Annotated in this window: 48 protein-coding genes, 1 tRNA gene and 1 other RNA gene (1 of these 50 running past the window's edge); 33 read left to right on the plus strand and 17 right to left on the minus strand. The window is 68.4% G+C overall.

The window, feature by feature from the left end:
* Positions 1-46: 46 nt before the first annotated feature.
* Entirely contained in the window at positions 47-1,729 is a 1,683-nt protein-coding gene (locus SB816_RS19035; RefSeq protein ID WP_054501066.1) for a thiamine pyrophosphate-binding protein, read from the minus strand.
* A 179-nt stretch (positions 1,730-1,908) separates the two neighbouring features.
* Between SB816_RS19035 and SB816_RS19040 the strand changes: the two genes are divergently transcribed.
* The 4 genes from SB816_RS19040 (at position 1,909) to SB816_RS19055 (ending at position 5,277) form a co-directional block, all read left to right on the plus strand.
* A complete protein-coding gene (locus SB816_RS19040) occupies positions 1,909-2,814 on the plus strand; it encodes a LysR substrate-binding domain-containing protein (RefSeq protein WP_054501067.1) in 906 nt (301 codons plus the stop codon).
* A 137-nt stretch (positions 2,815-2,951) separates the two neighbouring features.
* Entirely contained in the window at positions 2,952-3,935 is a 984-nt protein-coding gene (gene xerD / locus SB816_RS19045; protein WP_410547377.1) for a site-specific tyrosine recombinase XerD, read from the plus strand.
* 66 nt (positions 3,936-4,001) lie between these two features.
* Positions 4,002-4,490, plus strand: coding sequence for a Cys-tRNA(Pro) deacylase (gene ybaK / locus SB816_RS19050; protein ID WP_054501069.1), 489 nt, complete (start codon positions 4,002-4,004; stop codon positions 4,488-4,490).
* 208 nt (positions 4,491-4,698) lie between these two features.
* Positions 4,699-5,277 carry a DJ-1/PfpI family protein gene (locus tag SB816_RS19055; RefSeq protein ID WP_064528347.1) on the plus strand — a complete coding sequence of 193 codons (579 nt, stop codon included), beginning with the start codon at positions 4,699-4,701 and terminating at the stop codon, positions 5,275-5,277.
* Between the two features lie 161 nt (positions 5,278-5,438).
* Here the strand turns inward: SB816_RS19055 and adhP are convergent, their stop codons facing one another.
* The gene (gene adhP / locus SB816_RS19060; RefSeq protein WP_144655313.1) at positions 5,439-6,467 is read right to left on the minus strand and encodes an alcohol dehydrogenase AdhP; all 1,029 of its coding nucleotides are present in this window, start codon (positions 6,465-6,467) and stop codon (positions 5,439-5,441) included.
* Between the two features lie 211 nt (positions 6,468-6,678).
* Between adhP and SB816_RS19065 the strand changes: the two genes are divergently transcribed.
* Complete coding sequence (locus tag SB816_RS19065) at positions 6,679-7,068, plus strand: ribbon-helix-helix domain-containing protein (RefSeq protein WP_054501072.1); 390 nt, start codon at positions 6,679-6,681, stop codon at positions 7,066-7,068.
* A 114-nt stretch (positions 7,069-7,182) separates the two neighbouring features.
* On the opposite strand, the gene pbpG is transcribed toward SB816_RS19065, so the two are convergent.
* Positions 7,183-8,463, minus strand: a complete 1,281-nt coding sequence (gene pbpG, locus SB816_RS19070; protein WP_240317378.1) for a D-alanyl-D-alanine endopeptidase — start codon at positions 8,461-8,463, stop codon at positions 7,183-7,185.
* Between the two features lie 312 nt (positions 8,464-8,775).
* Positions 8,776-8,850: transfer RNA gene (locus SB816_RS19075), tRNA-Arg, on the minus strand.
* Between the two features lie 210 nt (positions 8,851-9,060).
* On the opposite strand from SB816_RS19075, the gene SB816_RS19080 reads away from it, so the two are divergent.
* The 9 genes from SB816_RS19080 to SB816_RS19120 all read left to right on the plus strand — a co-directional run bounded on the left by SB816_RS19080 (position 9,061) and on the right by SB816_RS19120 (position 16,909).
* Positions 9,061-9,825, plus strand: coding sequence for an enoyl-CoA hydratase/isomerase family protein (locus tag SB816_RS19080; RefSeq protein WP_054501074.1), 765 nt, complete (start codon positions 9,061-9,063; stop codon positions 9,823-9,825).
* Positions 9,822-11,444, plus strand: a complete 1,623-nt coding sequence (locus SB816_RS19085; RefSeq protein ID WP_410547378.1) for an AMP-binding protein — start codon at positions 9,822-9,824, stop codon at positions 11,442-11,444. The genes SB816_RS19080 and SB816_RS19085 overlap by 4 nt, the downstream gene beginning before the upstream one ends.
* Positions 11,441-12,391: a hydroxymethylglutaryl-CoA lyase gene (locus tag SB816_RS19090; RefSeq protein ID WP_410547379.1), complete on the plus strand. Its 951-nt coding sequence runs from the start codon at positions 11,441-11,443 to the stop codon at positions 12,389-12,391. The genes SB816_RS19085 and SB816_RS19090 overlap by 4 nt, the downstream gene beginning before the upstream one ends.
* Positions 12,392-12,479: 88 nt before the next feature.
* Positions 12,480-13,016: a MarR family winged helix-turn-helix transcriptional regulator gene (locus tag SB816_RS19095; RefSeq protein ID WP_054501077.1), complete on the plus strand. Its 537-nt coding sequence runs from the start codon at positions 12,480-12,482 to the stop codon at positions 13,014-13,016.
* Positions 13,017-13,105: 89 nt separating this feature from the next.
* Positions 13,106-13,840: an enoyl-CoA hydratase/isomerase family protein gene (locus SB816_RS19100; protein WP_175142524.1), complete on the plus strand. Its 735-nt coding sequence runs from the start codon at positions 13,106-13,108 to the stop codon at positions 13,838-13,840.
* Complete coding sequence (locus SB816_RS19105; RefSeq protein ID WP_054417197.1) at positions 13,837-15,033, plus strand: CaiB/BaiF CoA transferase family protein; 1,197 nt, start codon at positions 13,837-13,839, stop codon at positions 15,031-15,033. Before SB816_RS19100 ends, SB816_RS19105 begins: the two co-directional genes overlap by 4 nt.
* Positions 15,034-15,104: 71 nt before the next feature.
* Positions 15,105-16,076 (plus strand): Bug family tripartite tricarboxylate transporter substrate binding protein, encoded by a 972-nt coding sequence (locus SB816_RS19110; protein WP_064522611.1) that lies wholly within the window; start codon positions 15,105-15,107, stop codon positions 16,074-16,076.
* 153 nt (positions 16,077-16,229) lie between these two features.
* Complete coding sequence (locus SB816_RS19115; protein ID WP_049075417.1) at positions 16,230-16,484, plus strand: type II toxin-antitoxin system Phd/YefM family antitoxin; 255 nt, start codon at positions 16,230-16,232, stop codon at positions 16,482-16,484.
* Positions 16,481-16,909, plus strand: a complete 429-nt coding sequence (locus SB816_RS19120) for a type II toxin-antitoxin system VapC family toxin (protein ID WP_205760188.1) — start codon at positions 16,481-16,483, stop codon at positions 16,907-16,909. The genes SB816_RS19115 and SB816_RS19120 overlap by 4 nt, the downstream gene beginning before the upstream one ends.
* 81 nt (positions 16,910-16,990) lie before the next feature.
* Here SB816_RS19120 and SB816_RS19125 read toward each other — a convergent pair whose 3' ends face one another.
* Complete coding sequence (locus tag SB816_RS19125) at positions 16,991-17,944, minus strand: NAD(P)H-dependent flavin oxidoreductase (protein WP_410547380.1); 954 nt, start codon at positions 17,942-17,944, stop codon at positions 16,991-16,993.
* 212 nt (positions 17,945-18,156) lie between these two features.
* Here SB816_RS19125 and SB816_RS19130 point away from each other — a divergent pair, with 212 nt between their 5' ends.
* The 12 genes from SB816_RS19130 to SB816_RS19185 all read left to right on the plus strand — a co-directional run bounded on the left by SB816_RS19130 (position 18,157) and on the right by SB816_RS19185 (position 33,898).
* Positions 18,157-19,356 (plus strand): MFS transporter, encoded by a 1,200-nt coding sequence (locus SB816_RS19130; RefSeq protein ID WP_144655308.1) that lies wholly within the window; start codon positions 18,157-18,159, stop codon positions 19,354-19,356.
* A gap of 16 nt (positions 19,357-19,372) precedes the next feature.
* Positions 19,373-19,534, plus strand: a complete 162-nt coding sequence (locus SB816_RS19135) for a hypothetical protein (RefSeq protein WP_167385865.1) — start codon at positions 19,373-19,375, stop codon at positions 19,532-19,534.
* 84 nt (positions 19,535-19,618) lie between these two features.
* Entirely contained in the window at positions 19,619-22,282 is a 2,664-nt protein-coding gene (locus SB816_RS19140; RefSeq protein ID WP_144655307.1) for a PD-(D/E)XK nuclease family protein, read from the plus strand.
* 3 nt (positions 22,283-22,285) lie between these two features.
* Positions 22,286-25,843, plus strand: a complete 3,558-nt coding sequence (locus SB816_RS19145; protein WP_144655306.1) for a UvrD-helicase domain-containing protein — start codon at positions 22,286-22,288, stop codon at positions 25,841-25,843.
* Between the two features lie 427 nt (positions 25,844-26,270).
* Positions 26,271-26,368: signal recognition particle sRNA small type (gene ffs, locus SB816_RS19150), an RNA gene on the plus strand.
* 121 nt (positions 26,369-26,489) lie between these two features.
* Entirely contained in the window at positions 26,490-28,793 is a 2,304-nt protein-coding gene (gene dnaX / locus SB816_RS19155) for a DNA polymerase III subunit gamma/tau (RefSeq protein ID WP_410547381.1), read from the plus strand.
* Between the two features lie 45 nt (positions 28,794-28,838).
* Entirely contained in the window at positions 28,839-29,165 is a 327-nt protein-coding gene (locus SB816_RS19160; RefSeq protein ID WP_006385500.1) for a YbaB/EbfC family nucleoid-associated protein, read from the plus strand.
* Positions 29,166-29,232: 67 nt separating this feature from the next.
* Positions 29,233-29,841, plus strand: coding sequence for a recombination mediator RecR (recR, locus tag SB816_RS19165; RefSeq protein ID WP_006385499.1), 609 nt, complete (start codon positions 29,233-29,235; stop codon positions 29,839-29,841).
* Between the two features lie 95 nt (positions 29,842-29,936).
* On the plus strand, positions 29,937-31,226 hold the full coding sequence (locus SB816_RS19170) for a CaiB/BaiF CoA transferase family protein (protein ID WP_064524049.1): 1,290 nt from the start codon (positions 29,937-29,939) through the stop codon (positions 31,224-31,226).
* A complete protein-coding gene (locus SB816_RS19175) occupies positions 31,207-32,247 on the plus strand; it encodes an ABC transporter substrate-binding protein (RefSeq protein ID WP_035359350.1) in 1,041 nt (346 codons plus the stop codon). Before SB816_RS19170 ends, SB816_RS19175 begins: the two co-directional genes overlap by 20 nt.
* A complete protein-coding gene (locus SB816_RS19180; RefSeq protein WP_054501088.1) occupies positions 32,240-33,052 on the plus strand; it encodes an ABC transporter ATP-binding protein in 813 nt (270 codons plus the stop codon). The genes SB816_RS19175 and SB816_RS19180 overlap by 8 nt, the downstream gene beginning before the upstream one ends.
* Positions 33,053-33,103: 51 nt before the next feature.
* A complete protein-coding gene (locus SB816_RS19185; protein WP_049075402.1) occupies positions 33,104-33,898 on the plus strand; it encodes an ABC transporter permease in 795 nt (264 codons plus the stop codon).
* Positions 33,899-33,941: 43 nt separating this feature from the next.
* On the opposite strand, the gene SB816_RS19190 is transcribed toward SB816_RS19185, so the two are convergent.
* The 4 genes from SB816_RS19190 to SB816_RS19205 are packed head-to-tail and all read right to left on the minus strand — an operon-like array spanning position 33,942 to position 37,750.
* Positions 33,942-34,523 (minus strand): biliverdin-producing heme oxygenase, encoded by a 582-nt coding sequence (locus tag SB816_RS19190; RefSeq protein WP_144655304.1) that lies wholly within the window; start codon positions 34,521-34,523, stop codon positions 33,942-33,944.
* Positions 34,520-35,173, minus strand: a complete 654-nt coding sequence (locus tag SB816_RS19195; RefSeq protein WP_064524053.1) for a hypothetical protein — start codon at positions 35,171-35,173, stop codon at positions 34,520-34,522. Before SB816_RS19195 ends, SB816_RS19190 begins: the two co-directional genes overlap by 4 nt.
* A gap of 7 nt (positions 35,174-35,180) precedes the next feature.
* Positions 35,181-35,546 carry a response regulator gene (locus SB816_RS19200; RefSeq protein WP_054501091.1) on the minus strand — a complete coding sequence of 122 codons (366 nt, stop codon included), beginning with the start codon at positions 35,544-35,546 and terminating at the stop codon, positions 35,181-35,183.
* A complete protein-coding gene (locus SB816_RS19205; protein WP_144655303.1) occupies positions 35,543-37,750 on the minus strand; it encodes an ATP-binding protein in 2,208 nt (735 codons plus the stop codon). The genes SB816_RS19200 and SB816_RS19205 overlap by 4 nt, the downstream gene beginning before the upstream one ends.
* A gap of 166 nt (positions 37,751-37,916) precedes the next feature.
* Here SB816_RS19205 and SB816_RS19210 point away from each other — a divergent pair, with 166 nt between their 5' ends.
* The gene (locus SB816_RS19210) at positions 37,917-38,444 is read left to right on the plus strand and encodes a carboxymuconolactone decarboxylase family protein (RefSeq protein ID WP_144655302.1); all 528 of its coding nucleotides are present in this window, start codon (positions 37,917-37,919) and stop codon (positions 38,442-38,444) included.
* 32 nt (positions 38,445-38,476) lie between these two features.
* On the opposite strand, the gene tal is transcribed toward SB816_RS19210, so the two are convergent.
* Complete coding sequence (gene tal, locus SB816_RS19215) at positions 38,477-39,430, minus strand: transaldolase (protein WP_144655301.1); 954 nt, start codon at positions 39,428-39,430, stop codon at positions 38,477-38,479.
* A gap of 222 nt (positions 39,431-39,652) precedes the next feature.
* Here tal and carA point away from each other — a divergent pair, with 222 nt between their 5' ends.
* The 4 genes from carA (at position 39,653) to SB816_RS19235 (ending at position 45,868) form a co-directional block, all read left to right on the plus strand.
* Positions 39,653-40,807, plus strand: coding sequence for a glutamine-hydrolyzing carbamoyl-phosphate synthase small subunit (gene carA / locus SB816_RS19220; protein WP_054501095.1), 1,155 nt, complete (start codon positions 39,653-39,655; stop codon positions 40,805-40,807).
* A 10-nt stretch (positions 40,808-40,817) separates the two neighbouring features.
* A complete protein-coding gene (carB, locus tag SB816_RS19225) occupies positions 40,818-44,060 on the plus strand; it encodes a carbamoyl-phosphate synthase large subunit (protein WP_054501096.1) in 3,243 nt (1,080 codons plus the stop codon).
* A gap of 48 nt (positions 44,061-44,108) precedes the next feature.
* On the plus strand, positions 44,109-45,005 hold the full coding sequence (gene lpxO / locus SB816_RS19230) for a lipid A hydroxylase LpxO (protein WP_054501097.1): 897 nt from the start codon (positions 44,109-44,111) through the stop codon (positions 45,003-45,005).
* A gap of 89 nt (positions 45,006-45,094) precedes the next feature.
* Positions 45,095-45,868 (plus strand): SDR family oxidoreductase, encoded by a 774-nt coding sequence (locus SB816_RS19235; RefSeq protein ID WP_054501098.1) that lies wholly within the window; start codon positions 45,095-45,097, stop codon positions 45,866-45,868.
* A gap of 52 nt (positions 45,869-45,920) precedes the next feature.
* Here the strand turns inward: SB816_RS19235 and SB816_RS19240 are convergent, their stop codons facing one another.
* The 6 genes from SB816_RS19240 to SB816_RS19265 form a co-directional block, all read right to left on the minus strand.
* Positions 45,921-46,565, minus strand: a complete 645-nt coding sequence (locus tag SB816_RS19240) for a histidine phosphatase family protein (RefSeq protein WP_410547382.1) — start codon at positions 46,563-46,565, stop codon at positions 45,921-45,923.
* Positions 46,566-46,614: 49 nt separating this feature from the next.
* The gene (locus tag SB816_RS19245; RefSeq protein WP_006385483.1) at positions 46,615-47,523 is read right to left on the minus strand and encodes a LysR family transcriptional regulator; all 909 of its coding nucleotides are present in this window, start codon (positions 47,521-47,523) and stop codon (positions 46,615-46,617) included.
* A 24-nt stretch (positions 47,524-47,547) separates the two neighbouring features.
* Positions 47,548-48,633: an ABC transporter ATP-binding protein gene (locus SB816_RS19250; RefSeq protein ID WP_313657805.1), complete on the minus strand. Its 1,086-nt coding sequence runs from the start codon at positions 48,631-48,633 to the stop codon at positions 47,548-47,550.
* 16 nt (positions 48,634-48,649) lie between these two features.
* Positions 48,650-50,359 (minus strand): ABC transporter permease, encoded by a 1,710-nt coding sequence (locus tag SB816_RS19255; protein WP_054501100.1) that lies wholly within the window; start codon positions 50,357-50,359, stop codon positions 48,650-48,652.
* A gap of 87 nt (positions 50,360-50,446) precedes the next feature.
* Positions 50,447-51,772 (minus strand): ABC transporter substrate-binding protein, encoded by a 1,326-nt coding sequence (locus SB816_RS19260; RefSeq protein WP_064524063.1) that lies wholly within the window; start codon positions 51,770-51,772, stop codon positions 50,447-50,449.
* 144 nt (positions 51,773-51,916) lie between these two features.
* Complete coding sequence (locus SB816_RS19265) at positions 51,917-52,348, minus strand: FlxA-like family protein (RefSeq protein WP_049075382.1); 432 nt, start codon at positions 52,346-52,348, stop codon at positions 51,917-51,919.
* Positions 52,349-52,479: 131 nt separating this feature from the next.
* Between SB816_RS19265 and SB816_RS19270 the strand changes: the two genes are divergently transcribed.
* Positions 52,480-53,790, plus strand: coding sequence for a solute carrier family 23 protein (locus SB816_RS19270; protein WP_054501102.1), 1,311 nt, complete (start codon positions 52,480-52,482; stop codon positions 53,788-53,790).
* A gap of 111 nt (positions 53,791-53,901) precedes the next feature.
* Here the strand turns inward: SB816_RS19270 and SB816_RS19275 are convergent, their stop codons facing one another.
* Positions 53,902-55,521: a methyl-accepting chemotaxis protein gene (locus SB816_RS19275; RefSeq protein ID WP_054501103.1), complete on the minus strand. Its 1,620-nt coding sequence runs from the start codon at positions 55,519-55,521 to the stop codon at positions 53,902-53,904.
* Positions 55,522-56,220: 699 nt separating this feature from the next.
* Here SB816_RS19275 and greA point away from each other — a divergent pair.
* Positions 56,221-56,258, plus strand: the start of a protein-coding gene (gene greA / locus SB816_RS19280) for a transcription elongation factor GreA (protein ID WP_006385475.1). Its footprint extends 439 nt past the window's final position; only the first 38 of its 477 coding nucleotides appear in the window; the start codon lies at positions 56,221-56,223; its stop codon lies beyond the right edge, outside the window.

Genomic DNA, 56,258 nt, shown 5'->3' on the forward strand with positions numbered 1-56,258 from the left:
ACGCGCGCGGGCGCGTCGCCGTGGGGTTGCCGCCGCCTCTCGGATATCAGTGCCGGGCCTTGAGCGCCGCGTCGCGGATCTTGTCCAGCGTGGTTGACGGCGTGATGGTCTGCGGGTCGATGAAGCAGTGCAGGATGGCCGGCTTGCCGCTGGCCAGCGCGCGCTCGAACGCCGGGCCGAACTGCTCGGTGGTCTCGACGCGTTCGCCGTGGCCGCCGAAGGCGCGGGCGTAGTCGGCGAAGTCCGGGTTCTTCAGCTCGGTGGCGGAAATGCGGCCGGGGTAGTGCTTTTCCTGGTGCATGCGGATGGTGCCGTACATGCCGTTGTCGACCAGCACCACGATGATGGGCAGGTCGTACTGCACGGCGGTGGCGAATTCCTGGCCGTGCATCAGGAAGCAGCCGTCGCCGGCAAAGCAGACCACGGTCTTGTCGGGCCAGACGCGCTTGGCGCCCACGGCGGCCGGCAGGCCGTAGCCCATCGAGCCCGAGGTCGGCGCCAGTTGCGTGCCGAAGCGGGTGAAGCGGTGGAAGCGGTGCAGCCAGGTGGCGTAGTTGCCGGCGCCGTTGGTCATGATGGCGTCGGCCGGCAGGGTCTTTTCCAGGTAGGCCATGACCTGGCCCATCTGCAGCGCGCCCGGGGTGGTCACGGTGGCCGGGTCGCTCCACTTCAGGTACGACTCGCGCATCGCCTGCGTGCCGTCGGCCCAGGCCGGCTGGGCGGGGGCCTTCAGGCCGGCCAGCGCCTGGGCGAAGGCGGCGGGCGAGGTATTGATGGCCAGCGTGGGGCGATAGACGCGACCCAGTTCGGCGGCGTCCGGATGCACGTGCACCAGTTTTTGCCTGGGCACCGGGATGTCCAGCAGCGTGTAGGCCTGGCTGGGGTTTTCCGACATGCGGCCGCCGACCAGCAGCACCAGGTCGGCGTCGGCCACGCGCTTGAGCAGGGCCGGGTTGATGCCCAGGCCGACGTCGCCGATGAAGCACGGATGGTCGGCCGGGAACAGCATCTGGCGGCGGAACGACACGGCCGTGGGCAGCGCGTGGCGCTGCGCGAAATCGGCGAACTGCTGCACCGCGCGCGCGTCCCAGCGCGTGCCGCCGAGGATGGCGACGGGATTGCTGGCCTTGGCCAGAAGCTGCTCCAGGTCGGCCAACTGGCCGGCGGTGGGGGCGGACTCGATGACCTCGTAGCGGGGCGCGTCGGCCACCTGCGCGGCCTCCACCAGCATGTCCTCGGGCAGCGCGATCACCACCGGGCCCGGACGGCCCGAGGTGGCGATGTGGAAGGCGCGCGAGATCAGTTCGGGAATGCGTTCGACCTGGTCGATTTCCGTGACCCACTTGGCCTGCGTGCCGAACACGGCGCGGTAGTCCATTTCCTGGAAGGCCTCGCGCTCGCGCATGCCGCGTTCGATCTGGCCGACGAACAGGATCATCGGGGTCGAGTCTTGCTTGGCGATGTGCACGCCGGCCAGCGCGTTGGAGGCGCCCGGACCGCGGGTCACCATGCAGATGCCGGGTTCGCCGGTCAGCTTGCCATGGGCGTCGGCCATCATGGCCGCGCCGCCTTCCTGGCGGCAGACGGTGACCTTGATGTCGGCGTCGTGCAGGCCATCCAGCACCGCCAGGTAGCTCTCGCCGGGAACGCAGAAAACGTGTTTGACGCCCTGGGCGACGAGCTGGTCGACGAGGATGTGGCCGCCGAGGCGGGATGCTTGCTGGGACATGGTGGGTGTCAGGATGAGCCGAGATTAAGACACCCGAGCATAATGTTCCTTGATCGCACAACGCAATTGATAAAATTGCACAATCTAGTGACCCGCCGGCACGACCCGGATATTGCGCCGCGGCAGGCGCGGCGGGTGTTTCCGGCGATCTTCGGTTCCTTTCTGGCGGTTCCCGCTCCATGAGAAACGGCATTCCCAACCTCAGCGCCCTGCAGGCCTTCGAGGCCTCGGCCCGCCTGGGCAGTTTTTCCCGGGCGGCCGAAGAGCTGTCCCTGACCCACAGCGCGGTCTACCGCCAGGTCGCCAGCCTGGAGGCGCGGCTGGGCGTGCAGTTGTTCACGCGGGTGCGGCGCCGCATCGTGCTGACCGACCACGGCGCGGAATATGCGGGACGCATCCGCCATCACCTGGACCAGATCGAAAAGGACACCTTCGGCCTGGTGAGCCGCACCGGCATGGGCCGCAGCATCCACATCGCGGTGGTGCCGACGCTGGCCACCACCTGGCTGATCCCGCGGCTGGCGGATTTCCAGCGCGAGCAGCCGGACATCACCGTCAGCCTGTCGGTGCGCACGCTGCCGTTCCAATTCAAGGACCAGCCGTTCGACGGCGCGCTGTACCACGGCGACACGCTGTGGCCCGGCACCCAGGGCGTGCTGCTGTTTCCGGAGCGCGAGCTGGTGCCGGTCTGCGCGCCCGAACTGGCCGCCCGCGTCACCGAGGCAGGCGCCGGCGCGCTGGCTGGCATGACCCACCTGCACCTGAGTTCGCGCCCCGACGCCTGGCGCCAGTGGTACGGCGCCAACAATTACCTGTATGGCCCCCAGGCGGCGGGCGGTCCGCGCTACGAATTGTTCACCATGGTGATGGCGGCGGTGCAGGCCGGGCTGGGCGTGGGCCTGATGCCGCGATTCCTGGCGCAACCCGCGCTGGACCAGGGCACGCTGACGATGCCGGTTGCGCAGTCGCTGACGGTCAGCCAGGGCTACTACTTCGGCTATCCGCAGCGCAGCGAGCGTTCCGAGGCGCTGAAGCTGTTCGAGACCTGGCTCAAGTCGGCCGCCGCGGCAGTGGCGGGGCGCTGAGGGCATGGCGCAAGCGCCGCCGTAGAATGTGGCCCATCCCCCTGGCGTGGCCGGCGCACGTCGCAACGTTGCGCGCGCCAGCGCCGGCGCTGGTCGCCGCCGGACACGTCGTCTTTTGATGCCTTGATTTCCGTTCCATGTCCGATTCCCGCCAACCGCTCGCTTCCCAGGCCGATATCGACGCCTTCATCGACGCCGTCTGGCTCGAGGACGGCCTGTCGGCCAACACGCTGGCTGCCTACCGGCGCGACCTGACCGGCTTCGCGCGCTGGCTCGAGGACCCCGAGGCCTATGCCCGCGAGATGGCCGACCGCTATGGCGACGCGGCCTCGGCCCACGCGCTGCCGGCCGGCCCCGCCAAGGCGCTGGCCGAGGCCGGCAAGGCCGACATCGAAGCCTGGTTCGCGTTCCGCCACGAGGAAACCCGCGCCACCACCGCCAACCGCCGCCTGGCCGCGCTGCGCCGTTTCTACGCCTGGGCCCTGCGCGAACACCGCGCGGCGCAGGATCCCTGTCTGACGCTGGTGGCGGCCAAGCAGCCGCCGCGCCTGCCCAAGACGCTGTCCGAGCAGCAGGTGGATGCCCTGCTGCGCGCGCCCGACCTGGGCCAGCCGCGCGGCCTGCGCGACCGCGCCATGCTGGAAACGCTGTACGCCACCGGCCTGCGCGTGTCGGAACTCGTCGGGGTGCGGGCACTGGACGTCAGCCTGAACGAGGGCGTGGTGCGCGTGGTGCTGGGCAAGGGCGGCAAGGACCGCCTGGTGCCGCTGGGCGCGGAAGCGGCGCACTGGATCGACCAGTATCTGAAGACCGCGCGCCCCGAGCTGGCCGCCGGCCGCGTCAGCGACGCGCTCTTCATCACCGGCCGGGCCGAGGCCATGTCGCGCCAGGCGTTCTGGCAACTGGTCAAGAAATACGCGGTGCTGGCCGGCGTGCATGCGCCGCTGTCGCCGCACGTGCTGCGCCACGCCTTCGCCACGCATCTGCTGAACCACGGCGCCGACCTGCGCGTGGTGCAGATGCTGCTGGGCCACGCCGACATCTCCACCACGCAGATCTACACGCACGTCGCGCGCGAACGCCTGAAGGCGTTGCACGCCGCGCATCATCCGCGCGGTTGACGCCGGCGTTTGCGCGCCGCCGTCCGTCTGCCTACACTTTTGCCTTCGCCTTTCCACCGCAATGCCATGAGCAAAGCCCGCCACGTTTCCGAAACGCCCGCCACCCAGTTCCTCAAGCAGCACAAGGTGGCGTACACCGAGCACACCTACGACTACGTCGATCATGGCGGCGCCGGCGAGGCCGCGCGCCAGTTGGGGCTGGACCCGCACGCGGTGGTCAAGACGCTGGTGATGGAAGACGAATCGGCCAAGCCGCTGATCGTGGTGATGCACGGCGACCGGGAAGTCTCCACCAAGAACCTGGCGCGCCAGGCCGGGCTGAAGAAGGTCGAGCCCTGCAAGCCCGAGGTCGCGCAACGCCACTCCGGCTATCAAGTGGGCGGCACCTCGCCGTTCGGCACGCGCAAGAAGATGCCGGTGTGGGTCGAGGCCGAGGTGCTGCAATACCCGGTCGTCTACATCAATGGCGGCCGCCGCGGCTACCTGGTGGGCATCGACCCGAACGTGCTGGTGAGCCTGTTGGGCGCCAAGCCGGTGACGGTGGCGCTGGAGTAGGGCGCCTGCCGCGGGCCGGCGCGGCGCGCGGCCGCGCATGAACGTCAGGGCGGGCGCGGTCCCGCTGCGGGGCATCCATCTTGGCGTGGTATCCCGTTACCACCCTCGCCTGCGCGGGCAGGCGCACAATGGACAGCAGAACATCAAGAACCGGCCGCCCGGCCCTCGGGCGCTGTAGCCGGCGATTCCCCATCCCCAGGAGACAATCATGAGCAAGAGACTGTTGATGCTGGTCGGCGACTACGCCGAAGACTACGAAACCATGGTGCCGTTCCAGACGCTGCTGGCGGTGGGCCATACGGTGCACGCAGTCTGCCCCGGCAAGAAGTCCGGCGAGAGCATCGCCACCGCCATCCACGATTTCGAGGGCGCGCAGACCTACAGCGAGAAGCGCGGCCACAACTTTGCGCTGAACTACGATTTCGACCGCGTCGAGGCCGGTTCCTACGACGGCCTGGTGATCCCCGGCGGCCGCGCGCCGGAATACCTGCGCCTGAACGAAAAGGTGCTGGAGATCGTGCGCGCCTTCGACCAGGCCAAAAAGCCGATCGCCGCCGTCTGCCACGGCGCCCAACTGCTGGCGGCCGCCGGCATCCTGGAAGGCCGCACCTGCTCGGCCTACCCGGCTTGCGCGCCGGAAGTGCGGCTGGCCGGCGGCACCTACGCCGAGATCGGCATCGACCAGGCCTACACCGACGGCAACCTGGTGACGGCGCCGGCCTGGCCGGCGCACCCGGCGTGGCTGGCGCAGTTCCTGGCCGTGCTTGGGACCAGGATCACGCACTGAGCCAGGACCGCGCGGCGAGCGCCCGTGGGCGCTGCCACGTGCGCGCCGGCGCCGCATTCCCATGAGCGCGGGGCGTTGCCGCGCCATGCGGGCGTTCCGCGCCTCCACAAAAAAAGGCGCCTGCCGCGGCAGGCGCCTTTTTGCACGGCAAGGCGCGCGGGTCAAGCCGCCATGTCGAGCACGATGCGGCCCTCGATCTGGCCGCGACGCATGCGGTCGAACACGCTGTTGATGTTCTCCAGCTTCTCGGTGGCCACGGTCGCGTGCACCTTGCCTTCCTCCGCGAACTGCAGCGACTCCTGCAGGTCCAGGCGCGACCCCACGATCGAACCGCGCACCGTCACGCCGTTGAGCACCATGTCGAAGATCGACAGCGGGAAGTCGCCCGGCGGCAGGCCGTTGAGCGCCACGGTGCCGCCGCGGCGCACCATGCCCAGCGCCTGCTCGAAGGCCTTGGGCGAGACCGCCGTGATCAGTGCGCCGTGGGCGCCGCCGATTTCCTTCTTCAGATAGGCCGCCGGATCGGTGGTCTTGGCATTCACGACCACTTCCGCGCCGAGGCGCTTGGCAAAGGCCAGCTTGTCGTCGTCGATGTCCACCGCCGCCACGTTCAGGCCCATGGCGCGCGCATACTGCACCGCCATGTGGCCCAGGCCGCCGATGCCGGAGATCACGACCCAGTTGCCCGGCCGCGTGTCCGTCATCTTCAGGCCCTTGTAGACCGTGACGCCGGCGCACAGCACCGGGGCGATGTCGACGAAGCCGACGTTCTTCGGCAACAGGCCGACATAGTCGGCCGCCGCCAGCGCATACTCGGCGAAGCCGCCGTTGACCGAGTAGCCGGCATTCTGTTGCTGTTCGCACAGCGTTTCCCAGCCGCCCAGGCAATGCTCGCAGTGACCGCAGGCGGAATACAGCCAAGGGATGCCGACGCGGTCGCCTTCCTTGACGTGCGTCACGCCTTCGCCCACCGCCACGACGTGGCCCACGCCCTCGTGGCCGGGGATGAAGGGCGGACTGGGCTTGACCGGCCAGTCGCCCTCGACTGCGTGCAGGTCGGTGTGGCAGACGCCGCAGGCCTCGATCTTCACCAGCAGTTCGCCGGCGCGGGGGCGCGGCACTTTGACTTCTTCGATTTCCAGGGGTTTGCCGAATGCGCGAGCCACGGCGGCCTTCATGGTCTTGTTCATTGCTACCTCCGAAGTCAGATCAGTCTTAGCATGCTCGGATGGGGACGCGTCCGAGACCTTGATTTATATCAACGGCTCTCGGACGAGCTGCGCGCAAGAAACGTATCGTTGCAGAATCGGCGGGAATGCCCCGAGGCAGAGGCGTCTTGCCGGGCTGGCGGCTATCGTCGTACAGTGGCCCGCAAGCCTCGTGTCCGCCCCAGGAGCTCCCATGTGTGAAATCTTCATCCGCGCGAGCGAACAGTCCTATGCGCCCGAAACCCGCTCCCTGCGCCTGCACGGGGTGGCCACCAGCCTGCGCCTGGAGCAATTGTTCTGGCAGGTGCTGGAGGAAATCGCGGCGCGCGATGGCATGCGGGTTACGCAGTTGATTGAGCGCCTGTACGACGAGCTGGTGGAGTACCGCGGCGAGGCCGCCAACTTCACCTCGTTTCTGCGCGTTTGCTGCCTGCGCTACCAGTTGCTGCAGGCCGAGGGCCGCATTCCGGCGGATGCCGCGGTGCCGATCCGCTCGCTCAACCCCCAGGCGGTGCTGGAAGGCCTGCCATCGTCGATGTACGACCCGCAACCGCTGCGGTCCAAGCGGCCGGTGGCGGCGTAGCGCCGCGCCGGCGCGGACACGCGCGGCTTGCGCCCGTCCGCATGCAGCCCCGTCGCCAGACGTAAAAAAAGCCCGATCGACGATCGGGCTTTTTTGTGCGCGGCAATGGTGGGATCAGCCGCCCGGCTGGGCCGAGGCCATGGCCACTTCGCTTTGCACGATGCGGCGGATGCGCACGGCATCGCCGATGCGCGACAGCTTGCCCTGCGAGTCCAGCAGCACGATTGCCAGGTCGCGGCCATTGATACGCGCCAGCATCACCAGGCATTCGCCGGCTTCGTTGATGTAGCCGGTCTTGGACACCTTGATGTCCCAGTCCGGCTTGCGCACCAGCAGGTTGGTGTTGCGGAACGTCTGGGTGCGGTTGTTGATCTCCACGTCGTACTCCGTGTCGGTGGAGTAGCGGTGGATCAGCGGACGCTGCGACGCGGCGCGCAGCAGGCGGGCCAGGTCGTGCGGCGACGACACGTTGTTGCTGGATAGGCCGGTGGGCTCGATGAAATGCGTGCTGGTCATGCCCAGCGACTGCGCCTTGGCGTTCATGGCGGCCACGAAAGCGGGCAGCCCCCCCGGATAATGGCGGCCCAGCGCGTTGGCGGCGCGGTTTTCGGACGACATCAGCGCCAGGTGCAGCATGTCGCCGCGCGACAGCTTGGTGCCCACGCGCAGGCGCGAGGTGGTGTGCTTGAGGCCGTCGATGTCTTCATCGGTGATCTCCAGCATTTCGTCCATCGGCTGGTTGGCGTCCACCACCACCACCGCGGTCATCAGCTTGGAAATCGAGGCGATGGGGCGCACCACGTTTTCGTTCTTGGCGAAGATCACGGTGGAGGTGGCCAGGTCCTGCACGTAGGCGGTGCTGGACCGCAGCGCCGCGGCTTCGGCGCGCACCGACACCGCGGGCGGCGGCATGGCGGCTGCCGCGGCGGCGGCGGCCGTGCGCTGCGCGCGCGACGGCTTGTTGGGCTTGCCGTTTTTGCCGGCCGCGCCCTTCTTGGACGAATTCTGCTGGGCGATGGCCTGCTTGCCGCCCTTGGGCGGGGCCTTCTTGCCCGCGGCCTGCTTGGGCGCGCCCTTGGCGGCGGCCTGTTTGCCGGCGGCGCCCTTGGGCGGCGTCTTGGCGGCGGCCGACTTCGGCGCGGCCTGCTTGCCAGCGGCGGCCTTGGGGGCGGTCTTGCCCGCGGCCTGCTTCGGGGCGGCGGTCTTGCCGGCGCCCGCTTTGGCGGGGGCGGGGGCCTTCTTGGCTTGTTGCGCCTTGCAGGCCGCCGACTTGGCGTTGGTCTTGCAAGGATCGGTATTTTTCGCGGCGAGCGCGGCTGAGGGCAGGAGCGCGCACACCGCCAGCGCCGCCGGCGCTATCGCGTTCGCAATTGCACGTTTCCAGGTAAATGCCATGGTTTGAGCAGGCTTGTCAGTCTGTGATGAATTATTTCCCCGGCCGGGCTTGCTACGGTTCGGGAAAAGTCCAGATGAATTAGGGGCTTACGCGTCGAATTTAAACAGTAATTTCAAGTCGGGCGCAAGGCGATTCGCTATCATCGCCCAAAAAAATATCGGGGACGTATTGACGGGCGGCTTATTCGTCGCGCGCGGCGTCCCGAGACGCTACCGGCGCGCGGCGCGTGAGCGTAGCCCGGATTAACCCTCATCCGGCTGAACGCACGGGAATTTCGTGGGAGTCGACCTGCGGAACCGCGGTCGGGAGCGTGGCCTCGCCGGGTGGAATCGAACCACCAATTGACCCTTAGGAGGGGCCGGTTATATCCATTTAACTACGGCGAGACGGGCACGCGGGCTTTGCGCTGGAATTGCGCAGGGCCCGCGGGGAGCCTAGTGCCTTGATATTCCAGGGAAAGACCAGGGGCGCAAGTGTAACACCATTGGGTCGCTGCAGAAATTTAGTGGATTTAATCAACTATATGTCCTATATTTCCTGGCATGGCCGGACGCCGCGAGCGGCTGGCCCCATACCTAGAACATCCAGGAGCAGGCATGACCCCGACTTTTCACACGATCCTGCTGGACGTGCAGGACCGTGTCGCCACGGTGACGCTGAACCGGCCCGATAGCCGCAATGCGCTCAATTCCCTCATGTGCGCCGAACTGGTGCAGGCCATGCAGCACCTGGCGGATGATCCGGATGCGCACGTGGTGCTGATCGCCGCGGCGGGCGCGGCGTTCTGCGCAGGCGCCGACCTCAAGGAACGCAAGACCATGTCGAACGCCGAGATGACGGCGCGCCGGGTGCAGGGCTTCGCCGCCTATGCCGCCATCGAGCGCATGCCACAGCCGGTGATCGCCGTGGTGCAGGGGGCGGCGTTCGGCTCGGGTTGCGAGATCGCCGCGGCCAGCGATTTCGTGCTGGCCTCGTCCGAGGCGACGTTCTGCTATCCCGAGGTGGGTTGGGGCACCGTCGGCGCCACGCAGCGGTTGCCGCGCGTAGCCGGCGCGCGCAAGGCCAAGGAGCTGCTATTCACCGGCCGCCGCTTCGACGCGGCCGAGGCGCGAGAGATCGGCCTGGTGAACCAGGTGTACGCGCCCGAGGCGCTTGCCGCCGAAGCCGCGCAGATGGCCGCGGCCATCGCGCGCGCCGCGCCGCTGACGGTCAGGCTGACCAAGCGCAGCATCGACCAGGGGCTGGCGACGACGCGCGAAGGCGCGATGGCGATCGAGCTGCTGGCGATCGAGGAGAATTTGCGCGGCACCGACTGGAAGCAGGCCATCGCCGGCTTCGGCACGGCGGGAGACAAGGCATGATCGGCCCGACAACCCTGTCGCAGGCGCTGGCGCGCCAGGTGGCCGAACGCGGCGCCGCCGAAGCCTTCGTCGCGCCCGGCGAACGCCTCACCTGGGCCGCGCTGCAGGACGGTGCGCGAGCCATCGCCCGCAGCCTGCATGCGGCCGGCGTGCGCCGTGGCGACCATGTCGGCGTGCTGTTGGGCAATGGCGGCACCTGGGTGCAGGTGTTCTATGCCTGCGCCATGCTTGGCGCCGTGACGGTGCCGGTCAACACGCGCTTCAAGACCGATGAACTCGCGTTCTGCCTGAAGCAGGCTGACGTCAAGGTGCTGCTGACGGCGGATTCGTTCCTGGGCATCGACTTCCTCGACCTGCTCACGCAGGTGGAACCGGCGCTGGACCAGGCGCTGCCGGGCGCGGCGTTGCCGCTGCTGCGGCAAGTGGTGGTGTTGGGCGAGCGCTGCCCGCGGGGCGCGGGCAGATGGACCGATTTCCTGGGGGCGGGCGAGGCCGTGGATGACGCGACGCTGCAGGACCGCATGCGCGCGGTGGCGCCGGACGATGTGCTGCTGATTCAGTACACCTCGGGCACCACGTCGTTTCCCAAGGGCGTGATGCTGACGCACGCCAACATGCTGACCAATGCCTGGGCCGCGGCGCAGCGCATCGGCGTGCGGCCGGACGACCGCTATTTCAGCATCCGTCCTTACTTCCATGTGGCCGGGACCACGCTGTCGATCCTGGTCAGCCTGATGAGCGGCTGCTGCCTGCTGACTCTGCCCAAGTTCGACGTGGCCGACGCCTTGCGCATGCTCGACGAAGAACGCTGCACCCTGACATCCGGCAACGACACCATCTTTCTCATGCTGATGGGTCATCCCGATTTCGACCGCGCGCGCATCCATCTGCGCGGCGGCTGGGCGGCGGCCGGCCCGCAGGTGATGCAGAAGATCCGCGACGTGATGGGGGTGCCGGGCATCTGCAATGCCTACGGCCAGTCCGAAGCCTCGCCCAACATCACGCTGTCGGCGCACGATGATCCCTTTGAACTGCGCGCCATGGGCTGGGCGCTGCCGCATCCCGGCATGCAGGTGCGGGTGGTGGACCCGGGAACGGGCGAGCCGCTGCCGGCTGGCATGCAGGGCGAGATCCAGGCGCGCGGCTGGAGCGTGATGAAGGGCTACTACAAGATGCCTGAGGCCACCGCCCGCGCGCTCAGCGCGGACGGCTGGCTCAGCACGGGCGACCTGGGCGAAATGGACGCGGCGGGCCGGTTGCGCATGGTGGGCCGCCTGAAGGACATGTTCCGCGTGGGCGGCGAGAACGTCGCGCCGGCGGAGGTGGAAGAGACCCTGCACGGCCACCCCGCCGTGCGCATGGCGCAGGTGGTCGGCGTGCCCGATGCGCGCCTGGGCGACGTGCCGGCGGCGTTCGTGTTGCTCAAGGACGGCCAGGACTGCACGGCCGAGGAACTGACGGCCTGGTGCAAGGCGCGCTGCGCCAACTTCAAGGTGCCGCGCTATGTCGAGATCGTCGACAGCTTCGAGCACATCGGCATGACCGGTAGTTCCAAGGTGCAGAAGAACAAGCTGCGCGCCCATGCGTTGGCGCTGTTCGGACTGGAGCAACAGGCATGAGCGCGCGCGACGTGGTGCTGTGCGAATGCTTCGCGCGCGATGGGCTGCAGCATGAGCCCGACTTCATCGGCACGGCGGTCAAGGCCGACCTGATCGACCGTTTCGCGGCGCTGGGCTTTGAACGGATCGAGGCGACCTCGTATTCCAATCCCAAGGTCGTGCCGCAATTCGCCGACGCCACCGACCTGCTGGCGGTGCTGCCGCGGCGCGCGGGCGTCTGGTACAAGGCCACCTGCGCCAACGCGCGCGCCGTCGAGCGCGCGCTGGTTGACCTGGATGCCGGTATCGGCGCCAACGAGATCAGCCTGCTGGTCTCGGCCAGCGAATCGCATTCGACGCGCAACCTGAAGCGCGAACGCGCCGCCCAGTGGGACAACATTGCCGAGATGGCGCGGCTGGCGAACGGCCGCTTTCGCCTGATCGGCACGATTTCGGTGGCGTTCGGCTGCCCCTTCGAAGGCGCGGTCGACCCCGACGTGGTGATGGCCGACGTGCGGCGCTTCGCCGCGCTGGGCGTGCGCATCGTCACGCTGGGCGACACCACCGGCATGGCCACGCCGGCCTCGGTGCGCGGCCTGTATGGCCGGATGGCGCGCGAGGTGCCCGAGGTGACGCCGGTGGCGCATTTCCACGACACGCGCGCCACCGGCCTGGTGAACTACGTGGCCGCGCTGGAGGCGGGCGTGACGCACTTCGATTGCGCTTTCGGCGGCGTTGGCGGCCATCCGGCCAAGGTGCGCTACGGCGGCGGTCATACCGGCAACGTGGCGACGGAAGACCTGGTGAATCTGTTCGAGTCCATGGGCGTGCGCACCGGCCTGGATCTGGCGGCGATGGACGCGGTGTCGCGGCATTGCGAGGCGGTGCTGGGGCGCGCGCTGCACAGCCGCGTGGCGCAAAGCGGCTTGAACCCGCTGCTCGGCATCGCGCGGGAGGCGGCCGCATGAGGACCGCCGAGCGTGTTTGTATATCATGCGGGCAGCGGCGCGCGACCCGCGCGCACGCCGTTTTTCTCCGCATCTGAAGAGTCCGCCCATGGCCACCCGAACCGCATCCAAGTCAGCCACCGCCGCGCGTCCCGCACCCCGGGCGTTGAAGGAACTGTTCTCGTACCGCCTGAACCGGCTGGCCTACGTGTCGAGCCGCATCGCCGCCGGCCTGAACGAAAGCCGCTACGGCGTGGGCCCACGCGAGTGGCGCATCATCGCGCTGCTGGGCGCGGCGCCGGACATGTCGCTGAACGCGGTGGCGCGCGAGGCCAACATCGACAAGAGCCAGGCCAGCCGCACCGTGTCCGAACTGATCGAGCGCGGCCTGATCCAGCGCAGCGCCGACAGCCAGGACGGCCGAGGCGTGAGCCTGGACCTGACGCGCAACGGCCGCGCGCTGTACGAGGAGATATTTCCGGCCGCGATCGAGCGCAACGAGGACATGCTGTCGGTGCTGTCGGAGTCCGAGCGCGAGGCCATGGAGCGCATGCTGGACAAGCTGACGACGCACGCGCTGGAGATGCTGAATGAATGCAAGGCGGAGGTGCCGGCGCGTCGCGGCCGCGGCGTGCAGCCGCGCTGAACGCGGGGCGCGAACTCGCGCCTTTTTTTACCTATATTGTTGATTTAATCAATCACTTTGCTTGTCGCCATTGGAAGAGGATATGCGTGATGTCGGAACTGATCATTGAAGACCTGGATGCGGTGCGGTTGCTGCGCCTGAACCGTCCGGAAAAGCACAACGCGCTGAACACCGCGTTGACCACGGCGCTGCTGGACGCGCTGCGCCAGGCCGACCGCGACGACGCGGTGCGCGCGGTGGTGCTGACGGGCAATGGCAAGTCGTTCTGCGCGGGCGCGGACACCGGCGAGTTCTCGGCCCTGACGCCGGAACAGCCGGACGCGGTGCTGCGCCGCGCCGACCTGACGACCGACCTGCACCTGGTGTTCTCGCGCATGGTCAAGCCGGTGATCGGCGCGGTCCACGGCAATGCGCTTGGCGGCGGCGCGGGGCTGGCGCTGGCCTGCGACCTGACGGTGATGGCCGAGGACGTGCGCTTCGGCTATCCGGAACTGCGCCACGGCATCGTGGCCGCGGTGGTCATGGCCAACCTGGTGCGCCAGGTCGGCCGCAAGCATGCCTTCGAGCTGGTGGCGATGGCCGAGCCGATCGATGGCGCGCGCGCATTGCAACTGGGCATCGCCAATCGCGTCGCGCCCGCCGCGCAGGTGCTGGACCAGGCGTTGGCGATGGCGCAGCGCCTGGCCGGCTGGGAACCGGCCGCGATGGGGCTGACCAAGCGCGCCTTCCACCGCGCGGCCGACCTGGGGCTCGGCGAGGCGCTGGGCGTGGGCCGCGACGCCAACGTCATCATGCGTGGTTTTCGCCAGGGAGCGGCGCGATGAGGCCGCTTGAAGGCGTCACCATCCTGGACCTGTCGCGCGTGCTGGCGTGCCCGTTCGCCTCGATGATCCTGGCCGAGCTGGGCGCCGAGGTCATCAAGGTCGAGCAGCCCGGCGGCGGCGACGAGACGCGCGGCTTCGAACCCAAGGTGCAAGGCGAGGGCGGCACCGAGTCGGCCTACTACCTGGCCTTCAACCGCAGCAAGCAGTCGGTCACGGTGAACTTCCGCCACCCCGAGGGGCAGGCGCTGATCCGGCGGCTGGCGCAGACCTGCGACGTGGTGGTCGAGAACTTCCCGGTCGGCACGCTCGCCAAGTACGGCCTGGACCGCGAGCACATCGCGCCGGACAACCCCGGCCTGATCTATTTCTCGTGCACCGGGTTCGGCATGACCGGACCGTACGCGCCGCGCAAGGGCTATGACACCGTGTTCCAGGCCATGGGCGGGATCATGAGCCTGACCGGCGAGCGCGGCGGCGGTCCGGTCAAGCCGGGCCTGCCGGTCAGTGACCTGACCTCGGGCCTGTGGGCCGCCATCGGCATTCTGTCGGCGCTGGTGGGGCGGGCGCGTTCGGGACAGGGCTGCCATATCGACTTTTCGATGCTGGACGGGCAGGTGGGCCTGCTATCGCTGGCGGCGGCGCGCTATTTCGCGTTGGGCGAAGTGCCGCCGCGGCTGGGCACGGAACATCCCGGCCGGGTGCCCTCCGCGGCGTTCGAGTGCGGCGACGGCCGCTGGGTGCAGATCACTGGCAGCGACCAGCACTGGAAGCCGCTGTGCGAGGCGCTCGAGCTGCCGCAATGGGCCGACGATCCGGAGCTGGCGCGCAACGCCGTGCGCGTGGCGCGCCGCGACGAGGTCATGGCCGGCCTGTCGGCGGCCGCCGCGCGGCTGACGCGCGACGAACTGTGCCGCCGCTGCGATGCGCGCGGCGTGCCGGCCGGCCCGATCCTGGATGTGGAGGAGATCCTGCACAACGAGCACGTGCTCGCGCGCGGCATGGTGGCCAGCTACGAGCATCCGTCCATTGGCCGCTTCGGCGCGGTGCCGGTGCCGTTCAAGTTCGACGGTTTCGATGATCCGAGGCTGGAGCGCCCGCCCTTGCTGGGCGAGCACACCGACAGCGTGCTGGCCGGCCGGCTCGGCCTGTCGCCTGCGCAGATCGAGGCGTTACGCGCGCAGGGCGCGATCTAGCCATCGGGGCCCTGAGCCCCGGGGCCTTTCCCCGCACCACACATAAAACACAATATCCCAGGAGACAAACCATGAAGACTCTGAAGCGCCTGCTGTGCGGCGTGGCGGTGGCGGGCGCGTTGTGCGCCCCTGCCGTCGCCGCCGATTCCTATCCCTCGCAGCCGATCACGCTGGTCAACCCGTATGCCGCCGGCGGTCCCGCCGACGTGCTGGGGCGGGCGCTGGCGCGCGAGCTGGAAAAGCAGTTGGGCAAGACCATCATCGTCGAAAACAAGGCCGGCGGCGGCGCGGCCATTGGCGCCAACTTCGTGGCGCGCGCCAAGCCGGACGGCTACACGCTGCTGCTCGGCACGTCGGCCGCCCACGTGGTGACGCCGCTGATGCAGCAGACGCCGTACGACGGCATCAAGGACTTCGCCTTCGTCTCGATCGTCGCCAACCAGCCCAACATGCTGGTGGTGCGGCCCACGCTCAAGGCCGACAGCGTCGAGCAGTTGATCGCGATGGCGCGCAAGGAACCAGGCCGCATCAACTATGCCTCGGCCGGGCCCGGCAGCTCGCCGCACCTGGGCGCCGAGCTGTTCCGGGAACGCGCCGGCGTGGACATCGTCCACATCCCCTACAGCGGCGCGGCGCCCGCCATCAACGATCTGGTCGGCGGGCAGGTGGACATGGCGGTGCTGAACCTGGCCGCCAGCCTGCAGTTCATCCGCAGCGGCCGGCTCAAGGCGCTGGCCTACGCCAACGACCACCGCTCGCCGCTGCTGCCCGACGTGCCGACGCTGGCCGAATCCGGCGTGAAGGGCGCGGAGTCCGCCTCCTGGTACAGCCTGGCCGCGCCCAAGGGCACGCCGCCGGAGGTCCTGCAGCGCCTGAACGACGCGGTGGCCAAGGTCAACGCCAATCCGGAGTACAGCAAGCTGATGCAGGCGCAGGGCGTGGACCTGTGGAACATGACGCCACAGGAAGCGACGGCCTTCGTGGAAAAGGACCAGGCGGCCATGCGCAAGCTGGTGCAGGCTGCGGGGTTGATGAAGAAATAGGACGATTTTGGCTGGGTGCGAGGGCGCTTGGTCGCCCTTGGTTGATCCTGACGCGCGGGAGAATTCCTGGGCGGCCTCGGCTGCCGGGGGTTGTCCCGCCACTGTTAATGTAGTAACGTTACTACACATTAAGCAAGGATCAAAGGATGCGCGATGTCCATCACCACACTTTCCAGCCGCGAACTCAATCAGGACGTGACCAAGGCGAAGAAGGCGGCCCTCAAGGGGCCCGTGTTCATCACGGATCGAGGCAAGCCGTCCCATGTCCTGCTCGCCATCGAGGACTACTGGCGCCTGGTCGGCAAAAAGCGAAGTATCGTCAGCGCGCTGTCGATGCCCGGCCTTGCCGACATCGAACTCGATGCTCCCCGCTCACGCGAGCTGCCTCGCCCGGCGGACGTCGCGTGATGTTCCTGCTGGATACCAACGTGCTTTCCGAACTGCGCAAGGTGGGCGACGGCAAGGCCGACAAGAACGTGACCGCCTGGCTCTCGGATGAGGATGCGGCGAATTTCTACGTTTCCGCGATAACGCTCATGGAGCTGGAGATCGGCATTCTGCGCATGGAACGACGCGATGTCGGGCAAGGCGCGCGGTTGCGCGAGTGGATGCGTGATCGCGTCCTGCCGGAGTTCTCCGACAGGACGTTGCCGCTCGATGGGGCGGTGGCATTGCGCTGCGCCAGGTTGCACGTGCCGGATATGCGTCCCGAGCGGGATGCGTTCATTGCCGCCACCGCCCTGGTGCACGGCATGACGCTGGTCACCCGGAACGTGTCTGATTTTTCGGGTTGTGGCGTGGTCATCGTCAATCCCTGGGAAGCCGGCGCGTGAATCACGCCGCTGCCCGGGCGATACCGGGGCAGGGCTGAAACCGCGGCGACCTTCGTGCGGATGTGCGGCTCGATCCGCGCTTCACTCCGCCAGCAGCGCCGCGCGCCTGAGCGCTTCGCGCGTTTGCGCCACCAGTTGCTCGACCACCGCGCCCGCCGGCTGCAGGCTGTCGATCAGGCCCGCGCTCTGGCCGGCCTCGACCTTGCCGCCCTGCACGTCGCCGTCGAAGGCGGCCTGCTTCAAGGAACTGCCGGCGAACAGGGTCTCCAGCATGGCCTGATCGCCGCCGTGTTCGGCCGCGAGATAGTCGCGGGCGAAGGCGTTGCGCAACATTCTCACCGGCGAACGGCCGCGTCCTACCAGCGTGGTGTCGGCCACGCCCGCCGCCAGCACCGCGTCCTTGTAGGCGTCGCATACGCCCGCCTCCGGCGTCAGCAGGAAGCGCGTGCCCAGTTGCGCGCCGGCCGCGCCCAGGCATAGCGCGGCCGCGATGCCGGCGCCGTCGGCAATGCCGCCGGCCGCCACCACCGGCACCGACACGCGTCGCACCACCGCGCGCAGCAACACCTGCAAGCCGATCTCGTCGGGGCCTGGGTGGCCACCGGCTTCCAGGCCGACCGCGATCACCGCGTCCACGCCGGCCACTTCGGCCTTGGCGGCATGCTCCGGACTGGCGATCACCTGCAACCATTTTGCGCCAGCGTCGCGCGCGCGCCCAATGTGTTTCTGGGGGCCGCCCTGCGAGGCGATGATGACCGGCACGCCTCCGGCCAGGGCGATGTCCATGTGTTCCTGCGCCCGCTTGTTGTAGAGCGGGATGTTGACGGCGTAAGGCGCCTCGGTGCCGGCGCGAACCGCGCGGATGGCGGCCCGCAGCGCCTCGGGATACATGGGGCCGGCGGCGATCACGCCGAGCCCGCCGGCGCGCGATACGGCCAGCGCCAGCGCCGCGTTCGACGAGGCCCAGCTCATGCCGCCCTGGATGATCGGATAGCGCGTGCCCAGCAGGCGGGTCAGCGGAGTTTGCAGAGTCATGGCTGATCAGGATGGGGAAAATCCCATTCTGAAATAAATGGTTGATAAAATCAACTATATTGTTGAGCGCGGCGCGCGCCGTGGCGACATACGCGATGCGGCGACACGGGTATTGCGGGCGGCTCCGGGTTATTTGTTTATGATGTGCGCGTCTGGCCCACGGCCAGGCCGTCCCGAGGAGGGGGCGCCTTTCTCCATCAATAAGAACAATCATGTCGAGCACTACCGATACGCGTTACGTGCGCACCGTCATCCTGGGTACCCTGGTGGTGCTGCTGGCCATGGGCGTGCGCGCCACCTTCGGCCTGTTCATGCAGCCGATGGGCCTGGCGCACGGCTGGAGCCGCGAAGTGTTTTCCATGGCCTTCGCGCTGCAGAACCTGGTCTGGGGCGTGGCCTGCATCTTCATGGGCATATTGGCCGACCGTTATGGCTCCGGCCGCACCATCGCGCTGGGCGCGCTGCTGTACATGCTGGGCATGATCGGCACCCGCTTCGCCACCGACGAAACCGCGCTCTACCTGAGCGCCGGCCTGCTGGTCGGCCTGGGCCAGGCCGGCACCACGTTCCCGGTGATCCTGCCGGTGGTGGCGCGTGCCGTGCCGCCCGCCTATCGCAGCACCGCCATGGGCATCGCCAGCGCCGGCGGCTCGCTCGGCCAGTTCGCGGTGGTGCCGACCGGGCAGGCGCTGATTACCGGCCTGGACTGGCCGGGCGCGTTGTGGGTGCTGTCGCTGTTCGTCGCTTGCGCGGCGCCGCTGGCCTATTTCCTGCGCGGCCGTCCGCAGGCCCACGGCGGGCCGCAGCAATCGCTGACGGCGGCGGTGCGCCAGGCGGTGCGGCATCCGTCGTTCCATTTCCTGTTCTGGAGCTATTTCGTCTGCGGCTTCCACACGGCCTTCATCACGCTGCACCTGCCGGCCTACGTCACCGACGGCGGGCTGACGCCGGGGCAGGGCGCCACCGCGATCGCGCTGATCGGGCTGTTCAACGTGCTGGGGTCGTTCTACGCCGGCAAGCTTGGCGGCCAGTACAGCAAGAAGCGCCTGCTGGCGGTGGTCTACGGCATGCGCGCCTTCGGCATCCTGCTGCTGTTGTGGCTGCCGCTGTCGCCATGGGTGCTGTACGCGTTCGCGGCCTGGATGGGGCTGTTCTGGCTGGGCACGGTGCCGCTGACGCAGGGGCTGATCGGCCAGATCTATGGCCTGCGTTATGCCGCGACCCTGTCGGGCATCGTCTTTTTGGGACACCAGGTTGGCAGTTTCATCGGCGTCTGGCTGGGCGGTTATGCCTATGCCAAGACCGGCAACTACGACCTGGTCTGGTGGCTGGGCGTGGCGCTGGCGGTGGCCGCCGCGCTGCTGTGCCTGCCGGTGCGCGAGCAGCCGCTGGCGCAGCCGGCGACTGCCTGATACGCGGGTGGCCCTGATGACCGACTCGCCCTCCGCATCGCCCGCCCGCCGCCATCGCGTCTGGCGCCTGGCGGGCTGGGGGGCGCTGGCCCTGGTGCTGGGCCTGGCCTTCTGGGGCTATACCCAGCCCGACATGCAGATCCATTGGGAAAACCTGGCGTCGCTGTGCGGTTTCTAGCCACGCGGGCGGGGCGGGGGCGCGGTATCCTACGGCGGTAATCGTTTTGACACCGCGTTTCCGTATCGCGTTTTGACGCCGCCCATGCAGGACGACCCGCTTTCCTACCCCGACCTCAGCCTGTCCGCCATCGGCGACATGCCCGCCGCCGACATGCTGGTGCTGACGGTCAACAACCGCCTGTCGCGCCGGCTCACGCTCGAGCTGGCCGGGTTGCTGCGCCAGGAGCGCCAGGTCAGCGAACTGCCGCGCATCCTGCCGTTGTCCGCCTGGCTGGCCGAATCCGCCAATGAACTGGCGTTCGAGGCCGATGACGACGTGCCGGCCTACCGGCTCGACGGCTTCGCCACCCAGTTGGTCTGGACCGAAGCCATCCGCGCCGAAGAGGCCGAGCGCGTGCTGCTGGACGCGAGCCAGGCGGCGCGCCTGTCGATGGACGCGGACCAGCTCATGGACGAGTGGGCGCTGCGCGTACCGTCCGGCGCCGACACCGACGAGTACCGCGGCTTCGCCCGCTGGCGCGAACGCTACCGCCAGGCCCTGGCCGCCATCGAGGCCGAGGACGCCAACCAGGGCTATGCCCGCGTACTGCGGGCGCTCGAGGATGGCCGGCTGGCCGTGCCCGGCCATCTGGTGCTGGCTGGCTTTACCGACATGTCGCCGCGTTTTCGGCGCCTGCTGCGGGCGTTCGAGGAACAGGGTTGCCTGATTGCGCAATGGCGCGACACGCAGCGCGCGCCCGCCGCGCCGCGCCGCTACGAGGCGCCGGACCAGGGCGCCGAATGGCGCGCAGCGGCCGAGTGGGCCGCCAGCCAGCTCAAGCGTCATCCCGGCGGCCGCTACGCCATCGTCTCGCCCCAGCTCGAAGCCGAATCGCCGTTCGCGCGGCGCATTCTCAGCCAGGCGCTGGCGGGCCATGACGGCGCGCCGGCGTTCGCCTTCAACGTGGCGGTCGGCCGTCCGCTGGACGAATGGCCGCTGGCGCGCGCCGCGTTGGCGTGGCTGCGCGCGCTGGCCGAATGCGCGGCCGGCAAGGGTTGCGGCGTCGAAGTGCTGGGCGCGGCGCTGCTGGCGGGCCACTGCGCGGGCGACGTCAGCGACCGCGCCGGCATGGCCGCGCTCGATGCGCGCTGGCGCCGTCGCGGCCAGATCCACCTGTCCGCGACGGAATGGCGCAAGCAACTGTCGCAGTTGCCGCCGCTGGCGCAGGCCTGGGACCAGGCCATGGAGATCTGGACGAAGGGGGGCGCGCGCGCCACCAGCGATGTCTGGATGCTGCGCATGAAGGCGGCGCTGACGGCGCTCGGCTTTCCCGGCGAGGGCGTGCTGGACAGCGTCGGCTATCAGGTGCTGGGCGCGTTCGGCGAGGCGTTGGGGGGCTTCTCGGCGCTGGCGCCGGCCGCCGGCAGGCTGGGTGGCGTGGCGGCGGTCAACCTGCTCCAGAGCGTGGCGCGTTCGGCCGCGTTCCAGCCGCAGCGCGACCCGCTGGCGCGCCTGGATGTGCTGGGCCTGCTGGAAGCCGAAGGTGGTTTCTGGGACGGCGTCTGGATGCTGGGCCTGACCGACGACGTGCTGCCGGCCTCTCCCAAGCCGAACCCGCTGCTGCCGCTGGCGGTGCTGCGCCAGGCCAAGGCGCCGCGCGCCACGCCCGAGCGCGAACGCGAGTGGGCCGAGGGCATCTACGCGGCGCTGTGCCGCTGCGCGCCGGAGGTCATCGTCAGCCACGCGCATATGGATGGCGAACGCGAGTTGCGGCCGTCGCCGCTGATCGCCGGAGCTGCCCTGACCGATTGGCGGCCGGCGCCGGCCGCCGCCGTGGCCGCCTTGCCGCAGGAAACCCTGGACGACGCGCAAGGGCCGCCCTTGACGTCCGACGACCATGGCGGCGGCGGGCTGGATGTATTGGACACGCAGGCGCGCAACCCCCTGTGGGCGTTCGTGCGCCACCGGCTGGGCGGACGCGAACTCGCGGCCTATGCCGACGCGGCCACGGTGAACGTGCGCGGCCAGTTCCTGCACAAGGCGTTGGAACTGGTGTGGGGCATGCTGCCCGACCAGGAGGCCTTGCATGACACGCTGGCCGGCGGCCGCCTGCCCGCCTTGCTGGAGCAGGCGGTGGCGCAGGCCGCCGAGGAAGAACTGCAGCAGTATGCGCCGGCGCTGAAGGCGCTGGAATGCGCCCGCGCGCGGACGGTGCTGGCGTCGTGGCTGGACATGGAAGCCCAGCGCCTGCCGTTCGCGGTGGCGCAGGTCGAGAAGAACCACGAATGGCGCCATGGCCCGCTGCACCTGAAGCTGCGGCTGGACCGCATCGACACGCTGGCCGACGGCCGCAACGTCATCGTCGACTACAAGACCGGCGTGGCCGCCGCCAAGCCCGAGCCCGATTGGTCGCGTAGCCGCCCGGTGAACGTGCAGTTGCCGTTCTACGCCTCGGTGCTGGCCGATGCCGCCGGCGGCGAAGTGGCCGGCCTGGTGCTGGCCCAGATCCATGCGCGCCAGGTGGCGGCGCAGGGCCTGGCCGACGAAGACCTGGGCATGGAAGGCGTGACGCTGGCGGCCGAGAGCAAGTACTTCGACGGCCTGTCCTGGCCCGAGATCCGCCAGCGCTGGCGCGCCGCGATCGAGTCGCTGGCCGATGAATACGTGGCGGGCCATGCCGCCAACGTCGCCTACCGCCGCGACGACCTGAAATACTGCGACGCGCTGCCTTTCCTGCGCCTGCACCTGGATGACGAGGACGCCTGAGCCATGGCCGATATGGAACGCCAGCCCCAGGACCATGCCGCGCGCGCGGCGGCGCTGGACCCCGCACGCTCTTTCCTGGTGCAGGCGCCCGCCGGCTCCGGCAAGACGGAACTGCTGACCGACCGCATCCTGGCGCTGCTGGCCACCGTCAACCGCCCCGAGGAAATCGTCGCCATCACCTTCACGCGCAAGGCGGCTTCTGAGATGCATGCGCGCGTGCTGAGCAAGCTGCGCCGCGGCCTGGACGCGCCGCCCGAGGCCGCGCACGAACGCCGTAGCTGGGAACTGGCGCGCGCCGCGCTGGCGCGCAACGCCGAACAGGAATGGCACCTGCTTGAACACCCGGCGCGGCTGGCGATCCGCACCATCGACTCGTTCTGCGCCGGCCTGGTCCGCAGCATGCCGTGGCTGTCCGAACTGGGCGGCATGCCCGAGATCACTGACGACGCCCGCGCCCATTACGAAGCGGCGGCGCGCGCCACGCTCGATCTGGCGGACGACTACGACGCGGTCCGCATCCTGCTGCAGCACATGGACGTGGACGTGCAGGCGGCCAAGGACGCCATCGCCGACATGCTCGGCCAGCGCGACCAGTGGCTGCCGCTGCTGCGCCATGGTTCCGACCGCGAGGCGCTGGAGGAAACCCTGGCCGAGGCCATCGGCGAAGACCTGGACGCGCTGTGCGAGGCCATGCCCTACGGTTGGGCCGACGCGCTGTGCGGCCCGGCGCGGCTGGCCGCGGCGCAATTGCAGGACGGCGGCGAGGACGACCGCCTGGCGGCCTTGCTCGACTGGACCGAGGAACTGCCGGCCGACGCCGAAGTGCTGGAGCAATGGCGCGCCGTGGCCCATCTGCTGCTGACCGGCACCGGGTCGCTGCGCAAGACCGTCAACAAGAACCTGGGCTTTCCCGCCAAGTGCGCGCATAAAGAACCCTTCGTCGCCTGGCTCGAGAGCGCCGATGGCGACGCCCCGTGGGTGCGGCGCCTGGCCGCGGTGCGCGACATTCCCGCGCCGCGCTTGAGCGACGCCCAATGGGAAGTGCTGGGCGCGCAGTTGATGACGCTGGCGCTGGCGGTGGCGCAATTGCGGCTGCGCTTTGCCGACACCGGCGAGGTCGATTTCATCGAGATCTCGCAGCGCGCCGCCTCGGCGCTGGGCAGCGCCGACGATCCGGGCGAGCTGCTGCTCAAGCTCGACGCGTCCATCCGCCATCTGCTGATCGACGAATTCCAGGACACCAGCCAGACGCAGCTCGATCTGTTGAAAACGTTGACCTCCGGCTGGCAGGAGGGCGACGGCCGCAGCCTGTTCCTGGTGGGCGATCCGATGCAGTCGATCTACCGTTTCCGCAAGGCGGAGGTGGGGCTGTTCCTCGAAGTCGCGGAAACGGGCGTGGGCGAACTGCAACCGGGTTTCCTCAACCTGACCGACAATTTCCGCTCGCAGGCCGGCATCGTCGACTGGGTCAACCAGTCGTTCGCGCAACTCTTGCCCAAGCGCAGCGACGCCGCCGCGGGCGCCATCAAGTACAGCCCGTCCACGGCTTTTCACGAGGCCTTGCCGGATGCGGCCGTGCGCTTCCATCCCGCCTGGTCGCGCGCCGGCGCCGCGCCGGCCGAGGAACAGGCCGAGGACATCGCCGTCGGCCTGGTGCGGCAGGCGCTGGCCGAACACGCGGGCAGCAAGCACCCGGTCGCCATCCTGGTGCGGGCCCGCAGCCACCTGGGCAACCTGACGCGTCGGCTGGCGCAGGAAGGCATCCGCTGCCGCGCGGTGGACCTGGTGCCGCTGGCGCTGCGGCCGGTGGTGGCGGACCTGGTGCAACTGGTGCGGGCGCTGTCGCATCCGGGCGACCGGCTAGCGTGGCTGTCGGTGCTGCGCGCGCCGTTCTGTGGCCTGACGCTGGAGTCGTTGCAGCGCCTGTTCGGCGCCGACCACGTGACGCCGGTGCCGGTGCTGCTGGAGCGCTTGTTGCGCCCGGCGCCGGCGAAGGCCGTGGCGGCGCCCTTGGCCACCGCGCCGGCGGCGCGTCAGGGATCGCTGTTCGACGACACCGAGAACCCGGCGCAAGGGGCCTTGTTCGACGATGCGGCGCCTGATGCCTCGCGTGTTGATCCGGCGTTGACGCCGATCGCGGCGAGCGATGGCGAGCCCTCGTTCAGCGGCGCCGATACTCCGCGTTCGGCCGAGACCTTGCTGCGCCCCGATGAATACGCGCGCCTGCGGCAGGTGGCGGCGATATTGCTGGATACGCGCAATGCCTCGGGGGCGATGCCGTTCGCGGCCTGGGTCGAGACGCTGTGGCGCCGCCTGGGCGGGCCGGCGCTCTACAGCGGTCCGTCGGTCGCCAACGACGCCGAAAGCCTGTTCCAGTTGGTCGAGCGCCTGGCGCCGCACGGGGCCATCGACGCGGCCGCGCTGGATACCGGCATCGCGCGCCTGTTCGCGGCGCCCGACGCCGCCGACGAAGAGGCCGCGGTCGAGATCATGACCATGCACAAGTCCAAGGGCCTGCAGTTCGAAACCGTGATCCTGTACGGCCTGCATCGCGCGCCGCGCGGCGACCAGCCGCCGCTGGTGCGCTTCGAGCAAAGCGGCGGGCGCGTGCTGTTCGGCCCGGTCAAGCCGCGCGCCGAAACCGAGGCCGATCCCGTGTCGCGCTACCTGGGCGCGCGCGAGGCCCGCCGCGCCTCCTATGAGATTGACCGCCTGCTGTACGTCGCCGCCACCCGCGCCCGCAAGCGCCTGCATCTGGTCGGCCACGTCAGCGTCGACGAGGCCAGCGGCCAGCCCAAGACGCCATCCTCCGCGAGCCTGCTGGGCCGCCTCTGGCCCTGCTTGGCGACACCGGTGCCGCCGGCCGCCGACGGCGACACGGCCGAGCCCGTGGCCGACGCGCCCGAGTGGCAGGGCGAACCGCTGCGCCGGCTGCACCGCGACGGCCTGGCGCAATTGGCGCGGCAGGCAGACATCGCTATCAGCCCCGGCTTCGCCGCCGCCGCGCGCGGCGCCTGGGGCGACAGCGCCGAGCATCCGGCCTGGCAACTCGAATCCGGCTACGACGCCGCCATCGGCACCCTGGCCCACGCCTGGCTGGCCCGCATCGGCCAAGACGGCATCGCGGCCTGGCCGGCCGACGCCCTGGCCCAGCGCCTGCCCGCCATGCGCCGCCAACTGACCCGCGCCGGCATCCCCGCCAGTCAGGCCGACGCCGCCGCCGAAGCCGTCCTGGACACGCTCCAGTCGACCCTCGCCGACGACCGCGGCCTCTGGCTCCTCTCCCAATCCGGCGCCCGCCGCGAATGGCCCCTCATCGACGCCGCCGGCAAGGTCTCCGTCATCGACCTGGCCCTCAGCACCGAGGACGGCTGGCTCATCGTCGACTACAAAACAGGCCGCCCCCAACCCAACGAATCCCCCGCCGCCTTCGCCCAACGCATGCGCCAACGCCACGGCGACCAACTCCTGCGCTACTGCGCCCAAGTCACCGCCCTGGACGGCCGCAAAGCCCGCGCCGCCCTCTACTTCCCCCGCGCCCGCGCCTGGATCGACCTGTAGCAGCCCCACTGCCCAACCAGGGCAAGCCAAGCCAAAGCAAGCGAGGCAGGCAAAGCGGAGCAAGCCAAGCGAAGTAAAAGCAAGGCAAGCCAAGGCAGAGCCAGGCAAAGCGAAGCGAGCCAAGCGAAGTAAAGGCAAGGCAAGCCAAGGCAGAGCCAGGCAAAGCGAAGCGAGCCAAGCGAAGTAAAGGCAAGGTAAGCCAAGGCAGAGCCAGGCAAAGCGAAGCGAGCCAAGCGAAGTAAAGGCAAGGTAAGCCAAGACAGAGCCAGGCAAAGCGAAGCGAGCCGCCAAGACAAGCGAAGCAACGTCTTCTCCCCCTCCCCCTCGGGGGGAGGGCCGGGGAGGGGGCGCACATACAGCCCCCCGGGGCCCGCCAAGCAAGAGGCTAGTCGAGCGAGCAACGCGAAGCTCTGCTAGAATCTTGCTTGGCGGGCCCCTTCGCATGGTTCGACGGTGAACCTGGTCAGGTCGGGAACGAAGCAGCCATAGTCGTTTAGGGTCAGTGCCGGAGTAAGGCTCGCCAACCGGTTTTCGCAAAGGGGACGGGGTTGTTTTCCAAGGGGATTTCCCCGGAAGATGATTCCGTCCCCTTTGCATTTCGCGCCGGCAATCGCATCGGCTCTTGCAAAGGCTCTACAATCCCGCCATGACTTATCTGGTACTGGCCCGCAAGTGGCGGCCGCGATCGTTCGATACCCTCGTGGGACAGGATCACGTGGTGCGCGCGCTGACGCATGCGCTCGACACCCAGCGCCTGCACCACGCCTGGCTGTTCACCGGCACCCGCGGCGTCGGCAAGACCACGCTGTCGCGCATCCTGGCCAAATCGCTCAACTGCGAAACCGGCATCACTTCCAAGCCCTGCGGCGTCTGTCGCGCCTGCACCGAGATCGATGCCGGGCGTTTCGTCGACTACCTCGAACTGGACGCGGCCTCCAACCGCGGCGTCGAGGAAATGACCCAGTTGCTGGAGCAGGCCGTCTACGCGCCGGGCGCGGGCCGCTTCAAGGTCTACATGATCGACGAAGTGCACATGCTCACCGGGCACGCGTTCAACGCGATGCTCAAGACGCTGGAAGAGCCGCCGCCGCACGTCAAATTCATCCTCGCCACCACCGATCCGCAGAAGATCCCGGTCACGGTGCTGTCGCGCTGCCTGCAATTCAATCTGAAGCAGATGCCGGCCGACTCCATCGTGGGCCACCTGCAGGCGGTGCTGGGCGAGGAACAGGTCGGCTTCGAAGTGCCCGCCCTGCGGCTGATCGGCCAGGCCGCGTCGGGCTCGATGCGCGATGCGCTGTCGCTGACCGACCAGGCCATCGCCTATAGCGCCGGCAATCTCACCGAGGACGCCGTGCGCGGCATGCTCGGCACCATCGACCAGCGCCACCTGGTGCGCCTGCTGGACGCGCTGTCCACCGGCGACGCCAAGGGCGTGCTGGCGGTGGCCGACGAACTCGCCACGCGCGGCCTGTCGTACGCCGGCGCGCTGGCCGACCTGGCGGTGCTGCTGTCGCGCGTCGCCATCGAGCAGCGCGTGTCCGGCGTGATGCCGGCCGAGGATCCGCTGGCGGCCGACATCGCCCGCCTGGCGCAGACCCTGCATCCCGACGCGGTGCAACTGTTCTATTCGGTGGCGGTGCACAGCCGCGGCGAACTGACGCTGGCGCCCGACGAGTATGCCGGTTTCATCATGGCGTGCCTGCGCATGCTGGCGCTCAACGGTGACGCCGGTCCGCAGACCGCCATCGAGGCCCCCGCCACGCCGGCCCGCCAGACGGCCGAGCCCGCCGTGGCCGCCGCGCAGCCGCCGCAAGTGGCGCCGGTCGCCGCCGCGCCGGTGGTGGAACGGGTCGCGCCGGTGGCGCAACCCGTTGCGCCCACGCCGGTCCCCGTGGCGACAGCCCCCGCGCCGTCCTCCCCCGGCAGCGTGCCGCAAGCGAACGTCGCGCCGGCGCCGGCCGACGCGCCCGCGGCTGTTGCGCCCACTGCGGTGGCTATACCGCCTGTCGCAGCGCCTGTTGCCGCACCCGTCGCCGCGCCCGCCCAGCCGGCCGCTGCCAGCGTGCCGCCTTGGGAAGATGCGCCGACCGCCGCGGGTTCCGCCCCGGCGGCCGTCGACGCCGCTGCCCAGCCGTCGTCCCCCATGAATACCGCCGCGCCGAGCGTGCCGGCCACGGCAGCGCCCGTTGCTGCGCCCGCCGTCGCGGATGCGTCCGCGGCGCGTGCCCCAGCCACGGAGGCCTCCGCCAGCCCGGCGCCCGCCAAGTCGGCCCCGCTGGCCGTGACGCCCGCGGCCGCCGCGGTCGCGCCGGCCGCCGATGATGACGGTCCGCCGTCCTGGGTCGATGAGGAAATCCCGTTCGAGGCCGAAGGCGGCTTCGTGCCTGATGCTGGCTTCGCGCCCGACGGCGGCTTCACGTCCGACCCCGACGACGATTTCGAAACGCTGGCCAGCGCGCCCTCTGTCGCGCCCGCCCCGTCGGCGGCGCCGGCCCGGCGCGAAGGCCCGGCCCCGGCCCGCAAGCGCCAGTCGCGCGCGCGCCTGGCCGACATGACCTCCGCCGCCTGGCCCGAACTGGCCGCGCGCCTGCCGGTCACCGGCCTGGCCGCCGAACTGGCGCGCCAGAGCGAATGGGCCGGCGTGCAGGGCGATGCCATCATCCTGCGCGTGGCCGTCAAGACGCTGGCCGAAAGCGAAAGCCGCGTGCGCCTGCAGACGGTGCTGTGCGAACACTTCGGCCAGGGCATCCGGCTGGACGTGGACGTCGGCGCGGTCGGTGAAGCCACGGCCCACGCCGTGGCCCAGGCCGAGCGCGCGGCGCGCCAGCAGGCCGCCGAGGACGCGGTCGCCGTCGATCCCTTCGTGCAGGCGCTGGTGGCGGACTTCGGCGCCCATGTCGTGGCCGGTTCGATCCGCCACGTCGACTCTCCTTCCGCCGCCGCGTAACGCGCCGGCAAATCCCTACATTCCCTCGTTCAAGGAAGCTCCATCATGATGAAAGGACAACTGGCCGGCCTGATGCGCCAGGCGCAGCAGATGCAGGAAAACATGAAGAAGGCGCAGGACGCGCTGGCCGAGATCCAGGTCGAAGGCGCCTCCGGCGGCGGCCTGGTCAAGGTCACCATGACCTGCCGCCACGACGTCAAGCGCGTCGAAATCGATCCGTCGCTGCTGGCCGACGACAAGGACATGCTGGAAGACCTGGTCGCCGCCGCCTTCAACGACGCGCTGCGCAAGGCCGAAGCCACCTCGCAGGAAAAGATGGCGTCCGTCACCGCCGGCATGCCGCTGCCCCCGGGCATGAAGCTGCCGTTCTGATCGAACGTTCCGGCCACCGCCGCCCCGGGCGGCGCGGCCTTTGCCGTCCGCAAGTTGCCGTCGTGTCATGGACCCTCTACTGCCCGAACCCGAACCGCTGGTCTCGCTGATCGAGGCGCTGCGGCGCCTGCCCGGCGTGGGTGTGCGTTCCGCGCGACGCATGGCCTATCACCTGTTGCAGCACGACCCCCAGGGCGCCGACATGCTCGGACGCGCGCTGGCCGGCGCCGTGCGCGACCTGCGCCACTGCTCGCGTTGCAACAGCTTCGCCGAAGAAGACGTGTGCGCGACCTGCGCCAATCCCAAGCGCGATCCCTCGCTACTGTGCATCGTCGAGACGCCGGCCGATCAGAACATGATCGAGTCCAGCCACGGCTACCGCGGCCTGTACTACGTGCTGATGGGACGCGTCGCGCCGCTCGAGGGCATCGGCCCGCGCGAGCTGGATTTCGACCGCGTCATCCGCCGCGCCACCGACGGCGTGGTGCAGGAGGTTATCCTGGCCACCAACTTCACCGCCGAAGGCGAGACCACCGCGCATTTCCTGGGCGAGGCCCTGGGTGAACGCGGCCTGCGGGTCACGCGCCTGGCGCGCGGCGTGCCGGCCGGCAGCGAGCTGGAATACGTGGACGCCGGCACCATCGCCTGGGCGCTGATGGAGCGCAAGACCACCTGACACGCCCCACAATAGCGCGCCGGCAATGTACCGGCGGGCATTGGAAAAACGGCCCGCCCGCGCGGCGCGGCCTCCACGAGAGGAAGACAACCAACATGTCAGCCCTGACCGGCCTGAAGGTTCTGGAACTCGGCACGCTCATCGCCGGCCCGTTCGCCGCGCGCATCTTCGGCGAATTCGGCGCCGACGTCATCAAGGTGGAAACGCCGCACGGCCCCGATGGCACGGGCGGGGGCGACCCCATCCGCAGTTGGCGCCACCTGCATGAAGGCAATTCGCTGTGGTGGACGGTGCAGGCCCGCAACAAGCAATCCATTGCCCTCAATCTCAAGCATCCCGAGGCCCGCGAAATCGCCCGCAAACTGGCGCTGGACGCCGACGTGGTGGTCGAGAACTACCGCCCCGGCGTGCTCGAGAAGTGGGGCCTGGGCTTCGAGCAGTTGCGCGCCATCAATCCCGCCCTCATCATGGTGCGCCTGTCCGGCTACGGCCAGACCGGCCCGATGAAGGATCAACCGGGCTTCGGCGCCATCGGCGAATCCATGGGCGGCCTGCGCTACGTGTCGGGGCATCCCGACCGGCCGCCGCTGCGGGTCGGCATCTCGATCGGCGATTCGATCGCCGCGCTGCATGGCGTGATCGGCGCGATGATGGCGCTGCGCCACCGCGACGCCACCGGCGGCCGCTGGAACGGCGTGCAGGGCGAAGGATGCCAGGCGGGGCAGGGCCAGATGGTCGACGTGGCGCTGTATGAGGCCGTGTTCAACATGATGGAAAGCCTGGTGCCCGAGTATGACGTGGCCGGCGTGGTGCGCGAGCGCACCGGCGGCGCGCTGCCCGGTATCGTGCCGTCCAACACCTACACCACGCGCGACGGCCAGAACATCGTCATCGCCGGCAACGGCGATGCGATCTTCCACCGCCTGATGCTGGCCATCGGCCGCGACGACCTTGCCTCGGACCCGGACCTGGTGCGCAACGATGGCCGCGCCCGCCGGGTCGCCGAGATCGACGGCGCCATCCAGCAATGGTGCGATGGCCGCGGCATCGAGGAAGCGCTCAACACCCTGAAGGCGGCCGACGTGCCGGTCGGCAAGATCTACAGCGTGGCCGACATGTTCAGCGATCCGCAGTTCCTGGCGCGCCGCATGATCGAGCAGCACCACTTCGCCGACGGCAGTCCGGTCAAGCTGCCTGCGGTGGTGCCCAAGCTCTCGGAAACCCCGGGCGGCACCCGCTGGATCGGTCCGTCATTAGGGGAACATACCGAGGAAGTCCTGAAATCGCTGGGGTATGATTCAGCGGCTATCGACAAGCTGGCGCAGACCGGCGCTATCGGTATCCCCGCACCCAAGGAGACAACACATGTCAGTCACACGTCGTGATCTGCTCAAGATGGCCGGCGCCGCCGGCGTCATGGGCATGGCCCCCGCCATCGTGCGCGCCCAGAAGCTGGAGAAGACCAAGGTCCAGATCGCCGTGGGCGGCAAGCCCCTGATCTACTACCTGCCGCTGTCCATCGCCGAGGCGCGCGGTTACTTCAAGGACGAGGGCCTGGACGTCTCCATCGCCGACTTCGCCGGCGGCTCCAAGGCGCTGCAGGCCGTGGTGGGCGGCAGCGCCGACGTGGTCTCGGGCGCCTTCGAGCACACCCTTGCCATGCAATCGAAGGGCCAGGCCTACCGCGCCTTCGTGCTGCAGGGCCGCGCGCCGATGATCGGCGTGGGCGTCTCCAAGAAGAACCTGCCCAACTACAAGGGCCCGGCCGACCTGAAGGGCAAGAAGATCGGCGTGACCGCGCCGGGCTCGTCCACCAACATGGTGGTCAGCTTCTTCCTGGCCAAGCATGGCCTGAAGGCTTCCGACGTTTCCATCATCGGCGTGGGCGCCGGCGCCGGCGCGGTGACCGCGCTGCGCAGCGGCCAGATCGACGCCATCTCCAACACCGACCCCGTGGTGTCGATGCTGGAAATGCCGGGTGACATCCAGATCATCGTCGACACCCGCACGCTCAAGGACACGCAGGACATCTTCGGCGGCAACATGCCGGCCGGCTGCCTGTACGCGCCGCAGGCGTTCGTCGACGCCAATCCGAATACCGTGCAGGCGCTCACCAACGCCATGGTGCGCGCCGACAAGTGGATCCAGAAGGCCGGTCCCGACGAGATCGCCAAGGTCGTGCCGGAAACGTACCTGCTGGGCGACCCGGCGGTGTACAAGGCCGCCATCGGCAAGAGCCTCGAGGGCCTGTCGCCCGACGGCATGATCCCCGAGGACGGCGCCGCCACCGCGCTCAAGGCCCTGGCTGCGTACCAGGCGGATTTCGACGGCGCCAAGATCGATCCGTCCAAGGTCTGGACCAACGATTTCGCCCGCCGCGCCAACGAGAAGTACCCCAATGGCTGAAGCCGCGCTATCGCTGGAAAACATCAGCTGCACCTTCGTCTCCCGCGACGACCGCTCGCAGCGCTACACCGCCGTCAGCGACACGAGCCTGGCCATCGCGCCGGGCGAGTTCGTGTCGGTGGTGGGCCCCACGGGCTGCGGCAAGTCCACCCTGCTCAACGTCAGCGCCGGCCTGCTGGCGCCGTCGTCGGGCCAGGTAAAGGTCTTCGGCCAGCCGCTGTCGGGCATCAATTCGCGCGCCGGGTACATGTTCCAGGGCGAGGCGCTGCTGCCTTGGCGCAGCGCGCTCGACAACGTGGTGGCCGGGCTGGATTTCGCCGGCGTGCCGCGTGACGAGGCGCTCGAGCGCGGCCGCGACTGGATGCGCCGCGTCGGCCTGGGCGGCTTCGAGAGCCGCTATCCGCACCAGATGTCCGGCGGCATGCGCAAGCGCGCCATGCTGGCGCAGACGCTGATCCGCGACCCCGACATCATCCTCATGGACGAGCCGTTCTCGGCGCTCGACATCCAGACGCGCCAACTGATGGAAAACGAGGTGCTGGACCTGTGGATGGCCAAGCGCAAGGCGGTGCTGTTCATCACCCATGACCTGGACGAAGCCATCGCCATGAGCGACCGCGTGGTGGTGCTGTCGGCCGGGCCAGGCACGCATCCCATCGGCGAATTCGCCATCGACCTGCCGCGTCCGCGCGACGTGGCCGAGGTGCGCAACAACCTGCGCTTCGTCGAACTGCATGCGGCCATCTGGGCCGTGCTGCGCGAGGAAGTGCTCAAGGGCTATGCCCAACAACAGAAGCGGGCCTGAGGCCGTGCCTGATCCCGGCCACGCCCGCTTCCCCATGAACAGGCCCTGACCATGTCCAAGTCGTTCAAACCAGGTTCCGCCAGCCTGCGCTTCTGGCAGTTGCTGCTGCTCGTCGTCATCCTGGGCGTGTGGCATTTCGCCTCGCGCGATTCCAAGGTGGCGTTCTTCTTCGGCGAGCCCCTCAAGGTATGGGGCCGCATCTGGGCCTGGTTCGTCACCAACGCCGACATCTACACCCACCTGTGGGTCACGCTGACCGAAACCGTGCTGGCCTTTTTCATCGGCACCATCGCCGGGCTGGCCTTCGGCCTGTGGCTGGGCCTGTCGCCGCGCGCCAGCGCGATTCTCGATCCCTACATCAAGGCGGCCAACTCCATGCCGCGCGTGATCCTGGCGCCGATCTTCGGCATGTGGTTCGGGCTCGGCATCTGGTCCAAGGTGGCGCTGGCGGTGACGCTGGTGTTCTTCATCGTCTTCTTCAACGTCTACCAGGGCGTGCGCGAAGTCAGCCCGACGCTGCTGGACAACGCCCGCATGCTGGGCGCGCGCCGGCGCCAGTTGCTGCGCCACGTCTACCTGCCGTCGGCCACCAGTTGGGTGTTCTCCAGCCTGCACACCTCGGTGGGCCTGGCCTTCGTCGGCGCGGTGGTGGGCGAATACCTGGGCTCGGCCAGCGGCGTCGGCTACCTGATCCTGCAGGCCGAGGGCACCTTCGACGTCAACACGGTGTTCGCCGGCATCGTGGTGCTGACCGCGTTCGCGCTGGTGCTGGATTACATCGTCGGGATCGGTGAAAAACGTTTGATGAAGTGGCAGCCGAAGTCGGGCGAGACCGAGAAGATCTGACCCGCTGGCCGTTCCGGAGCCGCGCGCTGGCGCGGCCCGGCGGCTATCGCTGGCCCGGGCTCTGCAGGGCGCCCTGGTCCCGGAGCCAGGCGGCGAGGCTGTCGAACGCGTCGCGCGCGCCTTTCAGCGCCTGCGTTTCCTGTCCTTGCGCCGCCACGTCCAGGTGTTGCAGGAAACTCTTCCACAGTGGCCCGACCTCATCGCCATAGCCGCGCAGGTAGCGCAGCGGCAACGGCGGATCGGCGGCTTCGAGCCGCTTGGCCAGGAAGCGTCCTCCCAGTTGCGAACCCTCGACCACGTAGGCCACGCCCAGCGCATAGGCGTCGGCCGCCAGCGGGCGCGGCGCATCGGGACATTGCGGAACCGGCGCGCTGTCGCCCGCCGCCCGCAGGTCGGCACGGATCAACGCGCTTTTGCCGTCCCGGTCCGCAGCCCGCAACGAGGCGGGCCAGTCCAGTTGCCACAGCCGGCTTTCCACCGGTTCAAGCCAGCCCAGCATGGCGCGCAGATAAGCCACATAGCGGGCCGGGCTGACGTTGCCATCGGCCAGCGCCAGCCCCATATCCAGGGCCTCGTGGCGGTCGCGCGTGCCGTCGCGCAGGAGTTGGTGCACCGGGGAGATCATGCGGGCTCATTGCCGGGGGCGGCGTTGCGGTGCAAGGACCAGATCTGCGGCTGCCGCTCGAAGCGCCAGCCTGAATCGGCGGCCAGCCATTCGATGTCGCGCGCGTCGAACAGCGCGGGCCCGTCCGGCGCCTGCGCGGGCACGGCGAAGCGGGCATGCCATGCCGAGGGGTCAGCCGTGTCGAGCTCCACTTCGGCGTCTTCGGGCAGCCAGGCCACCAGGCACAGCAGCCAGGCCATGAGCAGATAACGACTGCTGAAAGCGGGCAGTTCGAGCATGCCCGGGTCCTCGGGCCAGCGGACCCGGCGCTTGGACCACATCAATTGCGAGAACAGCAGCTTGCGGCATTCCTTGAGCAGCGTCGCCAGCGGCAGCGTCGCGCCGTTGTCGCTGAACCACTGGTCGAGGTCGCGGATCACGCTGACGCTGTCTTCCAGCATATCGTTGAGGTCTCCGGCGAGCCGTTCGCAGCGCTGCTGCCGGGCCTCGGCATCCGCGCCTTCCGGCGCGTGGCCCAGCATCGCCGCCGCCAAGGTGGCATTCGATAGCGGCGCGATGGCCTCATGGCGCAGCACCGGGAATATCTGCGCCAGCACCTTCAGCCGTACGCCTTGCGCGGCCAGCGCCTGGGCGGAAATATCGACTTGCATGGCGGTGTCAACCTGCCTGGCGCAGCACGGTCAGCAGCGCATCGGGGTCGGCGGGCTTTTCGATCCAGCCATCGAAGAGGGCGGTGGCGTCTTCGTGCCGTTCATGCCGCGCCAGGCCGCTCAGGGCGTAGATGCGCGATGACACATTGCGTTCGCGCAGCCGGCGGGCCAGCTCGTAGCCGTCCATGTCGGGAAGCAGGATGTCGACCAGCACTGCTTCGGGAGCGAACGTGGCGGCCTGCCGCAGCGCGTCTTCGCCAGTACCTGCGCAGCGCGCTTCCAGGCCGGACAGCGCCAGGAATTCGGCCAGCAGTTCCGAGCCCATTTCATTGTCGTCAACCAGCAGGACGCGTAGGGCGCGCTCGTCGTTCAAGGGGTGTCTCCAGATTCGGGGATCTGCGGCGCATCCTGGTCGCGCGGCAGGGTAACGGTGAAAATGACCAGGCCGTCGCGGCAATCGACGGCGATCTCGCCCTGGTGGTCGCGCACCACCTGTTCGGCGATGTACAGGCCGAGCCCGAGGCCATTGCGGTTGCGCGACTGGCCCAGGGATTCGGGCTTGAAGGGCGAGAACAGGTGCGCCATGACCTCGTCGGGGATCGGCGCGCCATGGTTGGCCACGGTAAGTTCGATGGTGTCGCCACGCGGCATCGCGCTGACGTGGATCGGCATGCGCGGCGCGCCATGCTGGCGGGCGTTGCTCATCAGGTTGGTGACCACCTGGGCGATGCGGTCGGTGTCGGCCGTCAGCACCAGGTCGGGGTGCACGTCCGGCTCGATGAGCAGGCCGGGATAGGCCTGGCGCTTTTCCTCGATCAGACCGTTCAGGAGGTCGGACAGGCGGCATTCGCGCTTTTCGATGCCGAGCCCCATGCCGCCCTGCAGCCGGGATAGATCCAGCACCTGCGAGATCAGCCGCTGCATGCGTCCGCTGGAATAGCGGATGCGCTCGCCCATGCGTGCGCCGGCGTCGGTCCGCGAAAGCAGCGTGGCCGCCATGGAAATCGATTGCAGCGGATCGCGCAGGTCATGGCCCAGCATCGCCAGCAGCGCCGTGCGGGCGCGGTCGACGTCGGCGGCGCGGCTGGTGGCAATGTGCGACAGCTCGTCGCGCAAGTTGTCGGCCGCCTCGAGTTCGGCCGGCAGCCAGGGCGGGCTGGTGTCGCGCATGACCTCGCGCCAGGCCTCGAACGAGCCGCGCGGAGTCAGGCGCGGCCCCAGGTTGCCCACCGCGTATTGCTTTTCGGGTTTGCCGCCCCACACCACGGTCTCGATCTGTTCGCGCCGCAACCAGATCAGCCAACCATTGTTCATGGGATCGAACTTGCACGCCAGCAGGCCCGCATAGGGCACCAGGTCGGTCTGCAGCTCGGGATAGTCGCGCGCGATGTGGTTGGTGTGGACGACACGTTGCCCGCTCTGGTCCAGCGCGCACAGGATGCCGGCAAGTTCGCCGCGCGGCGCGATGCCTCCGAATACCGTGACGCTGTTGCCCCACAGGCACAGCGCGGCGTCGTTGGCGATCAGCGAGGCGGGCGTTTCCGGGCCGCCGGAAAGGGCCTGGTGGATGTTTTCGGAATCGGATGCGCGCTCGGTCAACCGGCTGACCAGCGCGGCATCGCGCCGTGTCTGCGCGGCGCGGTCGTTGCCTTCGATGGTCGCCAGCGCCGCGGCCAGCACCTGGGCCAGCGCCTCGCAGGCCAGCCGGGCCGGGTAGGGGACCAGGCGCGGCGAATGGTGGTGGCACGCGATCATGCCCCAGAGCCTGCCGCCGATCACCAGCGACAGGCTCATGGTGGCGCGCACGCCCATGTTCGCCATGTATTCCAGATGGACCGGCGACACGCTGCGCAGCACCGAGAAGCTCATGTCGAGCGGCGCGTCGATGCCGTCCTGCGCCAGCACCCGCACCGGCCGGTACTGGCCGTCGGCGATCTGGCGCAAGGTATTCACGGTGTACAGGCGGCGCGCCTGGGCCGGAATGTCGCCGGCGGGATAGCGGCGCCCGACCCAGTCTTCGAGCGCGGGATCGCCGCGCCGCTCGGCCACGATCTCGCCGCTGTCGTCGGGATGGAAGCGATAGGCCATGACGCGGTCGAAGCCGGTGGCGCGTTGCACCTCTTGGACGGCGCGCTCCAGCAGGCCGGCGATGTCGCGCTGGGCCCGCACGCGCTCGATGCTGCGGTAGATCAGCGCCTGATCGGCGATGCCGGCGTCGTTGCCGCGGCGCTCGAGTTCGATCAGCGTCAGTTCGTCGGTGTTGCGGTGGGCGATGACGTCGTAGACGTGCCCGTCCAGCGAGATGCTGAGCGGATCGAAGACGGGATCGTCCTGAGACAGCCAGCCTGGCAGGTTCCGCGCCAGGCCCGGCGGCAGCGAAGCCGGATCGCAGCGATAGCCCAATGCGACCGGCATCCCCAGCACCTGCGGCGCGTTTTCGCTGGCGTAGCGCAACACGCCCGCGGCATCGAAGGCGAGCAACGCGCCCAGGGGCTGGATCGCGCCCGGGACGTGAATCGGTTCGCTGTCGCAGTTCGCGAGCGTGACTGGCGGATGCGACTGGGTGGGCGCATTCATTCTAGGCTTGTCCTGGAGGTGCGCAATGTGTTGTCATTATGTCAAAGTTCTTGCGAATGTGTGCATATGCAGCGTAGGGGATTTTGGCGCGCGCCGCCTCGTCTTTTGGGCGTCCACCATCCCCCTGGCCGTTTGGCGCAAGCGGCCGGATTATTCCGGAGTTTCCATGGCGCGTCTTCCCTACGCCGATCAGTCCCATCCCGAAGCGCGACCCCTGGTCGACCGCATCGTCGCCGAACGCGGCAGCGTGCTGCACTTGTACCAGATGTTGCTGCACAGCCCGGCCGTGGCCGGCGGCTGGCTCAACTACCTGACCTCGATCCGGCAGTTGTCGACCCTGCCGGGCGACATCCGCGAATTGGTGATCATGCGGGTGGCGGCGATCAACGGCGCGCCCTACGAGGCCGACCAGCATGCGCCGATCGCGCTGAAAGAGGGCGTGTCGCAGGCCCAACTGGACGCCTTGTCCGATTGGGAGGCCTCGTCCCTCTTCAGCGAGCGCGAGCGCGCCGTGCTGGCCTACACCGACGCCATGACGCGCCAGGTGCAGGTGCCCGAGCCGGTGTTCCAGGCGGCCCGCGCCGCCATGGGATCCGACAAGCTGACCGTGGAATTGACCGCCACCGTGGCGGCCTACAACATGGTGTCACGCTTCCTGGAAGCGCTGCAGGTGCATTCGCACGATCATCGCTGAGCGCGCCCGGCCAATGCCGGCCGGGCAAGCGGTCAGGCGCGCTGCGCCTCGATCAGCGCGTCCAGCTTGATGGCGTCGGCCACGAACGCGCGGATGCCTTCGGCCAGCTTGTCGCTGGCCATGGCGTCGTCATTGAGCAGGGTGCGGAACGCCACTTCATCCGAGGCGATGCGGGCGATATCGCCGCTCACCGCGTCGGCGCGCAGTTGCGCCGGGGCGTCGCCTTCGGTCTGCGCGAGCTGGGTCAGCAGCTCGGGGCTGATGGTCAGCAGGTCGCAGCCCGACAGGGCCAGGATCTGGCCGACGTTGCGGAAGCTGGCGCCCATGATCTCGGTGGAGATGCCGAAACGCTTGTAGTACTGGTAGATGCGGGTCACCGACTGCACGCCGGGGTCGCGCGCGCCGGCGTGGTCGGCTTCGACCCAATTGGCGCCCGCGGCCTTCTTGTGCCAGTCGTAGATGCGGCCGACGAACGGCGAGATCAACTGCACCTGGGCATCGGCGCAGGCCACCGCCTGCGGCAGCGAGAACAGCAGCGTCAGGTTGCAGCGCACGCCCTCGGCCTGCAGCGCGCGGGCCGCCTGGATGCCTTCCCAGGTGGATGCGATCTTGATCAGCACCCGTTCGCGCGGCACGCCGGCGGCTTCGTACAGGGCAATCAGGGCGCGGGCGCGCTCGATGGTGGCGCGGGTGTCGAACGACAGGCGCGCGTCCACTTCGGTCGAGACGCGGCCGGGCACGATGTCCAGGATGGCGCGGCCAAAGGCGACCAGCAGGCGGTCCATCAATTCCGGCGTGGGGGCGCCGCGGTGGTCGCGCGCGGTCTTTTCCAGCAGCGGGCGGTAGGCATCCTGCTGCACGGCCTTCAAAATAAGGGACGGGTTTGTGGTGGCGTCGGTGGGCCGCAGCGCCTTCATCGCTTCGAAATCGCCGGTGTCGGCGACGACGGTGGTGTGATTGCGCAGGGCGTCAAGTTGGCTGGACATGGACAATACGGCTCGCAGCATCAGGGTTGAAGGTGCTTTAGCGTATCACCGCGCCGCCGGCCGCGCTGTCACCGTTGGTAGGCCGGCGGCGGGGCGTGATCGGCCTGGCGCGGCGGCTGAAATCTTCGATCTCAGCCTTATTTGGCGCGGTTCCCCGGGAAAAACGCCCGCTCAAGGTATAATTCCAAGGTTTGATTATCGATTCTAAAACCGGGGTTTACTGTGCTGCCGCAACTCTTTCCCGAGGGGATCAACCGCTTCCCTCCTGCAATTCTGGCTCTGGCGGACGGTACCATTTTTCGAGGCGTGTCGATCGGTGCGCCTGGGCATACCGTTGCCGAAGTGGTGTTCAACACCGCGATGACCGGGTACCAGGAAATTCTCACCGATCCCAGCTATAGCGGCCAGATCGTCACGCTGACCTATCCGCATATCGGCAACACCGGCGTCAACGCCGAGGACGTCGAAGCCAACCGCGTCTACGCCGCCGGCCTGGTGGTGCGCGACTGTCCCGCCCGCGTGTCGAACTTCCGTTCCACGCAATCGCTGCCCGAGTACCTGTCCGAGCAGGGCATCGTCGCCATTTCCGGCGTCGACACCCGCAAGCTGACCCGCATCCTGCGTGAAAAGGGCGCCCAGGGCGCCTGCATCTTCGTTGGTTCGGACGCCGACCGCGCCGTCGAACTGGCCCGCGGCTTTGCCGGCATGGCCGGCCAGGACCTGGCCAAGGTCGTGTCCATCAAGGACAGCACCACCTGGACCCAGGGCACCTGGCAACTGGGCGAAGGCTACACCCAGCCGGACCAGTCCAAATTCCATGTCGTCGCCTACGACTTCGGCATCAAGTCCAACATCCTGCGCCTGCTGGCCGACCGTGGCTGCCGCCTGACGCTGGTGCCGGCCCAGACCAGCGCCGAGGACGTCCTCAAGCTCAACCCCGACGGCGTGTTCCTGTCCAACGGCCCCGGCGACCCCGAGCCCTGCGACTACGCCATCGACGCCACCCGCGTGTTCCTGGACAAGAAGCTGCCGGTGTTCGGCATCTGCCTGGGCCACCAGATCATGGGCCTGGCCGTCGGCGGCAAGACGCTCAAGATGAAGACCGGCCACCACGGCGCCAACCACCCGGTGCAGGACCTGGCCTCCAAGCGCGTCTTCATCACCAGCCAGAACCACGGTTTCGCGGTCGATGCGGCCAGCCTGCCGGCCAATGCGCGCGTCACGCACGTCTCGCTGTTCGACGGCACGCTGCAGGGCTTCGAGCTCACCGACCGTCCGGCCTTCTGCTTCCAGGGCCACCCCGAAGCCAGCCCCGGTCCGCACGACATCCTGGAGCTGTTCGACAAGTTCATCAGCCTGATGTCCGGCCAAAAGTAAAGATTGCATCATGCCCAAGCGTACAGACCTAAAAAGCATTCTCATCATCGGCGCCGGCCCCATCATCATCGGGCAGGCCTGCGAATTCGACTATTCCGGCGCGCAAGCGTGCAAGGCGCTCAAGGCCGAGGGTTACCGCACCATCCTGGTGAACAGCAACCCCGCCACGATCATGACGGACCCGGAAACGGCCGACGTCACCTACATCGAGCCCATCACCTGGCAGGCCGTCGAAAAGATCATCGAGCGTGAAAAGCCCGATGCGCTGCTGCCCACCATGGGCGGCCAGACCGCGCTGAACTGCGCGCTCGACCTGGCCCGCCATGGCGTGCTGAAAAAGCACAACGTCGAACTGATCGGCGCCAACGAGCACGCCATCGAAAAGGCCGAGGACCGCCAGAAGTTCAAACAGGCCATGACCGACATCGGCCTGGAATCGGCCAAGTCGGGCGTCGCCCATAGCATGGACGAAGCCTGGGAAGTGCAGCGCCGCATCGCCGCGGAAGTCGGCACCTCGGGCTTCCCCGCCGTGATCCGTCCCAGCTTCACCATGGGCGGCTCGGGCGGCGGCATCGCCTACAACGCCGAAGAATTCGAAACCATCTGCCGCCGCGGCCTGGAAGCCTCGCCCACCAGCGAGCTGCTGATCGAAGAGTCGCTGCTGGGCTGGAAGGAATTCGAGATGGAAGTGGTCCGCGACAAGGCGGACAACTGCATCATCGTCTGCTCCATCGAGAACCTGGACCCCATGGGCGTGCACACTGGTGACTCGATCACCGTGGCGCCGGCCCAGACGCTGACCGACAAGGAATACCAGATCATGCGTAACGCATCGATCGCGGTGTTGCGCGAGATCGGCGTGGACACGGGCGGCTCGAACGTGCAGTTCGCGGTCAACCCCAAGAACGGCCGCATGATCGTCATCGAGATGAACCCGCGCGTGTCGCGTTCGTCGGCGCTGGCGTCCAAGGCCACCGGTTTCCCCATCGCCAAGGTCGCCGCGCGCCTGGCCGTGGGCTACACGCTGGACGAGCTCAAGAACGAAATCACCGGCGGCGCCACGCCCGCCTCGTTCGAGCCGTCGATCGACTACGTGGTCACCAAGGTGCCGCGTTTCGCCTTCGAGAAATTCCCCACCGCCGACGCGCGCCTGACCACCCAGATGAAGTCCGTGGGCGAAGTCATGGCCATCGGCCGCACCTTCCAGGAATCGTTCCAGAAGGCGCTGCGCGGCCTGGAAGTCGGCGTCGACGGCCTGAACCAGAAGACCACCGACCGCGAAAAGCTGCAGGTCGAGCTGGGCGAACCCGGTCCGGAACGCATCTGGTACGTGGGCGACGCCTTCGCGCAGGGCTTCACGCTGGACGAAGTGCACAACATCACGCACATCGACCCCTGGTTCCTGTCGCAGATCAAGGAAATCGTCGATATCGAGCTGGCGCTCGAACAGAAGACGCTGTCCGACCTGGACTACGCCACCCTCTGGGAACTGAAGCGCCGCGGTTTCTCCGACCGTCGCCTGGCGTTCCTGCTGGACACGGTCGAATCCGAAGTGCGCAAGCTGCGTCACCAGTTGAACGTGCGCCCGGTCTACAAGCGCGTGGACACCTGCGCCGCCGAATTCGCCACCCGCACGGCCTACATGTACTCGACCTACGAGGAAGAGTGCGAGGCCGCGCCCACCGACCGCAAAAAGATCGTGGTGCTGGGCGGTGGCCCGAACCGCATCGGCCAGGGCATCGAGTTCGACTACTGCTGCGTGCATGCCGCGCTGGCGCTGCGTGACGACGGGTACGAAACCATCATGGTCAACTGCAACCCGGAAACCGTCTCCACCGACTACGACACCTCCGACCGCCTGTACTTCGAGCCGCTGACGCTGGAAGACGTGCTGGAGATCGTCCACAAGGAAAATCCGGTCGGCATGATCGTCCAGTACGGCGGCCAGACCCCGCTGAAGCTGGCGCGCGCGCTGGAAGCCAACGGCGTGCCGATCATCGGCACCAGCCCGGAATCCATCGACATCGCCGAAGACCGCGAGCGTTTCCAGAAGCTGCTGAACAAGCTCGGCCTGCGCCAGCCGCCCAACCGCACGGCCCGCACGGAAGCCGAGGCCCTGGCCCACGCCGCCGAGATCGGCTACCCGCTGGTGGTGCGTCCCAGCTACGTGCTGGGCGGCCGTGCCATGGAAATCGTGCACGAGCAGCAGGACCTCGAACGCTACATGCGCGAGGCCGTGAAGGTCAGCAATGACTCGCCCGTGCTGCTGGACCGCTTCCTGAACAACGCCACCGAAGTCGACGTGGACTGCCTGGCCGACGGCGAAACCGTCTTCATCGGCGGCGTCATGGAACACATCGAGCAGGCCGGCGTGCACTCGGGCGACTCCGCCTGCAGCCTGCCGCCGTACTCGCTGTCGGCCGACGTCATCGCCGAGATCAAGCGCCAGACCGGCATGATGGCCAAGGCCCTGAACGTCAGCGGCCTGATGAACGTGCAGTTCGCCATCCAGGGCGGCGATGTCTACGTGCTGGAAGTGAACCCGCGCGCTTCGCGCACGGTGCCCTACGTGTCCAAGGCCACCGGCCTGCAACTGGCCAAGATCGCCGCGCGCGCCATGGCCGGCCAGACGCTGGCGGCCCAGGGCGTCACCCGCGAAGTCGTGCCGCCTTACTTCTCGGTCAAGGAAGCCGTGTTCCCGTTCGTGAAGTTCCCGGGCGTGGACACCATCCTCGGCCCGGAAATGAAGTCGACCGGTGAAGTCATGGGCGTGGGCACCAGCTTCGGCGAAGCCTTCGTCAAGTCGCAGCTTGCCGCCGGCGTGCGCCTGCCGGAATCCGGCACGGTGTTCATCAGCGTCAAGAACCAGGACAAGCCCCGCGCCGTCGAAGTGGCGCGCGGCCTGCACGCCCTGGGCTTCAAGCTGGTGGCCACGCGCGGCACCGCGGCCGAGATCGAAGCGGCGGGCATTCCCGTGCAACTGGTCAACAAGGTCACGGAAGGCCGTCCGCACATCGTCGACATGGTCAAGAACGGCGAGATCGCGCTGGTCATCAACACCGTCGAAGAGCGCCGCAACGCCATTGCCGACTCGCGTACCATCCGTACGCAGGCGCTGGCTGCGCGCGTGACCTTCTTCACCACCATCGCCGGTGCGCGTGCCGCGGTCGAGGGCATGCAGTACCTGCGTCAAGGCCTCGGCCTGCAGGTGTATCCGCTGCAGGAACTTCACGCGTCCTTGTTGGACAAATAGCGCTTGGGCGCGCAGAGGGCGCGCCGCAAGTGAATTGAGGACAAAAGAATGAAGTGGTTCATTCTGGCGTTATTCATCGTATGCGCCACGGTAGTCCACTACCGTGGCCGCGTACGACACCGGTTCTCGCGGCAGGCATTGGATCACTCCACCTTCACGGCGCCGCTGAACTGTTTCATGTACGCGTTCTCCAGCGTGCCCAACAAGCCCTATCTCGACCTGGACCAGTTCCCGGAACTGAAGGTCTTGCTGGACCGCTGCGAGGAAATCCGCGCCGAGGCCGTCAACCTTTATGGCGACGGCCACATCAAGGCGTCGGACAAGTACAACGATGCGGGCTTCAACTCGTTCTTCAAGACGGGCTGGAAGCGCTTCTACCTGAAGTGGTACGACGCCGACCATCCGTCGGCCGAGGCCCTCTGTCCGGTCACGACCAAGCTGCTGGCGGGCATCCCGACCATCAAGGCCGCGATGTTCGCCTCGCTGCCCCCGGGAAGCCGCCTGCCGCGCCATCGTGATCCCTACGCCGGTTCGTTGCGTTTCCACATGGGCCTGATCACGCCGAACAGCCCCGACTGCTACATCAACGTCGACGGCCAGGAATACCACTGGCGCGACGGCGAGGCGGTGGTGTTCGACGAGACCTTCATCCATTACGCCGAAAACAAGACCGACCAGAACCGGATCATCCTGTTCGCGGACGTCGAGCGCCCCATGCGTTACCGCTGGGCCCAGGCGTTCAACCGCGTGGTCGGCGGCTTCCTGTTGCGCGCGGCGGCCGCGCCCAACCAGGAAGGCGACGCCACCGGCGGCATCAATCGCATCTTCGGCGCGGTGTATGCGGTGCGCCGCTTCGGCAAGGCGCTCAAGAAGAAGAGCAAGCCGCTGTACTACCTGTCCAAGTGGGCGCTGGTGGCGGCGATCTTCGCGCTGATCTTCCTGTAAGACTCGCGCCGACCTTCCTGTAGCATAGCGGGCGGGGCCTCTCTTGCGAGAGGCTCCGCCTTTTTTCATCCGACCCGGGGCGAGCCTCCATGGACAGAGTATTCATCACCGGCGCCAGCAGCGGCCTGGGCCGCGCGTTGGCGCAGCGCTATGCCGCCAGCGGCGCCACGCTCGGCCTGCTGGGCCGGCGCGAGGACGCGTTGCGGGAGCTGGCCGCCAGCCTGCCGGGCCAGCATCGCTGCTACGCGGTGGACGTGCGCGACCGTCAGGCGCTGCACGCGGCGGCGCAGGATTTCATTGCGTTCTGCCAGGGGCGGGTGGATGTGGTCATCGCCAGCGCCGGCATCAGCGCCGGCACGTTGACCGGCCATCACGAAGACTACGAGGTCTTCAAGGCCATCGTCGACACCAACCTGCTGGCGACCGTGGCGACCTTCGAGCCGTTCGTCGAGCCGATGCGAGCCGCCGGCGGCGGCCGGCTGGTCGGCATCGCCAGTGTCGCCGGCGTGCGCGGCCTGCCGGGCGCGGGCGCCTACAGCGCCTCCAAGTCGGCGGTGGTGACCTACTGCGAAAGCCTGCGGCTGGAACTGGCGGGCGACGGCATCCGTGTCGTCACCATCGCGCCGGGGTACATCAAGACCGCGATGACGGCGCACAATCCGTACAAGATGCCGTTCCTGATGGACGCCGACAAGTTCGCGCAGCGCGCCCAGGCGGCGATTGGACGCGGCACCACGTACACGGTGATTCCCTGGCAGATGGGCGTGGTGGCGAAACTGATGCGCCTGCTGCCCAACGCGGTCTACGACCGGCTGGCGCGCAACGCGCCGCGCAAGCCGCGCAAGGCGGACAAAGCCGGCTGAGCCGCAGGGCGTCAGCGGCCAGGGCGTCAGGACGACACCCTGGCGCAGGCCGTCACGGCACGACGTCGTCGCCGACTTCAGTGTCCACGTGGCCCACGTCGCCCCAATCCAGCACTTCCCACTGCCGGCCGCGCACGCCGACCCGGTTGATGCTGACGTTCAGCAATGCCGCGTCGCGCGGCGCGTTCAACGGCACGCCGCTGGCATGGCGCCAGATGATGTCCAGCACGCCGCCGTGGGTGAACATCAGGATGCGTTCGCCGTCATGGCGGCTGGCCACGTCATCCACCGTGGAGATGACGCGCGACTGGAACTGGCCCAGCGTCTCGCCGCCGTCCAGCGGGCGCAGCGGGTCGCGGCTGCGCCAGGCGGCTGCCGCTTCCGGCGCCAGCATGTCGATGCGGTCCAGGTCCAGCCCTTCGAGCACGCCAAAGCCGCGCTCGCGGATGCCGGGCTCGATCCGCACGCGCAGGTCCAGTTGTTCCGACACCGGCGTGGCGGTGGCGTGGGCGCGCTGCAGGTCGCTGCTGTAGATGGCGTCGATCGGCGTGCTGCGCGCGTCTTCGCGCAGGCGCGAGGCCAGCAGGCCGGCCTGGTTGCGGCCGAATTCGTTCAGGGGGATGTCTTGCCAGCCCTGCAGGCGGCGCTGGCGGTTCCAGTCGGTTTCGCCGTGGCGGATGAACCAGATTTCAGTCATTGCGGTGTCGATACGGTGGGGAAGGGCGCGGGTGGCGGACCGACCCGGCTCAGAGTGGCTCGGGCGCGACGGGCGCGCGCGGCTTCCAGATGGCTTGAATCACCGAGCTTAACGCGACCAGCGCGGGCTCGCTAGCGCGTTCGTAGGGCAGGATGAAGCCGAGGGTGGCGTCGGCCCGCGCCTGGCCCCACACCATGAAGTCGCCCGAGGCCGCGCCGGCCAGCGCGGTTTCCTCGCGCAGCAGCGCGCAACCGGCGCCGGCCCGCACCAGCGCCTCCAGATTGGCCTGATCGTCATTCTGCATGGCGATGCGCGGCGACAGGCCGTGGCGCTCGAACATGTCGCGCAACAGCAGGTGGGTGTGGCTGCCGGCGGGACCGTCCAGCCACGGCAATTGCGCCACCTCGCGCCAGCCGCCGCGCTTGAGCACGGCGGCGTGTTCGGTCGGCAGCGCGATGCGGTACCGCACGCTGCGCAGCGGTAGCCACAGCACGCCGCGCGGCGGGTGCGCGGCGATGGTCAACGCCGCCGGCAGCCGGCCGGTGCTGACCTGCTCGGCCAGCACGGCGGTGGGCTGGATTTGCGTCTTCAGTTCGATCAGCGGCAGCCGCTGCGTGATGGCCGCCGCCAGCTCGCCCAGCCGCAGGAAGTCGGGCTTCTCGCTGGGCAGGCCCAGTTCCACCACGCCCTGCAGGCTGCCTTGCAGTTGCTGCGCCTCGGACTTGAACTGCGCGCCTAGCACCAGCAGCGATTCGGCGGTGGGCAGCAGCATCTCGCCGGCCTTGGCCAGCGCCAGCCGCCCGCCGCTGCGGTCGAACAGCGCCACGCCCAGGCTCTGTTCCAGCGCCTTGATCTGCGCGGTGACGGCGGGCTGGGTCAGCGACAGCGCTTCGGCGGCCCGCGTCAGGTTGCCCAGGCGGGCAACCGTGACGAAGGCGCGGATCTGATAGATTTCCATGCCGCCTTTGTAGGGGAAGCGGGCTCAGGCGGCAAGCAGCCGTACTTGCGTCGGCTCCAACCCGATCGACACCGGCGCGCCCACCGGGAACGGCGACAGCCCCGCCAGGTGCGACTGGTCGGCCGTCAGGCGCTGTTCGCCGATCTGCACCTGGTAGCGGGTGAATTCGCCCAGGAACTCGCTGCTTTCCACCACGCCCGGCAGCCACACGTAGCGCGCGTCGCCCAGCCCGTCGGCCATTTCGATCTGCACCGTGTGCGGCCGGAAGCTGGCCGCCAGCCGCTGCGCCGCGGGCGCTTCGGCCGCCAGCGGCAGGTGCAGGTCGCCCACGCCTTCCACTGCCAGCACCACGCTGCCGCTGGTGCGCTCGCGCACCTCGCCCTCCAGCACGTTCATGGTGCCGACGAAGTTGGCCACGAAGCGGTTCACCGGATAATCGAACAGCGTGCTGGGGGCGCCGATCTGCTGCACCACGCCGTGGTCCAGCACCGCCATTCGGTCGGCGGTGGTCATGGCTTCTTCCTGGTCGTGGGTGACGAAGATGGTGGTGATGCCGAGCCGCCGCTGCAGGCTCAGCAGGTCCTGCCGCATCTGCACACGCAGCTTCTTGTCCAGGTTCGACAGCGGCTCGTCCAGCAGCAGCACCTGCGGTTCGATCACGATGGTGCGCGCCAGCGCCACGCGCTGCTGCTGTCCGCCGGACAGTTGGTTGGGGCGGCGGCGTGCGTACTGCGACAGCCCCACCAGCTCCAGCGCGGCCTCGACCTTGGTGCGGATCTGCTCGCGCGGCAGCTTGCGCTCGACCAGCCCGAACGCCACGTTGTCCCACACGGTCATGTGCGGCCACAGCGCGTAGTTCTGGAACACCATGCCGATGTTGCGGTCCCATGGCGGGATGGCGCTGATGTCCTTGCCATCCACCAGCAACTGGCCGGCGTCCTGCCGGTTGAAGCCCGCGATCAGGCGCAGCAGGGTGGACTTGCCCGAACCCGACGGCCCCAGCAGGGCGAAGAACTCGCCCGGTTCGATGTGGATGTTGACGTCCTTGAGCACTTCCGTCTTGCCATACGACAGCCGGATGTTGCGGCATTCAACGCTGACTTTCTTCATGTCGATTCCCCTTGATTCAGGCCGTCTCGTCGTGACGCGCCGGGCGCTGGCGCGCCTGGGCGCGTTCCACCAGCAAGTGCGAGACATAGGTGCCGATGGCGACCGCGGCCACCGCCAGCACGCCCAGCGCGGCGCCCGGACCCCGGCCCGCGGCGCTCTGCATGTACAGATAGATGCCATAGCTCATCGGCGCCTGGCTGTCCTTGGTGACCAGCATGATGGTGGCCGACAGCTCCACCGCCGCCGTCACGAAGCTGGTCACGAAGCCGGCCAGCATGCCCCCGGCCATCAATGGCACCACCACGCGCCGGATGGTGCGCAGGCGCGTCGCGCCCAGCGATTGCGCCGCCTCCTCCAGCGATACGTTGATCTGCTGCAGCGCGGCCACGCACGAGCGCAAGGCGTAGGGCAGCCGCCGCACCGAGTACGCGATCATGATGATGATCCACGACGAGGTCAGCAGCGTGCCGGTGCCCGGGATCTCCACGCCGCGGAACGTGCGCAGCAGCCCGATCGCCAGCACGATGCCCGGGATCGCCAGCGCCGCCGACGCCAGGAAGTCCAGCCACTGGCGCGCCGGCAGCCGGGTGCGCAGCATCAGGTAGGCGATGGCGGTGCCCAGGATCACGTCCACGCCCGCCGCCAGGCCGCAATAGAGCAGGGTGTTGGCGATCATGCCCTGCGATTCGCTGAACACCGCGCTGTAGTGCGCCAGCGTGTAGCCGTCCGGCAGCGGCGCGAAGCTCCAGACGCTCGCCAGCGACAGCAGCAGCACCCCCATGTGCGGCGACAGTACCAGCAGCAGCACCAGGATGATCCAGCCATAGGCCAGCACGCTTTCGGCCGGGCGCAGCTTGCGCTTCTGGATCGAGTTGCCGCCCTTTTGCAGCGTGGAGTAGTCGCGGCCCTTGAGCACGCGCGCCGACAGCCACAGCGCCAGGATCGAGAAGGCGATCATGATGACGCTGATGACGTAGCCCAGCGGATCCTCCAGCCCCACCTGCGTGATGCGCAGATAGGCCTGCGGCGCCAGCATGTTGGTGGTGCCCAGCACCAGCGGCGTGCCCAGGTCGTCGAATACCTTCACGAACACCAGCGAGGTGCCGGCCACGTAGCCCGGCAGCGCCAGCGGGAAGATCACGCGGCGGAACAGCCGGAAGCCGCGCGCGCCCAGGTTGAAGGCCGCTTCCTCCATGGCGCCGTCGATGTTGCGCAGCGCCACCACCAGGTTCATCAGGATGAACGGGAAGTAGTGCAGCGCCTCGACGAAGATGACGCCGTTCAGGCCTTCCATGAACGGGATGGTGAAGCCGAACCAGTCGTTCAGCAGCAGGTTGACGCTGCCCGAGCGGCCGAAGATGAGCTGCATCGCCACCGCGCCGACGAAGGGCGGCATGATCAGCGGCAGCACCCCCAGCGTCTGGATGATGAGCGCGCCGCGGAAATCGAAGCGCACCGTGAAGTACGCCAGCGGCACCGCGATCAGCGAGGCCAGCAGCGCCGACCAGCCCGCCACGTAGAGGCTGTTGAAGAACGCCTCCAGCATCAGCGGCTGGTTGAAGAACGCGCCGAAGTGGCCGATGGTGAAGCCGCCGTCGGCGTTGACGAAGGCGCTGTAGAACACCGTGCCGACCGGCACGGCCAGGAACAGCGCCAGGAAACCCAGCACCAGGAGCGCGGCCAGCACGGGGCCGGCGGGCAGGCGTGAATGGCCCGGAAGATTCATCGAGATTCCCGTAATGGTTCAAGACAGGCCGCCCGCGGCGGGGCGGCGGCCGGACGGGGCGAGCCCCCCGTCCGGCGCGAGCCGGGCTCAGAGCGCCGCGGCTTCCCGCGCCAGCTTCACGGCCTGCTCATAATTGCTCTTGGCCGTGCCGTTCCATTCGCCTTCCAGCTTGGTGATCTGCTGGTTGACCGCGGCGTCTTTCTTGTTGCCGCTGAAGATCTTCAGGAACTCGGGATCGGCAGCCTGCTTGCCGTCCACCAGCGGCGCCCAGGCCAGCTTGCGGGCCTGCGCCAGCAGTTCGGCCGGCTTGCCGCTCTTGGCCTTGTCGCCGAGCTTGGCCTCGGCGTCGTAGATCGCCTTGGTCGCCGCCTGCAGTTCCTTCAGGCGGAATGTGACGGTCTGGTCGTACAGCGACTGCACCACGTAGTAACGCGTCTGTGACAGGTCGGCGTTGAACTGCACCTTGCTGCGGCGCGCGATCTCGGCGGGATCCGGATAACCCTGCGGCACCTTGCCGCCCAGCGCCGAATACGGCAGCACCGGCAGGCGCGAGATCTTCGGTTCCAGCAGCAGTTCCTGGCCCGCCTGGCTGAGCGTGAAGGCGATGAACTTCTTGCCTTCCTCGGTGTTCTTGGCGCCGTCGATCAGCGCGATGTTGGCCGGCACGATGGCGGTCTCGGAGGGATAGACGAATTCCACCGGGAACTTCGAGTACTTGCTCGACAGGCCGAAGAAGTCGATCACCGGCCCCGCGCCGAACTGGCCGTTGTTGACGCCGTCCGGCACGCCGAACGAGCGCTCGGTCACGGCGCTGCTGTTGCCCGACATGCGCAGCAGCGTGTTCCAGCCGTCGTCCCAGCCTTCGCCCTGCAGGATGGTCTCGACCGTCAGGTGCATGGTGCCCGAGCGCGACGGCGAGGTGATGCCGACGTGGCCGAACCAGTGCGGCGCCAGCAGGTCCTTCCATTCGACCGGGGCGGGGATCTTGTGCGCCGCGATGTAGCGCGTGTTGTAGACAATGCCGTAGCCGGCCAGCGCCTGGCCCAGGTACATGCCGCCCGGGTCGTTGATGGGGTAGTTGCCGATCTTGTCCGGCACGTCCTTGTTGGCGACGTCCGAGGACTTGGCCAGCAGCTTGTCGCGGCCCAGCACCTCGAAGGCGTCCGGGGCGCTGGCCCAGAACACTTCCGGGCGCTGGCCGGCCGGCGTCTCGCGCACGTAGGCAATGCCGGACACGGTGTTCTTGTTGAGGATCTCCAGCGTGATGCCGGGGTTGGCCTTCTCGAACGCGGTCTTGTAGGCCTGGGTCAAATCTTTCGGGAACGACGTGATCACCGTGACGGTGCCCGCCAGGGCGGGGGCGGCGCAGGCGGCCAGCAGCGCCCCTGCAAGGGCTGTGCGCATTGCATGCATGGTTTGTCTCCGTGGTTTTTCGATTTGTCCGGAGACCTTAGCGGCTGCATGCGCCGCCAGTCCAATCACAAATTTTGATGCGCGCCATCAGTGTGGCGGGAATTCGGGAGAACCCGCGCGAGCGCGCGGGCCTGGGGCGGCCGCCTAGGCCGTGGCCGACACGCCGCCGTTGGCCTTGGCCATCGCCTTGATCTTTTCGTTCATCACCTGCTGGATCTGGTTCATGATCTGCAGCGCCTGCCCGTTCAGGGCCTGCATTTGCGTGGCCTTCTGCTCCGCCGACGCGTTGCTATCGCGCACGCGTTCGATCTGCTCCATGACGCGCTTGAGCTGGCGCTGCAGTTCCTTGATCTGCCGGGTGTAATGATCGTCGTTTTCGGAGGATTCGGTTTCCTCTGCCTGGCCGACCTTCATGGCGCCGGCGTTGTTGACGCGGATCTTGCCGTCTGGCGTGACGCTGACGCCCGGATCGCCGGCCTTGGCATCCTTGGCTTCCTTGTTGGCCTGGATCTTCTGCGCCCACAGGTCGGCCATGCTGCCGATGCGCGAGGTGCCGCTGATGGAATCGATGGCCATGGAGGTCTCCTGGGAGGGAATTGACTGGGGTTTCCACTAATACGGCATTGCGGCGGAGAACTTAAGTTGCCGCCCGTTCCCGGCCCCCTTTACACTGGCGCCCGCTCACACCAATCACTCCCGGGGATTCCATGTCCAATTCCTATTTTCCGCGCTGGCGCCTGGCGGACGACGCCGAGCCCGGCGTCATCATCGCGCCCGACGAACGGCTGTCCTGGCCCAAGAACGTGGCCATGGGGGCGCAACACGTGGTGGCGATGTTCGGCTCCACCGTGCTGGCGCCGCTGCTGATGGGCTTCGATCCCAACGTCGCCATCCTGATGTCGGGCATCGGCACCCTGATCTTCTTCCTGTTCGTGGGCGGCCGGGTCCCCAGTTACCTGGGTTCCAGCTTTGCCTTCATCGGCGGCGTCATCGCGGTTACCGGCTATGCCGGCGGCGGGGCCAACGCCAACATCGGCGTGGCGCTGGGCGCCATCATCGCCTGCGGCCTGGCCTACACGCTGATCGGCGTTCTCGTCTGGATCGCCAACGGCCGCGCCGGCGGCGGCGCCAACTGGATCGACACCCTGATGCCGCCGGTGGTGACGGGCGCGGTGGTCGCGGTGATCGGCCTGAACCTGGCGCCTATCGCCGCCAAGGGGGCCATGGGCGCCTCGGGCTTCGACAGCGCCATGGCAATCGTCACCATCCTGTGCGTGGGCGGCATTGCGGTCTACACCAAGGGCATGGTGCAGCGCCTGCTGATCCTGGTCGGCCTGATCCTGGCCTGCGTGGTCTACGCGATCTTCGCCAACGGCATGGGCCTGGGCAAGCCGATCGACTTCTCGGCCGTGTCGGCCGCCGCCTGGTTCGGGCTGCCGCACTTCGCCGCGCCCGTGTTCAAGGCCGAGGCCATGGGCCTGATCGTGCCGGTGGCCATCATCCTGGTCGCCGAGAACCTGGGCCACGTCAAAGCGGTCAGCGCCATGACCGGCCAGGACCTGGACCGCTACCTGGGCCGCGCCTTCGTCGGCGACGGCGTGGCCACCATGGTCTCGGGCGCCGTCGGCGGCACCGGCGTCACCACCTACGCCGAAAACATCGGCGTGATGGCGGTGACCCGCATCTATTCGACGCTGGTGTTCGTGATCGCCGCGCTGATCGCCATTGTGCTGGGCTTCTCGCCCAAGTTCGGCGCCCTGATCCAGACCATTCCCGCGCCCGTGCTGGGCGGCATGTCGGTGGTGGTCTTCGGCTTGATCGCCATTGCCGGGGCCCGCATCTGGGTGGTCAATCAGGTCGACTTCAGCGACAACCGTAACCTGATCGTGGCTGCGGTCACGCTGGTGCTGGGCGCGGGCGATTTCACCGTCAAACTGGGCAACTTCACGTTGGGCGGCATCGGCACCGCAACCTTCGGCGCCATCATCCTGTACGCACTGCTGCGCCGCAAGAAATAGGGTGGGGCGGTTGTCCTGCCTGGCGCCCGTCCCTCGGGCGCCGCGCCCGGCCCGCGGCGGCCGGCCGCGAGGCTGCAGCTCCGCTGGCCGGGCGCGACAGGCCGGCGCCGCTCAGGAACGCGACAGCCGCGACGCCGGCGTCCGGCCGCCCACCTGCACCGGGGCCGCCTCGATCACCTGGCCCGACTGGGTCTTGAAGACCGCGGTCGCCTCCGCCAGGCGCCGGGCCTGATCCTCCATCGCCGACGCGGCCGCCGAGGCCTGCTCCACCAGCGCGGCGTTCTGCTGCGTCACCTCGTCCATCTGCGAGACCGCCAGGCTGACCTGGTCGATGCCGCCGGCCTGTTGCGCCGAGGCCGCCGAGATCTCACCCATGATGTCGGCCACGCGCTGCACCGAGGTCACGATTTCGTCCATGGTCTGGCCGGCGGCCGCGACCTGCGATGAGCCGGCCGCGACCGTATCGACCGAGGTCTCGATCAGGACCTTGATCTCCTTGGCTGCCTGCGCCGCGCGCTGCGCCAGGGTGCGCACCTCGCCCGCCACCACGGCGAAACCCTTGCCCTGTTCCCCGGCACGGGCCGCCTCCACGGCGGCATTCAGCGCCAGGATATTGGTCTGGAAGGCAATGCCGTCGATCACCGATACGATGTCGGCGATGCGCCGCGAACTCTCGGAAATGCCCTGCATGGTGGCCACCACCTGGCCGACCGTCTGGCCGCCACGCTGCGCCACCTCCATGCTCACCGCCGCCAGTTGGTTGGCCTGGGCGGCGTTGTCGGCATTCTGCTTGACGGTGGCGGCCAGCTCTTCCATCGTCGAGGCGGTCTCTTCAAGCGCGGCTGCCTGCTGCTCGGTGCGGGTCGACAGATTGGCATTGCCGGCGGCGATCTCGGCCGCGCCGACATTGATCTCCTCGACCCCCTGACGCACCGTGGTCACCGTGCGGGTCAAGCCGTCCTGCATGCGCCGCACCGCGGAAAACAGCGTGCCGATCTCATTGTTGGAGCGGGCGTCGACCCGCTGGGTCAGGTCGCCCGCGGCGATCCGGTCGAAATGCCGGCCGGCGTCCTGCAGCGGCAGTAGCACGCCGCGGCGGATGAAGGCCCAGCACAGCACCGCCAGCAGCAGCGCCACCGACAGCAGGGCGATGGCCGAGATGCGGGCGGTCGAATAGGTGCTCTGCGACCTTTCCAGCACGCTGTCGCTGCGTTCCTGGACCCGCGCCAGGAACACCTGCATGTCCTTGGCGAAGTCGGCGTCAGCCTGGCGCACCCGCGCTTCGTTCTGCTGGTAGCGCGCGACCGAGCGCTCCTTGAGCGCCGCGTCCAGTTCGCCCAGCGCGGCGGCGTAGGCGTTGAAGCGGCCCTGCAGGACCCGCGCCAGCTCCTGGCCGCGCTCGCTCTTGGGCACCGCCATGTAGCGGTCGAAGCGCTCGCGCGCCAGTTTGAGCTGTTCGGCGGCGGCGGCTTGCGCGCTGGCCGCCTGGTCGTTGGCGCCGGACTGAAGGTCGGCGATGCCCGTGCCCAGCGACAGCCGGGCGCGCAGTAGCGCGGCATTGGATTCATAGAGCGGATCGACCTGATGCACGGCCACATTATTCAGGTCCTCGATTTCGTGCATGCTGTTTTCGGCGTTCATCCAGCTCAAGCCGCAAGCCAGCGCCAGGGTAATCACAAAGCAGGCCAACACCAGCATCATGCCCGTACGGACTTTCAATTTTTCCAGCATGGGAGCTCCCGTTCTTGAACGCGCTCCACCGCAGGCGTGGATACCGTGCCCACCGGCGCTGCGGCAGAGGGGCGAACGTCGCGCCGGATGACTGCGATGCGTCCGCCCAACCTGCAACACGCACAATCAATCGCTTTACGCGTGGCCGACACGGGCGGCTCGCGTATCCCTTCGCTTGAAACAGGAAAATGCCGGCTAATACCGGCATGTATTTAATTGTTATTAATGGGCCAGTTTGTCGGTTATACCTTTTTTATTGAGCACCACACCGCGTTTTTACATAAACCTCGCCGTGGTCGGGTTTGTCCTTACTGTTGAGTATCTTTTGTGCAACGCCGGCGCCGATCCGGGAAACGACGGGTTTTAGCGGGTTACGGCGGCGAAATGCGCCGAAAAAGCCGGTTTCTCCGGTGGCTTGCAATTCCGGCGGACTTTGACCACAATATGACCTTGATTGCCCCGGTTCCGACCCGAGCCGGGGTTTTGTTTTGGTCGCAGCTTGCCGCATTCGTCCGGCGGGCCGGCCCGAGCGGGCGCAAGGGGATCCATCGGGTTCAGCTTTGCCCGCCCCTGGCCGTTCCGTTCCTGGCGATGCCCGTCACGAGTCCGCTTCCGACGGCGCCCCATGCGTCAGGTCCAAGACCTTCACACCGAGAACGCTCCGTCGGGGGCGTTTTCTACTTTTGTTTGGGAAACGACATGTCTGCCATTCCTTTGACCGTGCGCGGGGCCGAGCG

The organism is Achromobacter sp. SIMBA_011 (assembly GCF_046535435.1).
GTDB lineage: Bacteria > Pseudomonadota > Gammaproteobacteria > Burkholderiales > Burkholderiaceae_B > Achromobacter > Achromobacter dolens.

What these genes read in the sequence shown, in the direction of transcription:
- SB816_RS19035 (WP_054501066.1), bottom strand. Translation starts at nt 1,729, where the DNA reads ATGTCCCAGCAAGCATCCCGCCTCGGCGGCCACATCCTCGTCGACCAG.
- SB816_RS19040 (WP_054501067.1), top strand. Translation starts at nt 1,909, where the DNA reads ATGAGAAACGGCATTCCCAACCTCAGCGCCCTGCAGGCCTTCGAGGCC.
- xerD (WP_410547377.1), top strand. Translation starts at nt 2,952, where the DNA reads ATGTCCGATTCCCGCCAACCGCTCGCTTCCCAGGCCGATATCGACGCC.
- ybaK (WP_054501069.1), top strand. Translation starts at nt 4,002, where the DNA reads ATGAGCAAAGCCCGCCACGTTTCCGAAACGCCCGCCACCCAGTTCCTC.
- SB816_RS19055 (WP_064528347.1), top strand. Translation starts at nt 4,699, where the DNA reads ATGAGCAAGAGACTGTTGATGCTGGTCGGCGACTACGCCGAAGACTAC.
- adhP (WP_144655313.1), bottom strand. Translation starts at nt 6,467, where the DNA reads ATGAACAAGACCATGAAGGCCGCCGTGGCTCGCGCATTCGGCAAACCC.
- SB816_RS19065 (WP_054501072.1), top strand. Translation starts at nt 6,679, where the DNA reads ATGTGTGAAATCTTCATCCGCGCGAGCGAACAGTCCTATGCGCCCGAA.
- pbpG (WP_240317378.1), bottom strand. Translation starts at nt 8,463, where the DNA reads ATGGCATTTACCTGGAAACGTGCAATTGCGAACGCGATAGCGCCGGCG.
- SB816_RS19080 (WP_054501074.1), top strand. Translation starts at nt 9,061, where the DNA reads ATGACCCCGACTTTTCACACGATCCTGCTGGACGTGCAGGACCGTGTC.
- SB816_RS19085 (WP_410547378.1), top strand. Translation starts at nt 9,822, where the DNA reads ATGATCGGCCCGACAACCCTGTCGCAGGCGCTGGCGCGCCAGGTGGCC.
- SB816_RS19090 (WP_410547379.1), top strand. Translation starts at nt 11,441, where the DNA reads ATGAGCGCGCGCGACGTGGTGCTGTGCGAATGCTTCGCGCGCGATGGG.
- SB816_RS19095 (WP_054501077.1), top strand. Translation starts at nt 12,480, where the DNA reads ATGGCCACCCGAACCGCATCCAAGTCAGCCACCGCCGCGCGTCCCGCA.
- SB816_RS19100 (WP_175142524.1), top strand. Translation starts at nt 13,106, where the DNA reads ATGTCGGAACTGATCATTGAAGACCTGGATGCGGTGCGGTTGCTGCGC.
- SB816_RS19105 (WP_054417197.1), top strand. Translation starts at nt 13,837, where the DNA reads ATGAGGCCGCTTGAAGGCGTCACCATCCTGGACCTGTCGCGCGTGCTG.
- SB816_RS19110 (WP_064522611.1), top strand. Translation starts at nt 15,105, where the DNA reads ATGAAGACTCTGAAGCGCCTGCTGTGCGGCGTGGCGGTGGCGGGCGCG.
- SB816_RS19115 (WP_049075417.1), top strand. Translation starts at nt 16,230, where the DNA reads ATGTCCATCACCACACTTTCCAGCCGCGAACTCAATCAGGACGTGACC.
- SB816_RS19125 (WP_410547380.1), bottom strand. Translation starts at nt 17,944, where the DNA reads ATGACTCTGCAAACTCCGCTGACCCGCCTGCTGGGCACGCGCTATCCG.
- SB816_RS19130 (WP_144655308.1), top strand. Translation starts at nt 18,157, where the DNA reads ATGTCGAGCACTACCGATACGCGTTACGTGCGCACCGTCATCCTGGGT.
- SB816_RS19135 (WP_167385865.1), top strand. Translation starts at nt 19,373, where the DNA reads ATGACCGACTCGCCCTCCGCATCGCCCGCCCGCCGCCATCGCGTCTGG.
- SB816_RS19140 (WP_144655307.1), top strand. Translation starts at nt 19,619, where the DNA reads ATGCAGGACGACCCGCTTTCCTACCCCGACCTCAGCCTGTCCGCCATC.
- SB816_RS19145 (WP_144655306.1), top strand. Translation starts at nt 22,286, where the DNA reads ATGGCCGATATGGAACGCCAGCCCCAGGACCATGCCGCGCGCGCGGCG.
- dnaX (WP_410547381.1), top strand. Translation starts at nt 26,490, where the DNA reads ATGACTTATCTGGTACTGGCCCGCAAGTGGCGGCCGCGATCGTTCGAT.
- SB816_RS19160 (WP_006385500.1), top strand. Translation starts at nt 28,839, where the DNA reads ATGATGAAAGGACAACTGGCCGGCCTGATGCGCCAGGCGCAGCAGATG.
- recR (WP_006385499.1), top strand. Translation starts at nt 29,233, where the DNA reads ATGGACCCTCTACTGCCCGAACCCGAACCGCTGGTCTCGCTGATCGAG.
- SB816_RS19170 (WP_064524049.1), top strand. Translation starts at nt 29,937, where the DNA reads ATGTCAGCCCTGACCGGCCTGAAGGTTCTGGAACTCGGCACGCTCATC.
- SB816_RS19175 (WP_035359350.1), top strand. Translation starts at nt 31,207, where the DNA reads ATGTCAGTCACACGTCGTGATCTGCTCAAGATGGCCGGCGCCGCCGGC.
- SB816_RS19180 (WP_054501088.1), top strand. Translation starts at nt 32,240, where the DNA reads ATGGCTGAAGCCGCGCTATCGCTGGAAAACATCAGCTGCACCTTCGTC.
- SB816_RS19185 (WP_049075402.1), top strand. Translation starts at nt 33,104, where the DNA reads ATGTCCAAGTCGTTCAAACCAGGTTCCGCCAGCCTGCGCTTCTGGCAG.
- SB816_RS19190 (WP_144655304.1), bottom strand. Translation starts at nt 34,523, where the DNA reads ATGATCTCCCCGGTGCACCAACTCCTGCGCGACGGCACGCGCGACCGC.
- SB816_RS19195 (WP_064524053.1), bottom strand. Translation starts at nt 35,173, where the DNA reads ATGCAAGTCGATATTTCCGCCCAGGCGCTGGCCGCGCAAGGCGTACGG.
- SB816_RS19205 (WP_144655303.1), bottom strand. Translation starts at nt 37,750, where the DNA reads ATGAATGCGCCCACCCAGTCGCATCCGCCAGTCACGCTCGCGAACTGC.
- SB816_RS19210 (WP_144655302.1), top strand. Translation starts at nt 37,917, where the DNA reads ATGGCGCGTCTTCCCTACGCCGATCAGTCCCATCCCGAAGCGCGACCC.
- tal (WP_144655301.1), bottom strand. Translation starts at nt 39,430, where the DNA reads ATGTCCAGCCAACTTGACGCCCTGCGCAATCACACCACCGTCGTCGCC.
- carB (WP_054501096.1), top strand. Translation starts at nt 40,818, where the DNA reads ATGCCCAAGCGTACAGACCTAAAAAGCATTCTCATCATCGGCGCCGGC.
- lpxO (WP_054501097.1), top strand. Translation starts at nt 44,109, where the DNA reads ATGAAGTGGTTCATTCTGGCGTTATTCATCGTATGCGCCACGGTAGTC.
- SB816_RS19235 (WP_054501098.1), top strand. Translation starts at nt 45,095, where the DNA reads ATGGACAGAGTATTCATCACCGGCGCCAGCAGCGGCCTGGGCCGCGCG.
- SB816_RS19240 (WP_410547382.1), bottom strand. Translation starts at nt 46,565, where the DNA reads ATGACTGAAATCTGGTTCATCCGCCACGGCGAAACCGACTGGAACCGC.
- SB816_RS19245 (WP_006385483.1), bottom strand. Translation starts at nt 47,523, where the DNA reads ATGGAAATCTATCAGATCCGCGCCTTCGTCACGGTTGCCCGCCTGGGC.
- SB816_RS19250 (WP_313657805.1), bottom strand. Translation starts at nt 48,633, where the DNA reads ATGAAGAAAGTCAGCGTTGAATGCCGCAACATCCGGCTGTCGTATGGC.
- SB816_RS19255 (WP_054501100.1), bottom strand. Translation starts at nt 50,359, where the DNA reads ATGAATCTTCCGGGCCATTCACGCCTGCCCGCCGGCCCCGTGCTGGCC.
- SB816_RS19260 (WP_064524063.1), bottom strand. Translation starts at nt 51,772, where the DNA reads ATGCATGCAATGCGCACAGCCCTTGCAGGGGCGCTGCTGGCCGCCTGC.
- SB816_RS19265 (WP_049075382.1), bottom strand. Translation starts at nt 52,348, where the DNA reads ATGGCCATCGATTCCATCAGCGGCACCTCGCGCATCGGCAGCATGGCC.
- SB816_RS19270 (WP_054501102.1), top strand. Translation starts at nt 52,480, where the DNA reads ATGTCCAATTCCTATTTTCCGCGCTGGCGCCTGGCGGACGACGCCGAG.
- SB816_RS19275 (WP_054501103.1), bottom strand. Translation starts at nt 55,521, where the DNA reads ATGCTGGAAAAATTGAAAGTCCGTACGGGCATGATGCTGGTGTTGGCC.